Raw genomic sequence first — 57,671 nt, 5'->3', positions numbered from 1 at the left:
GGCCTGATTGGGAGGTCTATGCAGCCGATATTTCAAATGAAGCTTTGGATTTAGCTCGTGAAAATGCAGAGCTAAATCAACTAGAGATTACCTTTATGCAGTCTGATGTTTATAGTTGTATCGTGACATCCGATTTTGACATTATTGTGTCAAATCCACCCTATATATCCTATGAAGATAAGGAAGAAGTTGATCTCAATGTCCTAAGGTCTGAACCCCATCTTGCCTTATTTGCAGAGGAAAATGGTTTAGCAATATACCGTCGGATTATTTCAGGGGCTTCAGAGTTTTTGAAAGATGAAGGAAAACTTTATTTTGAGATTGGTTACCAGCAAGGAGACGATCTTACCTTTCTTGTAAGAAACTATCTGGGTTCAAAGCGTGTACGTGTTCTAAAGGATATGTTTGATCAAAATAGAATGGTTGTGGTCGATAATGGATGATTTAAAAAGAATATTAGATTCTGGAGGAGCCGTTATACTGCCAACAGAAACAGTTTATGGCATCTTTGCTAAAGCCTTGGATGAAGAAGCGGTTAACAGGGTTTACACCTTAAAGAAAAGACCGAGAGAAAAAGCATTGAATTTAAATGTTGGAAATTTTGAGAATATTTTAAAATTTTCTAAAAATCAGCCAAAATATCTTGAAAAAGTGTATAATAGGTTTATGCCAGGTCCATTGACCATTATTCTAGAAGCAAATGACAATGTTCCTTATTGGATTAATTCGGGTCTAAAAACCGTTGGTTTTCGTGTCCCAAATCATCCAGTTACCCTAGAGTTGATTAAGCAATGTGGTCCTTTGATTGGGCCATCAGCTAATATTTCAGGTCAAGTCAGTGGAAGAAACTATTTGGCTATACTAGAGGCATTCGATCAGAAAGTAACGGGTTTTTCAGATGATGTTGCCCTAACTGGTCGGGATTCAACAATACTTGATTTAACAGGTCACAAGGCTAAAATTCTTCGTCAAGGGACGATTACTAGAGAAGAGATTAGTCTTGCTGTTCCAGAAATTGTATTTTAAGGAGAGAGATGATGATTTTTGATAAAGATGATTACCAAGCATTTGATACTGCTCTTTGGGAAGCCATTCATGCAGAGGAAAACCGTCAACAAAATAATATTGAGTTGATTGCGTCTGAAAACGTTGTTTCAAAAGCTGTGATGGCAGCCCAAGGAACTTTACTCACCAACAAGTATGCTGAAGGTTACCCTGGTAAGCGTTATTACGGTGGTACGGATTGTGTCGATGTTGTGGAGACCTTAGCAATTGAGCGCGCTAAGGAAATTTTTGGTGCAAAATTCGCCAATGTTCAAGCGCATTCAGGAAGTCAAGCCAATGCAGCTGCTTACATGGCTTTGATTAAGCCAGGAGACACTGTAATGGGAATGGACTTGTCAGCGGGTGGACACTTGACACACGGTGCAGCTGTGAGTTTTTCTGGACAGACTTATCATTTTGTATCATACTCTGTTGATCCAGATACGCATTATTTGGATTATGATGCCATCTTGGAACAAGCCAAGGAAGTACAACCTAAATTGATTGTTGCAGGAGCGTCTGCTTATTCACGTACTATTGATTTTGCTAAATTCCGTGAGATTGCTGATAGCGTAGGTGCTTATTTAATGGTAGATATGGCCCACATTGCTGGGTTAGTAGCATCTGGTCATCATCCAAGTCCTGTTCCATATGCACATATCACCACGACAACGACTCATAAAACGCTTCGTGGACCGCGTGGTGGCCTTGTTTTAACAAATGATGAAGATTTGGCAAAAAAAATTAACTCAGCTATTTTCCCTGGTTTACAAGGTGGTCCTTTGATGCATGTGATTGCAGCTAAAGCAGTGGCTTTCAAAGAAGCTCTCGACCCAGAATTTAAAGTGTACGGAGAGAATGTGATTAAGAATGCTCAAGCTATGGCCGATGTTTTCCTAAAACATGATAAATTCCGTGTCATTTCTGGTGGTACGGATAACCACCTCTTCTTAGTCGATGTGACAGGAGTAGTTGAAAATGGTAAAGTAGCTCAAAATATTTTAGACGAGGTTAATATTACCTTGAATAAAAATTCTATTCCATTTGAAACGTTATCACCATTTAAAACATCAGGAATCCGTGTAGGTTCTCCAGCTATTACTAGTCGTGGTTTAGGGGTTGAAGAGTCTAGAAAAATTGCGGAATTGATGGTGAAAGCTTTGGAGAATGCAGATGATGCAGCTGTTTTAGCAGAAGTTAAAACTGAAGTTAAGGCCATTACAGATGCTTTCCCCCTTTATGAGAATTTAAACTAATGGATTTTTACATAAAAAAAATCATCATTCACCAGTTTAGCCCATCTGACACAGAATTATTTTTATCTAATCAAGAATTGGTTTTAACGCCTAAAATAGATGAATACTTTCGCAAGAAATTGTCGAAAGTATTTTCTGATGAAGCTAAACGTGGAGTGTTTGATGTAGAGAATGTTTTTTTAGAACAACTAACAGACGATTTTATCTCCTCTTCGGTGGCAGTGGCGAAACTTTGGAAAGAGGAGTTTGTCATTTCGGAAGATCAAAAAACAAATGATCTTGTTTTTATTCAATTTGATAAAGAAGGACAGGAATACTTTGCTTTTCTACGTATTGCTTTACGTGAAAATTTTGTGCATCTGAGTGATAGTGTAGATCCTATCAAAATGACACAAAATAATCTTCCTTCTGCAGCCCAAACGCCTGATGAGGCTCTGGTTGTTAATCGTTTAAGTAGGCAATATTATTTGATTGAAAAACGGATTAAGCATAATGGATCTTTTGCAAATTATTTTTCAGAAAATCTTTTGCAAGTTCAACCAGAACAGTCTGTTAAAAAATCGATTAAATTAATGGAGCAAACTGCTAAAAAAATTGCAGATAATTTTAATCAAGATGATTTTGGTTTTCAATCAAAACTTAAATCAGCCATCCATAAAAACCTAGAAGAAGAGCAGGTACTATCTCCTGAAAAATTAGCTGATCAGTTGTTTGATAATAATTTGACGGCACGTTTAACTTTTGTAGATCAGTTAAAAGAAAGTATTCCAGAACCAGTTGAAATTTCTGATATTGATCATTCTCGTCAGCTTAAGAAATTTGAGAATCAAAAGTTGTCTCTATCTAATGGTATCGAATTGATTGTACCTAATGCTGTTTATGAAGATGCAGAATCTGTTGAGTTTATTCAAAATGATGATGGAACGTATTCTATTTTGATTAAAAATATACAAGACATACAGAGTAAATAATATGATTAAACGAATCGGACAATTTATCGCTTTAATTTTTACGCTATTTACTGTTTTTTATCTTTATCAAACCTATCGTAATGTTCAAAATGTTCTTTCCTATCGTTCTCTGGTACAAGAGGTTTTGGCAGAAAATGATACAGTAGCTAATGAGGAATTGGTCTTGGCAATGATTTACACCGAGACCAAAGGGAATGCTGCTGATTTGATGCAATCGAGTGAAAGTTCTACAGGTGTTGCCAACAGTATTACAGATAATAAAGAAAGTGTCCGTCAAGGCGTCAGTGTATTGTCTGAGAATTTAACTGAGGCTGGACAACAAGGTGTAGATGTTTGGACAGCAGTTCAAGCCTATAATTTTGGAAAAAACTATATTGCATATGTTGCCAAAAATGGGAAGGCAAATACAATTGCTGTTGCTAAAAAATATTCTAAGACGGTTGTTGCACCTAGTTTAGGAAATACTGAAGGACTTACTTATCGTTATTATAATCCTATTGCGCTTTATTATGGAGGTGGGGAGTTGTATCAAAATGGAGGGAATATTTACTATTCGAGACAAGTTCAGTTTAACCTTGTCCTTATTAAAATGTTGAGTGATTTATAGATGAAGCAGTTATTTAAATACTTTAGGGGGTATATCAAGGAGTCCATCCTTGCTCCCCTTTTTAAATTGTTAGAAGCATCTTTTGAATTAATGGTGCCAATGATTGTGGCAACGATTATCGACAAGGCGATTCCAGCTAAAGATAATGGATTATTATTTAAAGATTTAATCTTTTTATTTGTTTTTGCGGTTCTAGGGATTATTGTTGCCATCACAGCCCAATACTATTCTGCTAAAGCAGCGGTTGGTTATACTGAAAAGTTAACATTAGCTTTGTATGATAAGGTGATGCGTTTACCACGTTCATCGAGAGATCATATCGGTACTGCTAGTTTAGTGGCTCGATTAACTGGAGATACCTATCAAATTCAAACGGGAATTAATCAATTTTTACGCCTCTTTCTAAGAGCACCTATTATTGTATTAGGGGCAATCGTTATGGCGTTTACCATCAATGCTACACTAGCAATTTGGTTTGTCGGCATGGTGGTGGCTTTATTTATACTGGTTTATATGATTTCAAAAGTGGTAACACCTTTATATCATAAGATTCGCCAAAAAAACGATCAACTCATTTCCTTGACAAGAGAGCAGATAGAGGGCATGAGGCTGATCCGAGTTTTTAATGCTAGATCATTTGAGTTATCAGAGTTTGCAACTGTTAATCAAAAATATACTCAGGCACAGCTGAAATTAGGAAACTTATCAAATTTATTAACTCCTCTTAGTTATCTGATTGTAAATGGCACTTTATTACTACTTTTGTGGCATGGCCACTTATTAATCTTAGATGGTCATATTAGCCAAGGAAAGATAGTGGCTCTAATGAACTATCTTCTTCAAATTTTAGTAGAATTACTGAAATTAACGATGTTATTGACCTCTCTAAACCAGAGCTATATAGCAGCTAAACGTGTTCAAGCAATTTTTGATGAAAAAGAAGAAGATCTATATGATTCTTTACCAATCAAATATGATAAAGAGTTAATCTTGAAAATTGTTGATCTGTCATTTACTTATCCAACAGCAAGGCAATCGTCTTTAAAAAATATTTCTGTTTCCGTAAAAAAAGAAGAGATGTTAGGGATTATCGGTGGGACAGGTTCTGGAAAATCAACCTTGATAACCTTGATTGCGGGGTTATATCAGCCTACAAGTGGTGAATTAGATCTTTTTTATGAAGGGAAAAGCCCTAAGAATCTGTTTATTTGGAGGGAAGGGATTGCGATTGTTCCACAAAAGGCAGAATTATTCAAAGGAACAATTAGAGAAAATCTGACACTTGGTTTAACCAGAAAGTGTTCTGATAGTGAGTTGTTTGAGGCATTGAAAAAGGCAGAGGCTGATGAATTTATTAAAGAAAAAGGTGGTTTAGATAGTATAGTAGAAACCTTTGGTAGAAATTTTTCAGGAGGTCAACGTCAACGCTTAACTATTGCGAGAGCACTTTTGAGAAAATCCAAGTTATTGATCTTAGATGATGCTACATCAGCACTAGATTATCAAACAGAGAGTCGTCTCTTATCGAATTTAAAGCAATTAGCTGATACCAATCTGATCGTCATTTCGCAAAGAACAAGAAGTCTAGAGACAGCTCAGCAAATACTGGTCTTAGATAAAGGTCAACAGGTTGCTTTGGGAAACCATCAAAAACTTTTGGAAAGTTGCTCTATTTATCAAGAAATCTATCATTCACAAGAGAAAAGGAGTTCATGATGAGAGCAAAACAACCTAGAACAATTTTTTATCGGTTACAGCAAGATTTTCTAGAAAAGAAAACTTTGTTTTTTCTAGCTAGTTTATTAACCTTAATTCAGGTTATTTTGACGCTTTATCTGCCCATATTGATTGGTCAATCAATTGATCACTTAGTGGACAAAGGGGAGGTTCATCGATTAATTTTACTCATTGGTCAGATGTTTGGTGTTATTCTGCTTAATGTGATCATTCAATGGGTGAATCCAATACTATATACACGCTTGGTTTATGAATATATTTTTCGCTTAAGAGAGAAAGTTATGAAAAAAATTCATGAACTCCCGTTATCCCAACTTGATCAACACAGTATCGGAGATATGGTCAGTAGGGTAACAACTGATATTGAGCAATTAGCTAATGGCTTGTTAATGATATTTAATCAGTTTTTAGTTGGTTTTTTGACCATCATCATGACGATGATCATGATGGCAAACATTGACTTTTTAATGATGGGGATGACGATTGTTTTAACTCCTTTGTCTTTATATTTAGCACGTTTTATTGCGAATCGAAGTTATGTTTTTTTTGGTCAACAAACTCAAAAAAGAGGCCAACAAACGCAATTGATTGATGAAAGTATTTCTCAGGAAGATTTGATTCATAGTTTGGGTGCTCAGGAAGATTTTATTAGACGCTTTAAAAAGACTAATGAACAATATGCTCAGGCATCAAAACAAGCTATTTTTTATTCTTCAACAGTCAATCCTTCTACTCGATTTATCAACGCTTTGATTTATCTGCTGTTAACAGGTGTTGGTGCCTTACGTATTATGTCTGGAGACTTATCGGTAGGACAATTAACAACATTTTTAAATTATGTTAACCAATATACCAAACCATTTAATGATATTTCATCAGTGCTATCAGAGATGCAAAGTGCCTTAGCTTGTGCAGATCGCCTTTACAGTATTTTAGATTTACCAAGTATGGTAGAGAGCGTTGAACACTCAACGTTTAGGATACAATTAGGTCAGGTTAGTTTTGATAGAGTTACCTTTGGTTACTACAAGGAAAAACCATTAATCAAGAACCTATCTTTAGATATTCCTGCAGGTGCCAAAGTAGCTATTGTAGGTCCGACTGGTGCGGGGAAGTCAACTTTAATCAATCTTTTGATGCGTTTTTACGATGTTGACAATGGTCAGATTCTAATTGATAATGTTCCCTTAGAAGAGATTCATCGTGAGATTCTTTATCAAGATATGGGGATGGTTCTCCAAGAAACATGGCTGAAAACGGCAACTATTCATGATAATATTGCTTATGGTATCAAAAATGCTAGCCGCTCCGATGTCATAAAGGCAGCAAAAGCAGCAAATGCTGATTTTTTTATTCAACAGTTACCAGATGGCTATGATACCTTTTTAGAGGATGGCGGGCAGTCGTTATCACAGGGGCAACGGCAATTGATCAATATTGCACGTGTATTTTTGAAATCTCCCAAATTTCTTATTTTAGACGAGGCAACATCATCCATTGATACACGCACAGAGCTTTTAGTACAGTCTGCTTTCGAGCGTTTAATGGACGGAAAAACCAGTTTCATTATTGCTCACCGTTTATCGACTATTGAACATGCAGACCTCATTTTAGTGATGGTGGATGGAGATATAGTAGAGCATGGTAGTCATTCAGAGTTAATGGATAGAAAAGGCGTTTATTACGGTTTACAAACTGCAAATATAAAAAATTGAGGTTAGGATATTTCCTAACCTCAATTTTTATATTATTTAGTGAAGTTATTAATTTCTTGTTCAATATTGGCAATTTTTTCTTCAGCTTCTGCTAAAGTCTCACCAACTGTTGCGATGTAAAACTTGATTTTTGGCTCAGTTCCTGAAGGACGAACGGCAAACCAAGAGTCATCTTCGAGGGTATATTTGAGAACATCTGATGGAGGAGTAGTAAGTTTAGTGACATTTCCAGCCTTATCCGTTTTCGTTTGAAGAGCGAAATCTTCAAATACCACAACGTCTGTTCCGTTAAATTGTTCTGGAGAATCATCACGGAATTTAGTCATGATTGCCTTAATTTGCTCAGCCCCATCTTTACCTGAGAGAGTAAGCGAGATAGTTTTTTCAGCGAAATAGCCATATTCTTGGAAGATTTCATCAATACCATCAGCTAAGGTCATACCACGTGAGCGGTAGTAGGCGGCGATTTCAGCTACCATAAGAACGGCTTGGATGGCATCTTTATCACGTACAAATGGTTTAATCAAGTAACCAAAACTTTCTTCAAAACCAAACATGTAAGTGTGGTTGTGTTTTTCTTCAAATTCTTGAATCTTCTCTGCAATGAACTTGAACCCAGTCAAGACATTAAACATGGTTGCGCCATAGCTTTCAGCAATCTTGGTCACCAATTCAGTTGATACAATTGATTTGGCAAGTGCTGCATTTTCTGGAAGAGTACCAGCTTGTTTATGAGCTTCAAGAATATACTTGGCAATAATAGCTCCAATTTGGTTACCAGATAGGTTCCAGTAAGAACCATCGGCTTGGCGAACTTCAACACCAACACGGTCAGCATCAGGGTCAGTTGCAAGGAGAACATCTGCACCAACTTCACGACCTAATTCTTCTGCTAGTGCAAAAGCCGCTTGGCTTTCAGGGTTTGGTGATGCAACTGTAGAAAAGTCTGGATCAGCAGTTGCTTGTGCTTCAACAACTTGAACAGATTCAAAGCCGGCTTGAGCAAGGGCGCGCCGTGCTAACATTTCACCTGTACCATGTAGAGGAGTATAGACAATTTTCATATCTTTTCCATACTCTTCAATCAATTTAGGATTAATGCTGAGATCTTTTAATTCTTCAAGGTATTTAACATCTGTTTCCTCACCTAAAACAGTGATCAAGCCATTTGATTTGCTATCTTCTAAGTCAGCTAACTCTACTGTAAAAGGATCTTGGATAGAGCGGATATATTCCGTTAATGCACTAGCATCCGCAGGAGGCATCTGTCCACCATCTTCACCGTAAACTTTATAGCCGTTAAATTCTTTAGGGTTATGACTGGCTGTTACCATGATACCAGCAATGGTATTGTAGTGACGTACAGCGAAGGAAAGTTCAGGGGTTGGACGAAGACTTTCAAAGACATAGGATTTGATACCATGTGCCGCTAAAACTTGAGCTGACTCAAAGGCAAACTCTGGAGAAAAGTGACGAGAGTCATACGCGATAGCTACACCGCGTTTTTTGGCTTCCTCACCTTTTGATTCCACTAATTTTGCCAAACCTTCAGTAGCCTGACGAACCACATAAATGTTGATGCGGTTAGTACCAGCTCCAATATAGCCACGCATACCAGCTGTACCAAATTCAAGATTGGTGTAAAAAGCATCTTCTTTTGTTTTTTCATCCATCTCTACTAATTCTGTTCGGAGATAGTCAGGTAATCCTGTAAAGTCAAGCCATTTTTGGTAGTTTTCCGTATAAGTCATAGTATTCTCCTTTAGGTTTTTGTTTTATAACCGCTTTCATTATACCATTTTCAATAAGAAAATGGAATACTAATTTTTTAAGTTTATCCTTATTTTTAGTTTGATAAAAACCATCTGTATCGATCTTGTAAGTTGATACAGATGGTTTTGTCATTTTTTCAAAGATTCTATGCGTGGAATGATAGTAAAAGTTAGCAGGCTTGCGATAAGCATTTCTGCTATTGAGTTAACAGATACGATTCCAGCTAACAGCAATTCAATGTTTCCTTGATAAACATTGGAGAAAAAGATAAAAATGCCCAATAAAACAAAGATGGTATTTGTTAAAGTCCCTGTTAATCCAGACAAAATTAATCCGATTTGATTCGGAAGCAATTTATAGACAAAGTAGGGAGTGATTCCGATTAGGACACGTGGCAGGATAGCAATGATCAGAGAATAGAAATTACCATGTGGTACAAAGGGGCTAAAGACATAAGAGAGTGGCGAGATGATGATGGTATTTCGGATAACGCTCATAATTCCCATAAACAAACCAAGTTTCGCTCCTACTTTAGGTCCATATAAAACGGAGGCAATGATGATGGGAATATGTGTGATAGTGGGTTTGATCGGCAAAGCCAAAAAACTAAATACAAGCTGACTGAGGACCTCAATAATGAGCATGGTGGCAATAAAGATTGCTAGGGTTGCGACATTGGAGGCTGATTTTCTATTCACTTAAAGTTTCCTCGATTCTTTCAATAATAGTGGTTAGATCCGCCAAAGCTCCGCGACCAATATCACCGCAGGCTAGTAAGCTTGATCTTGGTTCGATAATAGAGTAGCCTAACTCGGATAAAAGAGAAAGGTTGTTTTGTGTGATAGGATTATCAAACATCTTTGTGTTCATAGCGGGTGCGATAAGCTTAGGTGTTTTTAATGGCAGTGCAAGTGCAGTAGCTGTGACCATATTATCTGCAAAACCATGTGCTAGATGAGCAATGGTATTAGCAGAAGCAGGTGCGACCAAAAATAAGTCTGCTTGTTTTGCGAGTTCGATATGGTTGACTATCTTAGGGTCGGGTTCAGACATGACATCTAAGTGGACAGGATTTTTAGAAAGGACTTGTAAGGTTAAAGGTGTGATAAAATGTGTTGCCGCCTCAGTCATCATAATGTGAAGAGAGTAACCTAATTTGCTTAGTTGACTGGTTAGATCAGCTGCTTTATAAGCAGAGATGCTGCCAGATACGGCGAGTAAGATAGTCTTAGGCATGTTGTGTTATCCTTTCGTAAAGCTTTTGCGCAATAGCTTTTTTTGAATTAACCTTTTCTTGTCCATCAGCATCTACAATATAAGCATGATGTTGATTATCTTTTATTTGACTTAAATCGTTGGCAACAATAATATCAGCTTTATTTTGTCTCAAGCTAGATTTAGCAACATCTAGTAGTTCTTGCTCTGAGACTTCTACTAGTAGTTTAAAGCCGATTAGGAAAATGCTAGGATTCCATTTTTTTATCAGACTGATAATTTTAGGTGTCTTTTTTAAAAATAACACTTGGTAGTCACTAGAAGAAGAGATTTTATTTTCAGAATTTGTTTTAGATATTAGCTGCTCTGGGGAGTGTTTTTCAAGCTCAGAAATGTCTGTCATATAAACAGGAGTATAATCAGACACAGCCATACTATGAATGATAGCATCGTGTTTAGGAATTTCTTCTTTCATGACTTTGAGTAAGTCTGATACGGTTTCAATAATAATAAGGGTTAAATGGTGGTGGGGATTGGGTTTTAGGGCTGTTTTAGTAGTAATTAAAGTAACATGATGATGATTTTCTAAAAATGTTTCAGCTACGGTTTTACCCAGTTGACCTGTTGAGTGATTGGTAATGCCACGCACGCGATCAATAGCCTCGGTGGTTCCACCTGATGTAATCAAAATTTTCATAGACATATTTTACAAAAAAAAAACGTTTTCGTAAACGATTAGCTATGATAGTCTTAAAATTTTCTTAATAAAATATCGAGCTATGGGGAATTTAAGATTTCTTTTAAGGTTTTTCATTATCATAGTCTCATCAACAACAAAGCGAGGTCAATATGAAATTTGTAAAAAAGCATGCCTATGCTATATTATTCAGTACCGCTCTTTTAGGAGCGAATACTTATTCTCTTCTTAAAACTTTTGTTATCCCGTCAGCTGTAACTGCAGTGGCAGAGACAGCTACCTCAACCTCCAGTAGTACAGCATCTACTGGAACAGGTGAGGTGACACAAACAGATACGAGCTATAAGGATGACAATATTAGTGTTAACATTGAGACGTTAAGAAAGAGCGACACAACTGTGTATGTCGCAGATATTCAAGTTTCAAGCTCGGAATACTTAAAAACAGCCCTAGCGCAGAATACTTACGGTACTAATATTACAGATACCACATCAAGTATCGCCTCTACAAATAATGCCATCTTTGCGATCAACGGGGATTATTATGGAGCTAATGAGACAGGTTATGTCATTAAAAATGGCGTACTTTATCGTGATACAACAAGAAGCTCAGACTATGAAGATTTGGTTCAGTATAGTGATGGCACATTTGGTGTTATTTCTGAAGAAGAACAAACAGCTCAAGAGTTATTAGATAGTGGAGTTATCAATACCTTTACGTTTGGTCCAACTTTAGTTAAAGATGGAGAGATTGCTGTTTCAACATCAGATGAGGTGGGACGTGCCATGTCAGACAATCCACGTACAGCTATCGGTATTATTGATGAAAATCACTATATTATTATCGTTTCAGATGGTCGCACAGATGAAAGTTCTGGATTGACATTATATGAGATGGCAGAATTGATGCAATCATATGGTGTTAAATTAGCTTATAACCTCGATGGTGGTGGATCTTCAACAATGTACTTTAATGGAAAATTTGTCAATAACCCAACAACAAACGGAAATACAATTCAAGAAAGAGCGGTGAGTGATATTGTTTACATTGGTTACTAATAAAAGCAAACAAAAAGCAGTATGGATCTATTTAGGACTAACAATTTTCAGTTTAGTGTTTACATGGGTCTATGAACAGTTTTCTTACGGAGAATCATCCATTTATATGCGTTTGATATTTTTATCTCCCTTGGTCGGCACTGTATCCTATATTTTAGCTCAAACAAAAATAACGTGGTTGCGAACAAGATTATCAATGCTATTTTGGAATTCCAGTTTAGCTATCGTTGCAAGTGCCTGTTTGGTCCGTGGAATTATTGAGGTTTCAGGACGTAGCACAACTATTGATCAACCGTATTGGTGGGTAGCAGCATTTTTTGCGGCCTTAAGTTTAGGAGTGTCTGTCTTTTCTCTTCCTAAAAAAACACAAGCTACTTCTCAATAGTAGGGAATAGTCTAAAATTGATAATAAAAAAGGCTGGGTAAAAAGCCCAAAGCCTATTCTCAGAGTTCACCTTATTTCCAACCTTAAACTGTTTCTTAGATAGTTTGAGGTGTGTGGAGGTGGACTTTTTTATTTGTTAAATTATTTCCTGCTTCCTTTATAGATTAAGTCTATTTTTGAGATTTAAAACGGTAAAGAACACAACATGCTATCCCTAAAATAGCGACTCCCAATGTAGTTAGAAATGAGATATTTTCTCCAGTTAGTGGTAAGGTTTTTCTTGGTTTTGTCTGAGTAGTGGAAGAAGTTGTTTGACTGTTACTTTCTTGACTACCTTGATTATTGTTAGATTTTTCTGAAGAATTATCTGTGCCTACTGCAGTGGATGTTTCTTGTTTCTCATCTGAACTTGGAGTTTGGGATCTAACAAAAGTGGTGAAAACTGAGTAAATTGGTTGGCTATAGTCTATTTGATGAGTAGGACCGTACCAATTAGCATAGATGAGTTGTGTCCCATCATAAATAAATCCTTCCTCGATGGTATTGCCTTCTGGAATCCAGCCGCCACGTCCGCTGACTAAACCAGTTCCATCCCCTTCTGCAATGATATAAGTACTGGTATCAATCTGTCTTAAACTAGAGATAGATTTGCTGACCAGCTGACCATTTGGGTAATAGGCGGTATATGTCCCAGAATTTGAAAAAGTTACATAAGTAGGAACATTTTCATGTACTTGCCCATCGCTAACAGGTACCCAAGTTCCAACGAAGTCGGCTGGGAAAGCAATCAGATGATCATTTGTTTCTGTCTGAGTGGCATTAGTAAAAGAAGATGGAGTTGAGCTATCTACCGTATCAGTAACCATGCTAGAACTAACACTTTGGCTACTACCTGCCTCCTCTGCAAAAACAGGAGGATTTCCGTAAAAATTGTTAGATAAGGTGGCTAAACTAAGAACGGTAACAGTTGCTAACATCATTTTTTTGGCTTTCATCATAACATCTCCTTTGTTTTTCTAAAGTGATTATATCACTTCTGTAACAAAACTGCAACATTTTGTAAAATAAAAAACATAATTCTGATTTTTTATTTGAAGAAACGATGTTTAAGTTTCATTTAAGTGCGGGTTTAGAAAGCTTTTAGGAATCTGATATAAGATATAATCAAGAAAATTTGATAGAAAATAGTTACTCAGAAAGTGAGTCAACACAATGGATATTTTTACAGTCAATAGGAATTGAGGGATGTCGATGAGAGAAATTTGGTTAACTTTGTTAAAAGAAGTGATTATGATGATGCAATAATAAATTACTAGCAAGAATGAGAGACAGAGAGGAAAAATAGATGTATATTATTATCCCAGCTTATGAACCTGATGAAAGATTGGTAGCAGTTGTAAGAGATGTTAAGCAGGAACTTAATGCTGAAGTTATAGTAGTGAATGATGGAAGTGGAAAAGAGTACCATTCCTATTATCATATGTCTGAAAAGTTAGGTGCTGTTGTACTTGAACATGACGTGAACAAAGGAAAGGGAGCGGCACTTAAAACTGCTTTTGATTATATCTTAGACCATTCCGAAGAAAGAGAATGTGAAACCGTTGTAACAGTTGATAGTGATGGACAACATTTGATTAAAGATATTATCAAAGTAGCACATCAAGTTCAAAATTACCCCAACAGTATTGTACTAGGGGCACGCGCATTTGTCGGAAAAGTACCATTTAGAAGCCGTTTCGGTAACAAGGTGACCGCATTATTATTTAAGTTAGTGACAGGAGAGCCAGTAACGGATACTCAAACAGGCCTTCGAGGGATGACAACAGATCTTCTTCCTTGGTTATTAACCTTAGAAGGTGAACGATTTGAATATGAATTTAATATGCTACTGGAAGCTAGCAAAGCAGGGTATCATTTAGTTGAAGAACCTATTGAAACAGTTTATTTAGAAGAAAATAAAAGTTCACATTTTAGACCGATTCAAGATTCAGTGAGGATTTATGCACCGTTTTTAAAGTTTATAGCAAGCGCTAGTGCAGCGGCTCTACTAGACGCGGCTATGTTCTTTATTTTGATGAGCCTGACCAATCATTTGCTTCTTTCAGTTATAATTGCGCGTATTATTAGCGCTTCTCTCCAATGTTTTTTAAATGCAACAGTAGTTTTCAAAAGTCGAAAAAATCCAATCCAAGGCATTGTTAGATATGGTGTGCTGGTTTGTGTGATTTTGATGTTTAACTATTTGTTGATAACAGGTTTGGTGAGTTTGGGAATTGCGATAACAATCGCTAAACTTCTGACAGAGCTTATTTTATTTCTCTTTAGTTATCGCGTTCAAAAAACAATTGTTTTTGCGTAAAATAGATGAAGCATCGGATTCGGTTCTTTTCTAAAACACGAACGAATTTATAAAATAGTAAAATAACGTGCGTTTTATTTAGGGTCATGTTATAATAGAGATAACAAAAAAGGAATTTAGGAGTTTCGCCATGAAATCTGATATTGAAATTGCTCAAAGTGTTGTGTTAAAGCCGATTGCAGAAGTTGTTGAAAAAGTTGGTATTACTTTCGATGACCTTGAACTTTATGGTAAATATAAAGCCAAGTTATCCTTTGATAAAATCAATGCCATTAAGGATCAAAAGCCAGGTAAGTTGATACTTGTTACGGCAATCAACCCAACTCCTGCTGGTGAGGGGAAATCAACAGTAACCATTGGATTAGCAGATGCTCTTACAAAAATTGGTAAAAAAACCATGATTGCACTTCGTGAGCCGTCACTTGGTCCTGTTATGGGAATTAAAGGTGGAGCAGCTGGTGGAGGCTTTGCGCAGGTTCTTCCCATGGAGGATATCAATCTTCACTTTACAGGAGATATGCACGCGATTACGACTGCTAATAATGCACTTTCTGCTTTGATTGACAACCATATTCACCAAGGTAATAGTATTGGAATTGATCAACGTCGCATTATTTGGAAACGTGTTGTGGACCTTAATGATCGAGCTTTACGTAAAGTAACAGTTGGTCTTGGTGGTCCCTTAAACGGTGTTCCGCGTGAAGATGGTTTTGACATCACGGTGGCTTCTGAAATTATGGCTATTTTGTGCCTAGCGACAGATATAAATGATTTGAAAGAACGTTTAGCGAACATTGTCATTGGTTATCGTTTTGATAGAAGTCCGGTTTATGTTCGTGATTTAGCAGTAGAGGGTGCTTTGACACTTATTCTAAAAGATGCAATTAAACCAAATTTGGTTCAAACTATCTATGGCACACCAGCATTTGTACATGGCGGTCCTTTTGCTAATATCGCACATGGTTGTAACTCAGTTCTTGCCACATCAACAGCGCTTCGTTTGGCAGATTATACTGTGACAGAAGCTGGATTTGGTGCAGACTTAGGTGCAGAAAAATTCTTGGATATCAAGGTACCAAATCTTCCGACAACACCAGATGCTGTTGTCATTGTAGCAACACTTCGTGCCCTTAAAATGCATGGTGGCGTGACAAAAACAGAATTATCTGAGGAAAATGTAGCGGCAGTTAAAGCTGGGTTTGCCAATTTGAAACGTCACGTAGAAAATATCAGAAAGTACGGTATTCCAGTAGTTGTTGCGATCAATGAGTTTGTTTCAGATACGGAAGAAGAAATCGAAGTCTTAAAAGAGCTTTGTGCGGAGATTGAAGTTCCAGTTGAATTAGCAAGTGTATGGGCAGATGGAGCAGATGGAGGTGTTGATCTAGCAAATGCTTTAGTGAATACTATTGAAACACAACCATCACATTACACGCGTCTTTATCAGTCTGATGATGGTTTAGAAGAAAAGGTAACAAAAATCGTCACTGAAATTTACGGTGGTCGAGGTGTTGTTTTTGAAAAGAAAGCGCGTAACCAATTGGTTGAGTTTGCTAAACATGGCTGGGATAAACTTCCTGTTTGTATGGCTAAGACGCAATACAGTTTCTCTGATGATCAATTTGCCTTAGGAGCTCCAAAAGACTTTGAGATTACGGTTCGTGAATTTGTTCCTAAGCTTGGAGCTGGCTTTATCGTAGCTCTTACAGGTGATGTAATGACGATGCCAGGTTTACCTAAAGCACCGGCAGCTCTTAATATGGATGTCGCAGAAGATGGATCAGCATTAGGGTTGTTCTAATAGGATTAATGATTGATACTCTGATGTTATACTAAAAACTCATATTCTATCACAGAGATTAGGTTAGTGATAGAATATGAGTTTTTTTGTTTTGTCTTAGTAAGAGAAAACATGTTAAAATGTAATAAAAAAGGAGGGGGTTATATGAAAAAGAAACTATTACAAACGATAGTATTATTGTCGGCGATTTTATCTCTGACAGCTTGTCAATCCATAGAAAATTGGTGGAAAAATACCAAGGAAGAATGGGTTGGCTTGCAGATGACCGTTCGGACATATGATGAAAACTCTCAGCTGATTGATCAGATGACAGGGAAATCTTTGTCGATTTCTAGAAATGAAGAATTCGATTCGGTAGATAGCGAAGGGAATTCTAAAGCGGACTCATCGGTATTAAAGGTGACATTAGGAGAATATGAAATAGATCATGTTGGATCATCCTTGATTGCTTCAGAGGAAGGTTTGGAAGACTTGTTTACAAAATATCAAAAATCGGTGGATGTTAGCAATTATAACCATTCTATGCCGATAATTAATCAAATGGTTTCACAATTAAAAAATGATATGACAGGAAAAAAGAAGGTTATTCTTATTCGATCACAAAATGGAACTCCTCTTGCAACCTATGCTGGAAATAAAGTTTCCCTCTATGCTTCAGATGCCCCAAAAACGTCAGAATTATTAATTGATGGGAAACGTTTAATTATTTATCGTTGTGATTATACAATTTATGATAAGGCTCTATTGGAGGAATAATGGTGAAAATTCGTCAAGCTAAGACATCAGATGCTGCTGCTCTTGTTGCAATTTACGCTCCCTATGTCGAGGAGACCGCTATTACTTTTGAATATTTTGTTCCTAGTGTTAAAGAGTTTGAAACTAGGGTATTAAAGACTCTTGAAAAATTTCCTTACCTTGTAGCAGAGGAAAATGGTGAGGTACTAGGGTATGCTTATGCTTCAACTTACTATGGGCGAGCAGCCTATGATTGGACGGTAGAGTTATCGGTTTATGTCTCTAAGGCATCAAGAGGGAAAAAAGTTGGAAGCCATTTGTACGACGCTTTAGAGAGCGCTCTTAATCAAATGGGAATGGTTAATTTATTAGCTTGTATTGCCTTGCCTAATGATCCTAGCATCCAGTTTCATAGGCAACGTGGCTTTAAAGAAGTTGCACACTTTGAAAAAGTTGGCTATAAGTTTGGACAGTGGCATGATATTGTTTGGTTACAAAAGTGCCTTCGAGATAGTAATGATATGTGATATAATAGAAAAAAGCTTAGGAGGAGAAAATTATTAGTAAATCAAATAAAGTCAAACATCTTTTGACAAGAGGAAGGCGCAGTTTATTACGTGGTATTTTTAGTCGAGGAACAGTAGTCATAGTATTATTAATTGTTCAGTTAGTCTTTTTGATTTCTTCATTTATGTGGCTAGAACAATACCGTATTCAGTTGAGTATTTTATCTGTTATTTTGGCTTTTGGTTCAGTTCTTTATCTGATCAATAGTCAGATGGATACCTTATCTATCATTACTTGGCTATTGTTTATTCTCCCATTCCCATTATTTGGACCATTATTTTTGTTATATACCAAAAAAGATTGGGGTTACAGAGGACTTAGAGCTTTAGTGAAGAGATCTATTGATGAGAGTCAACCCTATTATACCTTGGATCATACTGTTTTAGAAGAGCTAAAGGAACGTCACTCCACAACCTATAATTTAGCTAAATATCTTCATCGAAGTGGCGGTTTTCCAACTTATCGGGATACAAATGTAACCTATTTCCCATCAGGAGAAGCGAAATTTGAAGAGATGAAGCGTCAACTAAAAAAAGCTAAAAAATTTATCTTTTTAGAATACTTTATTATTGATGAAGGCTTAATGTGGGGTGAAATATTAGCTATTTTAGAGAAAAAGGTCAAAGAAGGAGTAGAGGTACGAGTCATGTATGATGGCATGATTGAGTTCTCAACGCTCTCTTTCGATTATACAGAGCGTTTGCAAAAGTTAGGGATTCAAGCTAAAGCTTTTGCTCCTATTCGCCCTTTTGTATCAACTTATTATAACTATCGAGACCATAGGAAAATTTTAGTCATTGATGGAAAAGTTGCTTTTAATGGTGGTGTCAATTTAGCAGATGAGTATATCAATCATATTGAAAGATTTGGTCATTGGAAGGATACGGCTATTATGTTGGAGGGGCGAGCTGTTGAGTCTTTTACACTGATGTTTTTACAAATGTGGTCAACGAGTTCTAGAGATTATAATTACCAGAATTATCTGATTGATTATCCTAAAAGACCCGAAGTTAATGGTTTTGTCATTCCTTATGGTGATTCACCATTAGATCATGACAAAGTGGGAGAAAATGTTTATATCGATATTTTAAACCATGCACGAGACTATGTCTATATTATGACTCCTTATCTGATTTTAGATAGTGAAATGGAGCATGCCCTTAAATTTGCGGCAGAACGTGGAGTAGATGTTCGATTAATTATGCCAGGTATTCCAGATAAGCCAGTGCCTTATGCTTTAGCAAAACGATACTATCCTGCTCTACTTGAATCAGGAGTGAAGATTTATGAATATACGCCAGGTTTTGTTCATGCTAAGGTTTTTCTTGCAGATGATATTAAGGCAGTTGTCGGGACAATTAATCTTGATTATCGCAGTTTATACCATCACTTTGAATGCGCGACCTATATGTATCGTGTAGATGCCCTTAAGGATATTAAAGCAGATTTTAAAGCTACTTTAAAACAGTCTGACCTGGTAACAATGGACAACTTGAAAAATCTTCCCTTAAAGACAAAGATAATAGGGGTTGTTGTGAAATTAATTGCTCCATTATTATAGGTTAGACTTGCAAATCCTTAGAAATTATGACATAATAAAGACATGCGATGAGTCGATTGTGGCTATGCCACTTTTGCGCTAGGGAGGTCAATAACGCAGGAGCGGACTTTGTCAGATTGTGTGAACCGATTTGGCACATTAGATAATCTAATGCCCTTGAAGCTAGGATATTTATCCTAGCTTTTTTTGATTCTTTAATTTACAAGCTCTTCTATTTTTTGTGGAGAATAGCTTTTCAAGTCATAAAAAAAATAGTATAATATGCCAATAGTATAAATTTTTAGAAAATTGTGAAGAAATCGCAATTTAATTTAGTGATTAGAGGTGTAAGAACATGGGATATACAGTAGCTGTAGTCGGTGCAACAGGTGCCGTTGGGACACAAATGATCAAAATGTTAGAGGAGTCAACTCTTCCAATTGATAAGGTTAGACTTTTATCATCTAGCCGTTCTGCAGGAAAGGTCTTGCAATATAAAGGACAAGATGTCACTGTTGAAGAAACAACAGAGGATTCATTTGCAGGTATTGATATCGCCTTATTCTCAGCAGGTGGAGGAACATCAGCAAAATTCGCTCCGTATGCCGTTAAAGCAGGTGCTGTAGTGGTCGATAATACATCTTATTTCCGTCAAAATCCTGACGTTCCTTTGGTAGTGCCGGAGGTTAATGCGCATGCTATGGATCATCACAATGGTATCATTGCCTGCCCTAACTGCTCAACCATCCAGATGATGGTAGCGCTTGAGCCTGTACGTCAAAAGTGGGGACTTGACCGTATTATTGTTTCTACTTATCAAGCTGTTTCTGGTGCTGGAGCAACAGCTATCCAAGAAACTCTTGGTCAATTGCATGAGGCTGTTGTTGATGGTGTCGATCCAAAACATTTAACAGCTAAGATTTTACCATCAGGTGGTGATAAAAAACACTATCCAATCGCATTTAATGCCCTTCCGCAAATTGATCTCTTCACAGATAATGATTACACTTATGAAGAGATGAAGATGACTAAGGAAACAAAGAAAATTATGGAAGATGACAGCATCAAAGTGTCAGCAACTTGTGTCCGTGTTCCTGTTTTATCTGGTCATTCAGAGTCTGTTTATATTGAGACAAAAGATCTTGCGCCAATTTCTGAAGTGAAGGCAGCTATTGCAAACTTCCCTGGAGCAGTACTTGAAGATGATGTCGCTAATCAAGTTTATCCGCAGGCAGTAAATGCGGTTGGTCGTCGTGAGACGTTTGTTGGTCGTATCCGTAAAGATTTAGATGCAGAAAAAGGAATTCATATGTGGGTTGTTTCTGACAATTTACTTAAAGGAGCGGCTTGGAATTCCGTCCAAATTGCCGAAGCATTGCACGAGCGTGGATTAGTACGTCCAACCACTGAATTAAAATTTGAATTGAAATAAGATATATCCTAAGTGGAAATAAGGATATTTCTAACTCTTGGTCATATTGTGTTAGAAAGGAAGCACTATGTCTATTGAACAATTAAGAAATGTAAAGATTATTACAGCTCTTATCACGCCGTTTCATCCAGATGGTTCAATTAATTTTGAGGCTTTGCCAAAGTTAATTGAGCATCTTTTAGCTCATCATACAGAAGGGTTACTCCTAGCTGGAACAACAGCCGAGAGTCCAACTTTGACTCATGATGAAGAATTGGAGCTTTTTAAGGCCGTTCAAAAAATTGTTGATGGTCGTGTTCCTTTGATTGCTGGTGTCGGAACTAATGATACTCGTGACTCTGTCGATTTTGCTAAGGAAGTAGCGGAGTTTGGAGGATTTGCTGCTGGTCTAGCCATTGCACCTTATTACAACAAACCAACTCAAGAGGGACTCTATCAACATTTTAAGGCGATTGCTGATGCGAGCGACCTCCCTATTATTATCTATAATATTCCTGGTCGTGTTGTAGTGGAAGTAGCTCCCGAAACCATGTTACGTTTAGCTCAACACCCTAATATTATTGGTGTTAAGGAATGTACTAATCTTGATAATATGGCTTATCTTATCGAGAACAAACCAGATGATTTCTTGATTTTTACAGGTGAAGATGGAGAAGCTTTCCATGCTATGAATTTAGGAGCAGATGGTGTTATTAGCGTTGCATCTCATACAAATGGAGATGAAATTTTTGAAATGTTTGAAGCTATCCAGGCTAACGATATTAAAAAGGCTGCCCAAATTCAGCGTCGCTTCCTTCCTAAAGTTAATGCTTTGTTTTCTGTTGCTAGCCCAGCACCTGTTAAAGCCGTCCTTAATCATCAAGGATTTAATGTTGGTCCCTTGCGTTTACCCTTGGTATCTTGCACTTATGAAGAAGCAGACCGTATTATCAATGTTGTGTTGGATCGTGCTCCTAAGCACTATGTCACAGGTGTCTTAAGGCCTGATTACTAAAAATAATGGAGAAATGTTGTATTCAAACTTAGACTCAACTCAAAGGTTTATTGGTTTTAATAACTATTGTGGCCTAAGGTGAAGGATACGATAACTAGGATGAGTCCCCTTTATTTCCGAGTTAGCATAAAGCTATACTTTTGGAAATGAGGGGACTTTTTCTTCTTATTTTTTGTGTTATTGACTAGAAAGATAATAAAAATGTTACATAAATTTGTTACTGTCATTATAGATTGACCAATCGGAAGCCGTTATCCTCAATTTAAAGATATGATCCATCCTATTCACTACGGTTATATTAATGGGATCATAGGAGATGATAATCAAGAGCAAGACGCTTATCTTATGAGTGTTAGAGTACCTGTTTCTCAATACCCAGGTCAGGTAATTGCCATTATCCATTGCATAGAGGATGTAGAAATGAAGTGGGTGGTAGCCCTGAGAGATGCCATTTTTCTAAAGAGGAGATAGAAGAAGCAGTTGCTTTTCAGGAAAAATACGTTGACAGTTAGATTGAGTTAAGGGGAGAGAGATTACTTGTTGATAAGGAGTGATATCAACACTTTGGGCGATGAAAATAGTGCCTCATTTACAAGAAATTTGCAAAAAAGATAAGAAAACTTGAGATTATAGGCTTTTCAACTTGACAAAACCGCTTACAATATATGATAATAGAGGTAGGAAAGCTAGAAAAATCACAAAGGAGGTTTCTATGCAAATTATCAAACGTGATGGACAGGTGACAAATTTTGACCCAGATAAAATCTATCAAGCGATTTTAAAAGCAGCGCAGACAGTTTATGTATTAGATGATAAGTTGCGTCAAGATTTGGCTCAAGTGACCAAAAAAGTTGTGATTGATTTAGAAGAAGCAAAAGTAGAACGTCCTACCATCAGCATGATTCAATCAATGGTCGAGTATCGTTTGTTAGATGCTGGATTTATCAATATTGCAGAACATTATATTTCATATCGTTTACAGCGCGACTTAGAACGTAATGGCTATGGGGACCATATTGCAGTTCACTTACATTTTGAACAGTTAAAATAAACAAAGAAGCTGAGGGAACTGAACTCAGCTTCTTTGTTTATTTTAGCTCATCTAGACAGCGCTCTAGTTTAGAATCTATGGGAATTTGCAAATAGTGATGATCGGTTGGAATTAGATAGGACTTGGTTAAAGACTGAAAAGCAGCGTTTGTCTTTAGGTCCCAATTTTTTTCTTTACTCACTTCTATAGCCATAGTTTTTATAGAAAGATGGTAAGGAAATGGAATTTGAATCTTATCTAATAAAGTTTCAGCTTTTCTTTTTTCATTTTGAAAATACTGGCGTAGGCGTTTAAGATTTTGATCAAACATACCATTATCCAAGTAAAGTGATAGAGCTTTTTGCATGATCAGATTAGTGTCGTAATCAATCAAACTTTTATAATCTAAAAACGATTTCAAAATTATCTTAGGTAAGACAACAGCCCCTAATCGTAAAGCTGGAAATACAGACATAGAGAAGGATTTAAGGTAGATGACACGATCCCTTGTATCATAGTAATGCAGAGGAAGATCGTTTGTCCTTGCGAAATCTCCCATATAATCGTCTTCTACTATATAGACGTCATATCGATAAGCTAAGTCTAGTATAGCTTGTTTTTCTTCTAATGAGTAAGAAAGGCCAAGTGGATTTGAAAAGCGTGAGATGGTATAAAAAAATTTAATATCATCATTTTTAAAGATCGTTTCAAGCTCTTTAAGATTCAATCCCCCAAATCCGCGAGAAATTGTTGTGAAAGGAAGCTTTTGTGCTTTCACCATATCATTCATTCGGTAATATGTCGGTTGCTCTAACAAAATATTTTTTTTCTGGTTAGGAAAATCGAGCTGTGTCAAAATATAAAGAGCTTGTTGGCTACCAGCCGTAATCACAATTTGATCCTTTTTAGTATAGATAGTCTGATTACTAAAATAGTTTTCCAAGGATATGAGTAAATCCTCGAGTCCAGCTTGACTATGGTAATAGTTAAAGAGGTAATTTTTTCTCCCTTTTAACGTTTCTTCGAGGCATAGTCTAAAATCATCATAAGTTTTGTTGTTATAATCTTGGAGCTTAAGTGAAACGTCTGGTGCTGGTTCGTTATCTTCAAGGACGTAATAGCCGCTTTTTTTGACAGGGTAGATGAGATTTTGGTATTTTAACTCCAATAGTGCACGCTGGACAGTATCTTTACTGCAGTGATAATCTTTACTGAGTTGGCGAATAGAGGGCAGTTTATCCCCTTTTTTGAATTGACCTGATAAGATAGCGTGTGAGAGTTGGTTAACAATGTTTTGATAGATACTTGTCATATTTTGTCCCCGTACAGATGATGTTTTAGTCTATTGTACAATAGACTGAATTTTCTTACAATAGTTACCAACTTGAATTCAAGAATTTTATTTAAGGGGGACAAATCATGTCAACAAAACAGCTTAGTATTTCATCTCTTTTTATGGCTCTCGTTATTATTCTTAGTGCGAGTATTTTCTCAATTCCAGTTCCTGGGGGGCATTTTTATTTTAATGGAATTGTTATATTTTTAGTAGGGCTCATTTTTCCACCCGTTCAAGCGGTTATTATAGCGGGAATCGGTTCTTTTTTAGGAGATTTCTTTTTTTATCCTGCTCCTATGTTTGTGACACTTGTCACTCACAGTTTACAAGTTCTTGTTATTTCGCTTATCATTAGTCAAAAAACAAAACCGATTAATCCGATAAGGACTATTATAGCGCTTTTTATAGGATCTATTATTGATTTAGTAGGTTATGGTATTGGACGTGCCTTTATCTATGCTAGTCCAGAATATGCTTTGTTAAAACTTCCTTTTGATATTTTAGCAATTGTTTTAGGAGCTGGCGTAGCTTATTTTATTTATTACCACACTGGATTTGTTAGACAATTCCAAAGAGCTTGGAAAAGGTAATCCTTTCCTATACAGCGTCAAATGAGCGTGATATAATAGTTTACAAGTGAAAGGAGATCTGATGCAACAAGGTAATAATGGAAGTAGTGATAAGTGGGTTTTATGGTCCACAGTCTTTTTTCTTTTTTTATACGGAATAGGTGTGATAAAGAATTTATATTCGGGGAATTTTTTATTTGCTGCCTTTTTTGGACTGATTTTTTTGAACAACCTTATCTTTATTGGCAAGCGATGGCGTAAAAAATAATAATGGTGCTGGCGTGAGCCTAGCACCATTATTATTTGGAAGTGATGGTTGTTAATAAGTTGTCTGCGGTAGTAGAAGGTAAGATTCTGATGCGATCAAGGCTAAGTAAACCATCTTCAATACTGGCCAAACCTTCATTTGTCGTGGTGGCTAATTGATAATAATTTTGACTTAGTTGAAGTGTTTCTTGGTTATATCGTCCAGCAGGATAAGCAATAGCAATAGTATCTTGGTTCAACGCTTGATCTAAGAATGTTTTAGAATCTTGAAGTTCAGTATTTTGAGTCTGATGATCACTAGTAGATAAATCAGGGTGGTTAACAGTATGGCTTTGGAAACTAATACCGTTTTCTTTCATTTCTTTCATTTGTTCGATGGTAAGGTTACTGGTACGTCCTTCTTGAATAAAACCTGTAATGATATGATTAGTGGCCTTTACACCGTATTTTTTTAAAATGGGATAGGCTTGTGTGTAAAAATCAGCATTGCCATCATCAAAGGTAATCCAAACAACTTTTTGACTAGGTAAGCTATTTTCGGTGAGTGCTTTGTAAGCTTCCTCTGGCGTTAAAAAGTAGTAGCCTTGATCCACCAAAGCTTTGATATGACTTTCAAACACATCTGGTGCAACAATGAGGTTAGCAGAAGCTGTCTCAGAAGGATCCATGACATGGATGGCGTGATACATTAAAATCGGAATTTGAACAACTTGTTCTTGTTTTTCCCATGTCAGACTTGATGCAGTTGTAGAAGTTTGGGGCACTTTTGAAGACAAAGAAGTTGCGGCTTGACTAGTAGAGGTTGGTTTATACTGATTTAAGTAAGTCGTTAGTGTCAGTGCGATAACAATAATACTTGCGATTAACAGTAGGGTATTTATCCAGAAAAATTTAGATTTTAGCATATTCTCTCTCTTTATTAATCTCTTTATTTTATTTTAGCATATTTTAATATGATAAACGAATGTTATTTTTAGAATTTTTTGAAAAATCTAGTGAAAATCAACTCGATCTGGGTTTTAGATATAGCAAAGTAGAGTAATTTTTGATAAAATAGAAAAAATGTTATTTCACAAGGAGTATAAATATGGCTATTAAGATCGGTTTGCTGGGCTTTGGAACAGTTGCAAGTGGAATTCCATTCTTGTTGGAAGAAAACAAAGATAAGATTGTTGCAGCTTCTAAAGAAACACTAGAGATCGCTAAGGTGTTGGTAAAGGATGAAGCGGAAAAAGATCGTCTGTTGTCAGCAGGTAATCACTATAACTTTGTCACAAATGTCGATGAGATTTTATCTGATCCAGAAATTACCATTGTTGTGGAATTGATGGGACGTATTGAGCCTGCTAAGACCTTTATCACCAAAGCATTAGAAGCTAAAAAACATGTTGTTTCAGCAAATAAAGATTTGATTGCGGTACACGGATCGGAATTAATCGCTCTTGCTCAGAAACAAGGTGTCGCATTTTACTATGAGGCAGCTGTAGCTGGGGGGATCCCAATTCTTCGCACATTAGCTAATTCTTTGACATCAGATAAAGTGACACGTATTTTAGGCGTCCTTAATGGTACTTCAAACTTCATGATGACTAAAATGGTAGATGAGGGCTGGACTTATGAGGATGCTTTAAAAACAGCACAAGAGTTAGGATATGCAGAAAGTGATCCGACAAATGATGTCGAAGGTATTGATGCAGCCTACAAAGCAGTTATTCTTAGCCAATTTGGGTTTGGAATGGCTATTGATTTTGATGCTGTTAGCCACAAAGGAATTTCAACTATTACACCAGATGATGTGGCAGTAGCTCAACAATTAGGTTATGTGATTAAATTGGTAGGCGATATTCAAGAAACCGAATCAGGAATTTCAGCTGAGGTATCTCCAACTTTCTTACCTAAAGACCATCCTTTAGCAAGTGTCAATGGTGTTATGAATGCTGTCTTCGTAGAATCTATCGGTATTGGTGAGTCAATGTATTATGGTCCAGGAGCAGGACAAAAACCAACGGCAACATCTGTTGTAGCTGATATTGTGCGTATTGCACGCCGTTTAAGTGATGGCAATATTGGTAAATCTTTCAATGAATATTCTCGCCCAGCTGTTCTTGCTAATCCAGAAGATGTTAAGAGCGACTATTATTTCTCTATTATTACACCAGATCAACAAGGTCAAATTTTACGTTTAGCAGAAATTTTTAACCAAGAGAATGCGTCATTTAAGCAGATTTTACAACAAAAATCAAATGGTAAAGAAGCACAAGTTGTCATTGTCACGCATCGCTTAAGCAAGACACAATTAGCTGCTATTACAGAAAAATTAGAGTCTGATACAGACTTTAAGCTTTTAAATTCATTTAAAGTTTTGGGGAAGTAAAATGAAAATTACAGTACCAGCAACGAGTGCTAATATAGGACCGGGCTTTGATTCAGTTGGCTTAGCCGTTTCCAAATATTTATCGATTACTTTACTTGAACCTGCCTTGGAATGGGAAATCCAACATGATTTAGGTGATATTCCATCTGATAAGCGTAATTTGTTGATCCAAACGGCACTTCGTGTTCAAAATGACTTACCACCTTATCGTATTCAGATGGAAAGTGATATCCCTCTAGCGCGTGGCTTAGGCTCATCAAGTTCGGTTATCGTAGCAGGAATCGAGTTAGCGAATCAGTTAGGTAATCTTCACCTAACAGATCAAGAGAAATTGCTTTTGGCTACAGAGATTGAGGGCCATCCAGATAATGTTGCTCCCGCTATTTTTGGTAATTTAGTGATTTCAACTTATGTTGATGATAAAGTAGATGCCGTAGTAGCGGATTTTCCAGAAAGCAGTTTGATTGCTTTTATTCCAGCATATGAGTTAAAAACTAGTGATAGCCGCGGTGTCTTACCAAGTTCCTTAAGTTATAAAGAGGCTGTGGCAGCTTCCTCTATTGCCAATGTTGCTATTGCTGGATTGCTATCAGGAAATTTAAGTTTAGCAGGTCGTGCGATTGAGGGTGACCATTTCCATGAACCTTATCGCCAATCATTAGTGAAAGAGTTTAAAGCCATTAAACAACTCGGTCATGAGAATGGAGCTTATGCAACTTATCTTTCTGGTGCAGGACCAACTATTATGGTCTTAGCCCCTCAAGATAAAGAGAAGCAGATTTATCAAGCTATAAAAGCACTTGAACTAGACGGTGAAACAGTTATCTTGCAAGTAGATAAACAGGGAGTTCGCCTTGAAAAAAACTAATATAGGCATACTTTTGGGATTGGGAACCTATGTGTTATGGGGATTTCTATCCCTTTTTTGGAAATTATTGTCAGATGTACCTGCCTACAGTATTTTTTCTTATCGTATTGTCTTTACAGTTTTAACCATAAGTATTTATATGGTCTTGTCAAGGCGAACGCGATATTATAAGCATGAGCTTACTCAATTATTTTCACATAAAAAAGAATTTTTCTTAATGGCCCTTGCAGCCTTGTTGATTGCAACAAATTGGCTGGTCTATATTTATGCGATTGGATCTGGGCAAGCAACAGCAGCTAGCTTAGGGTATTATGTTAATCCTTTGATTTCTATTTTGTTGGCTTACCTTGTCTTAAGAGAATCTTTATCTAGAGTGACTATTCTTGCGATTCTTGTCGCTATGCTAGGTGTTATTGTTTTGATGGTTAATACTGGCAGCATCCCTATGGTGACTCTTGTTTTAGCACTAACTTTTGCCTTTTATGGCTTGATAAAAAAGCAAGTTGCTCTCCCTAGTGATATTGGTATGCTGATAGAAGCTGGTTTGATTTGCCCTGCAGCACTTACTTATCTAATATTTTTTGCTCCAAATAGTTTTTGGTCCTTTAGCCTTAAACAACAAGTTCTTTTAGCTTTGTCAGGTCTTGTCACAGCAATTCCCTTACTTTTGTTTGCTGAGGCGGTAAAGCGTGCCCCATTAAATATTATTGGTTTTATTCAATATATCAATCCCACTCTGCAATTGATGATTGCGGTCTTTATTTTTCATGAAAAAGTATCCCTTGGAGAATGGATTGGTTTTATTTTTATTTGGCTTGCTATTGCTATTTTTGTATTAGGGCAGCGTTTTTCTGCCACACTTGGGTAAATTATTGAATTATGCATAAAAAAACAGTTATTGATTTTAAAGAGTTAAAAAAACGTTATTCTTTTAGAAATCCTATTTGTGAGTTGATTGCAAAAGACATTCAACAAGTTGGTAGCGTCTTAGAGAAAGTGGAAGAGTATCAGGAAAAGGGGCTATATGTCGTTGGCTACCTTTCTTATGAGGCGGCAGCTTTTTTTGATAAACATCTTAAAACCCATCCCACTAATCTAGCAGGAGAATACTATGCTTATTTCACGGTACATGATCATGTAGAGATGTCGGAGATTCCTATTTCTTATTCCCCTGTCGCTATGCCAAATAGTTGGAGGGAGCTCACAGATTCTGTTAGCTATCATCAAGCCATTGATCGAATCCATCATCATATTCGACAAGGTGACACCTATCAAGTTAACTATACTATCCAGTTAAAGCAAGAATTACTTGAAGATAGTTTTGATATCTATAATCGTATGGTCGTGGAGCAGGAGGCAGGCTTTAACGCTTATGTTTTACATGATGAAACAGCTATTATCTCAATGAGTCCTGAACTCTTTTTCAAAAAATCTGGTCACAATCTGGTCACTCGTCCTATGAAGGGAACATTAAAGCGAGGGAAAAACTTGAAAGAAGATCAGGCGAATTGTGATTGGTTAGCTGCAGATCCCAAAAATCGAGCGGAAAATATGATGATTGTTGATTTGCTTCGCAATGATATGGGGAAAATTTGTCAAACAGGATCTGTCCAAGTGACAAAACTCTGTCAAATCGAACAGTACTCTACTGTCTGGCAGATGACCTCAACTATTGAGGGGGAATTAAAAAAAGATAGTCATTTATATGAGTTATTTCAGTCACTTTATCCCTGTGGATCGATTACTGGTGCTCCAAAAATTTCAACCATGTCCATTATCAACCAATTAGAGCCAAATCCAAGAGGTGTTTATTGTGGGACAATGGGGATCGCTCTTCCTAACGGTGATAGTATTTGGAATGTTGCTATTCGAACTATTCAATTAACAAGGCAGGAAGCGTATTACGGTGTTGGGGGAGGTATTACATGGGATAGTAATTGGAAAAGCGAGTATGAAGAAACGAAGCAAAAAAGCTCAGTTCTTTATCGTCAGCAACCACGATTTAACCTCCTGACCACTGGAAAAATCAAGCAGGGACAGCTTCTTTTTGAACAGGAACATTTTAATAGACTGGAAGCATCAGCACGTTATTTTGCTTATCCTTTTCAAAAAGAAATTTTAAAAGAGAAGTTACAACAAACTTTAGCCCCTTTAGAGCATTCAAAAGAGTATCGTCTGCGCATCCAGTTAAATAAAAAAGGTGATTTTACTTTAGAAGTAGAGGTTCTCACTCCTTTATCCAAAGATTATCTAAGAGCAAACCTTGTGGTGCGGGATAAAAAAGCTGCTGACTCAGCCTTTACACATTTTAAAACGACTTACCGACCACATATTCCTACTTCTTTGTGTGAACAGATATTTATCACTGAAGATGGTGTTTTACTTGAAGCTTCCATTGGTAATCTCGTCTTAGAATTAGAAGAAAACTTGTACACCCCTAGTCTAGAGTTTGGTATTTTAGATGGGATCTATCGACAGATGCTAGTAGCAGAAGGAAGGGTCAAAGAAAAAATCCTTACTCTTGATGATTTGGCAAAAGCAGAGCGGATTTATCTTTGTAATGCTGTTAGGGGACTTTATGAGATACAGATCGCATGATGCATAATTAAAATTATGTAAAAAACGCTATTGAATTTCACTCTCGTTCATTCTTTATGCTATAATAAAAAATCATAATCCTGGAGGTGATATCATGACTTACGAAGAGGCTTTGGCCTGGGTTCAAGGAAAGCTAAAATTTGGCATCAAACCAGGTTTAGAGCGGATGCAATGGTTATTAAGTGAATTAGGAAACCCACAAGAGAAAATAAAAGCAGTGCATATCGTTGGGACAAATGGAAAAGGGTCAACGGTGAGTTATCTGCAGCATATTTTTTCTGAGGCAGGTTACGAAGTTGGGACCTTTACTTCGCCTTATCTGATTGATTTTAGAGAGCGGATTTCGTTGAATGGGCACATGATTTCTAAGCGGGATTTTTGTACTCTGGTGAAGATGGTTATGCCTGTCGTAGAACGCTTGCCACTTGAAACGGAGCTAGAAGCAGCTACTGAGTTTGAAGTGATTACCCTATTAATGTTAACCTATTTTGGACTTTTGCTTCCTGTTGATATTGCTTTTATAGAGGCTGGCTTAGGTGGACTGCATGATTCAACTAATGTTTTGACTCCTTTAGCTGTTGTTTGTCCCTCTATTGGATTGGATCATCAAAATATTTTAGGAGATAGCTATGAAGCCATTGCAAAAGAAAAAGTCGGTGTCTTAAAATCAGGTGTCCCTTTGATTTTTTCTAGCAAACGACCTGATGTTACTTCCGTTTTTCGAGAAAAAGCTGCGCAAACAGGAAGTACCCTCTATCAACTTGGAGAGGCTTTTCAAGTTTCCTTATCAGCAAACTCCTTTTCCTTTAACTATCAAACAGAACAATTTTCAAATATTGAACTCTCTATGATCGGCAAGCACCAAATGGAAAATGCTAGCCTTGCTTTAATGACGGCACTTCTTTTAAAGGAGGCTTACCCGAAGCTGAACAATCGACAAATTCAGACAGCCTTAGAGCACAGTGTTTGGGCTGGTCGTACAGAATTTATTACACCGAATTTAATGATTGACGGCGCCCATAATCGTGAGAGTGTTTCTGTTTTAGTGGATGTGCTAGAAAGGTATGCCAAAAATAAGGAAGTTCATATTTTGTTTGCGGCTATTGATACCAAGCCTGTCGAAGATATGCTTGAGCAATTAGCTACTTTTGACAGTCTAACTGTTACAACTTTCCCTTACCCCAATAGCCTTCCTCTAGAGTCCTACCCTAGTCAGTATCGGAAAATAGAAAGTCTTATGGCATGGTTAGATGAAATTGACCTCTCTTCAAAAGAAAAACTCTATGTGATCACAGGTTCCTTGTATTTTATCGCCCAAGTGAGAAAAACCTTTTTGAAAAGTCTTAAAAAATAAGATATAATGGAAGATATTAAAAGTTGAGGTGAGGATATGTCAAATCAAAAAAAGGTTGAAGAAGCTGTTTTTCAACTATTAGAAGCCTTGGGTGAAAACCCAAAACGTGAAGGTTTACTTGATACCCCAAAGCGTGTCGCTAAAATGTATCAAGAAATGTTTTCAGGTTTAAATGAAGATCCAAAAGATCAATTTACAGCTGTTTTTTCAGAAGCACATGATGAAGTAGTTTTGGTAAAAGATATTTCTTTTTATTCGATGTGTGAACACCATTTGGTCCCTTTTTATGGTAATGCCCATGTAGCCTATATCCCAAGTGGTGGTAAAGTAACGGGGCTTAGTAAATTAGCACGCGCAGTAGAGGTTGCAAGTAAGCGTCCACAGCTTCAAGAGCGTTTAACTGATCAAGTGGCTACTTCTTTAGAAAGTGCTTTGGCCCCTCATGGTGTTTTTGTGATGGTTGAAGCAGAGCATATGTGTATGACCATGCGAGGAATTAAGAAACCTGGTAGTAAAACGGTGACGACTGTTGCAAAAGGTGTTTTCAAAGAGGATGCTGTTTTACGTCGCGAAATTTTATCGATGATTCATCACTAGGAGTTTTCTATGCCAAACGATAAGTATGAGGTTCTTAACCAAGCAACGATTATGGGAATATTAAATGTTACACCAGATTCATTTTCTGATGGAGGTTGCTATAATCTGCTTGAGGATGCACTTGAACAAGTTAAAGTGATGCTTGAGAATGGTGCAACGGTGATTGATGTAGGAGGCGAATCTACTCGTCCAGGTGCAGAATTTGTTTCAGAAGAAGTAGAAATTAAGCGTGTTGTTCCTATTATCAAAGCAATTAAAGCTAATTTTGATTGCTTGATTAGTATAGACACTTATAAGACAGCAACGGCCAGAGCTGCTCTTGAAGCAGGTGCTGATATTATTAACGATGTTTGGGCGGGATTGTATGATGGTGAGATGTTATCTCTTGCAGCAGAATTTGATGTTCCTATTATATTGATGCATCATCAAAAAGAAGAGCGTTATGATAATGTTGTGAGTGATGTGGCATCTTTCTTGGAAAAAAGAGCAACAATCGCCTTAGAGACAGGAGTTAGAAAAGAGCATATTTGGATTGATCCAGGTTTTGGTTTGCCAAAAAATGCAGAGCAAAATATCCAGCTTCTAAAAGGTTTAGATAAAATTGTCGCACTAGGTTATCCTGTTTTATTTGGTATATCGAGAAAAAGTGTTGTGGACTTTTTACTTGGAGGTGGGACAAGGCCTTTGGAAAGAGATCAAGCCACAGCTGTTTTATCTGCTTATGCCATTAGTAAAGGTTGTCAAATGGTTCGAGTACATAATGTCGCTGAAAATAAAAATATTGTGTCTATTTTAGGACAATTGAGGTAAATAATGGATAAAATTAGATTGAAGGATTGCCGTTTTTATGGGTACCACGGTGCATTTTCTGAAGAACAAGTCTTAGGACAAATTTTTGTAGTGGACTGTACCTTGTCTGTTGATTTGACAGCGGCTTCTTTATCTGATCATTTAGAAGATACTGTTCATTATGGCATGGTTTTTGAGACCATAAAAAAACAGGTCGAAGAAGAGAAGTATCAATTGATTGAGCGCTTGGCAGGCGCTATCTGTCAAGATATATTCGATAGCTTTCCACCAGTAAAAAAAATTAAATTAGCTGTAAAAAAAGAAAACCCTCCTATTAATGGGCACTATAGCTCAGTTGGAGTAGAATTGGAGAGAAAACGACGTGACTAAAGTCTATCTCAGTCTAGGAAGTAATCTAGGGGCACGTATTAGTATTATATCTGAAACCTTAGAACGTCTTCTCTCACTCCCAGAGAGCAAGGTAATCGGTTTATCAGAGTTTTATGAAACACCAGCATGGGGAAAAGAAGATCAACCAGACTTTATCAACCTTTGCTGTGAGCTTGAGACGGCACTATCAGCTCAAGATTTATTAACCTATTGTCAACAGATTGAACAAGATTTGGGACGTGAACGAAAAGAGAAGTGGGGACCTAGAACAATTGATATTGACATCTTATTTTTTGGACAAGAGGTCATCAATGAAGAGAACTTAGTTATTCCTCACCCTTATATTCAAGAACGAGCTTTTGTTTTACAACCCTTATCTGATATTGCACCTGATTTTGTCCATCCTGTTTTAAATCAATCTATCAAAGACTTGCTAGCAAAGGTTGATATTTCAGATTTGGTACAGTTGGTGATTGAATAAATATTGTTGACGATTATCGTCAAATAGCTAAAAATTTGATATAATGCAAGAGTTGAGAAAAAGCTCAACTCTTTTATTGTGTCTTGAAATAATTTTTAAAGTATAGATAAGTATGTGTAAAGAAAGATCTGATATGTTAGAAAAAATGAATGTAGAATTGGTGGGCATTGATATTCGTGTCAATGAGCCTTTGAAAGATTATACCTACACACGAGTTGGTGGTCCAGCAGACTTTTTAGCCTTTCCTCAAAATGGTTATGAATTATCACGGATTGTTAAGTTTGCCAATCGTCATGGAATTCCCTGGATGGTTTTGGGAAATGCCAGCAATATTATTGTGAGAGATGGTGGTATTCGTGGTTTTGTTATTATGTTTGATAAATTAAACACAACAACTGTCAATGGTTATGTGATTGAAGCAGATGCAGGTGCTAATTTGATAGAAACCACACGAATTGCTAAATTCCATAGTTTAACAGGCTTTGAGTTTGCTTGCGGTATACCAGGTAGTGTTGGTGGTGCTGTTTTCATGAATGCCGGCGCTTATGGTGGTGAAATCGCACATATCCTCTTATCTGCTAAGGTATTAACTAAGGATGGAGAAATCAAAACAATCAGTAATCGTGAGATGCGTTTTGGTTATCGCCGTTCAGCTATACAGGATACAGGTGAAGTGGTGATTTCTGCAAAATTTGGTCTCAAACCAGGTCATTATCTTCCGATTTCACAAGAGATGACTCGTTTAAATCATTTGAGGGAGCTAAAACAACCGTTGGAGTATCCAAGTTGTGGTTCTGTCTTTAAGCGTCCGCCTGGCTACTTTGCTGGTCAGCTGATTATGGAAGCTGGCTTAAAAGGTTACCGTGTAGGTGGTGTAGAAGTGAGTACCAAACATGCTGGTTTTATGGTGAACGTTGACAATGGTTCTGCAACAGACTATGAAAATTTAATTGCAGATGTTATTAAAAAGGTCAAGGAGCATTCAGGTGTGACCTTAGAGCCAGAAGTTCGCATTATCGGTGAAAAATTAACATAATAGAAAAGTCATGGAGGTTTTATGAGAATTGACTAATCCAATCATTGCGTTTAAAAACGTATCAAAGGTATTTGAAGATAACGGTACAGTAGTCTTAAAAGACATCAATTTTGAGCTAGAAGAAGGGAAGTTTTATACCCTCCTTGGAGCATCGGGGTCAGGAAAATCAACTATCTTGAACATTATTGCGGGTTTATTAGATGCTAGTAGCGGGGATGTTTATCTAGATGGTAAGCGTATCAATGATATTCCTATCAATAAAAGAGATGTGCATACGGTTTTCCAAAGTTATGCACTTTTCCCTCATATGACGGTTTTTGAAAATGTAGCCTTTCCTTTAAAGTTAAAAAAGGTTGCCAAAAAAGAAATTGAAAATCGTGTTAAAGAAGCTCTAAAAATGGTTCGTCTAGATGGTTATGAAAAACGTGCCATTCAGAAATTATCTGGTGGTCAACGTCAACGTGTTGCCATTGCGCGAGCTATTATCAATCAACCACGTGTTGTTCTTTTAGACGAACCCTTATCTGCGCTTGATCTAAAGTTGCGCACCGATATGCAATACGAGTTGCGTGAGTTGCAACAACGCTTGGGGATCACCTTTGTCTTTGTTACCCACGATCAAGAGGAAGCTCTTGCAATGAGTGATTGGATTTTTGTAATGAATGAAGGGGAAATTGTTCAGTCAGGAACTCCAGTTGATATTTATGATGAGCCTATCAATCATTTTGTGGCTACCTTTATCGGTGAGTCAAATATCTTACCGGCAACAATGATAGAGGACTATCTGGTTGAGTTTAATGGTAAGCGGTTTGAAGCAGTCGATGGAGGGATGCGTCCGAATGAACCTGTTGAAGTTGTCATCCGCCCAGAAGATTTGCAAATTACCTTGCCAGAGGAAGGAAAACTCCAAGTTAAAGTGGATACCCAACTTTTCCGTGGCGTGCATTATGAAATTATTGCTTATGATGAGCTGGGAAATGAATGGATGATTCACTCTACACGTAAGGCGATCGAAGGTGAGGTCATTGGTCTTGATTTTACTCCAGAAGATATTCACATCATGCGTCTAAATGAGACAGAAGAAGAGTTTGATGCTCGAATCGAAGAGTATGTTGAAATGGAAGAGCATGAAGATGGCTTGATCAATGCCATTGAGGAGGAGAGAAATGAAGAAAACAGCTAACTTTTTTTCTCTTCCTTACTTTTTATGGGTTTTCCTTTTTGTCCTCTCTCCTGTATTAATGATTGTTTATAACTCATTTTTTGATATTGAAGGTCATTTTACTCTAGGGAACTACCAGACATTCTTTGCTAATGGAACCTATTTAAAAATGAGTTTTAACTCAATTTTATATGCAGGTATCATTACTCTGGTTACCTTATTAATTTCCTATCCTACAGCCTTGGTGTTGACGCGACTTAAGCACAAACAATTATGGCTAATGTTGGTTATTTTGCCAACGTGGGTCAATCTTTTGCTAAAAGCCTATGCTTTTATGGGGATTTTTGGTCAACATGGTGCGATTAACCATTTTTTAGGTTTTATGGGCTTAGGTCCTCAACAAATTTTATTCACAGATTTTTCTTTTATTTTTGTGGCCAGCTATATTGAAATACCATTTATGATTTTGCCGATTTTTAACGCACTGGATGATATTGACAAAAATGTTATTAATGCTAGTCGAGATTTAGGGGCAACAGAATGGCAAACGTTTTCTAAGGTTATTTTTCCTTTATCTTTGAATGGTGTTCGTTCGGGGGTGCAATCCGTTTTTATCCCAAGTCTTAGTCTATTTATGTTGACACGTTTGATTGGCGGTAACCGAGTCATTACGCTTGGAACGGCTATTGAGCAACACTTTTTGACTACGCAAAATTGGGGTATGGGATCAACCATCGGTGTTATTTTGATTCTAGCAATGCTGATGATTATGTGGGTAACAAAGGAGAGACGTCAATGAAGAAGTTTGAAAAAATTTATCTGGCATTGGTGTTTATCATATTGTACGCTCCTATTGCCTACCTTATCTTTTACTCCTTTAATGCTGGAGGAGATATGAATGGTTTCACCAAGCCGACTCTTGAGCATTATCAAACGATGTTTGGTGATAGTCGTTTGATGTTGATTTTAGTGGAAACCTTTCTATTAGCTTTTCTCAGCTCCTTGTTGGCGACGGTTATTGGAACTTTTGGGGCAATTTATCTGCATCAAACCAAGTTAAAAACACAGAATCGCTTGTTGTCACTTAACAATATTTTACTAGTTGCACCAGATGTTATGATTGGTGCGGCATTTCTGATTTTATTTACTCAAATTGGATTTAAACTTGGAATGACATCGGTCTTGTTCAGTCATATTGCCTTTTCGATTCCAATTGTTGTTTTGATGGTCTTGCCTCGTTTAAAAGAGATGAATCAAGATATGGTTCATGCTGCTTATGATCTTGGAGCAACTCCTTATCAGATGTTAAAAGAAGTGATGTTGCCTTACTTGACCCCAGGGATTATTGCAGGGTATTTTATGGCTTTTACTTATTCATTGGATGATTTTGCTGTCACCTTTTTTGTAACAGGAAATGGGTTTTCAACCTTATCGGTTGAAATTTACTCACGAGCTAGACAAGGTATCTCTTTAGAAATCAATGCTATCTCTACCTTAGTTTTCTTCTTTAGTATTTTGCTTGTGATTGGATACTATTTTATTTCAAGAGAAAAAGAGGAGAAGATAGATGCGTAGATTATATTCTTTTTTAGCAGGGATTGTTGCCATTATTGTTTTATTATCGCTCACTTCTTCCTATATGAACTTGAAATCAGGTAATCAGTCAGATAGTAATAAATTAGTGATTTATAACTGGGGAGATTATATCGATCCAGAACTTCTGACAAAATTTACTAAGGAAACAGGGATAAAGGTGGAGTATGAGACTTTTGATTCAAACGAAGCTATGTACACCAAAGTGAAGCAAGGTGGGACGACTTATGATATCGCTATCCCTAGTGATTATACTATTGATAAGATGATTAAGGAAAATCTCCTAGTTAAGCTTGATAAAGGTCAAATCAAGGGACTAGAGAATATTGATCCTTCTTTTTTAAATAAAAGTTTTGATCCGAATAACGACTACTCCATTCCTTACTTTTGGGGAACTGTTGGTATTGTTTATAATGATCAGATGGTTCAAACAGCGCCGAAACATTGGGAAGACCTTTGGCGCGAAGAGTATAGAGATAATATCATGCTAGTCGATGGTGCAAGGGAAGTTTTAGGATTTGGCGCCAATACCCTAGGTTATAGTTTAAACACTAAGAAAATGTCTGAACTAAAAGCTATTGAGCAAAAACTGAATAGCTTGACCCCTAATATCAAGGCAATCGTTGGTGATGAGATGAAGGGCTATCTCATCAATGAAGATGCCGCTATCGGAGTTACCTTCTCAGGCGAAGCCAGTGAGATGTTAGATGCCAATGAACACCTTCATTACGTCGTGCCAAGTGAAGGGTCTAACCTCTGGTTTGATAATATCGTGATTCCAAAAACAGTTAAGCATCAAAAAGAAGCTTATGCTTTCATAAACTTTATGCTAGAGCCAGAAAATGCGGCGCAAAATGCAGAATATATCGGCTATGCTACCCCTAATAAGCTAGCTAAAGATCTGTTGCCAAAAGAGGTAAAAGATGACCCAGCATTTTATCCTAGCCAAGATGTGATTGAACGTTTGGAAGTTTATGATAACTTAGGACAGAAATGGTTAGGCATTTATAACGATCTCTTTTTACAGTTTAAAATGTATAGAAAATAAATAAAAACCTCCTTGGGTGAATAATTATTCCAACAAGGAGGTTTTTAAAATCCCATATTTTCAGTTATTAAGAGCAGAAGCTTGAAAAAAATCAATAAAAATAGTATAATGATGTATATTTTATGCAAAAAGGAGCTTATGATGGGGTTAAAACCAAACCTAAAAAAAGTTAGTTTAGGACTATTGACAACTGTAACAGTTATGACCTTAGCGGCTTGTGGAAACAGTCAGACAAGTGATGATAAGGCGCTTAACGTTGCTCTAACATCTGAGGTCACTACTTTAGACATTTCAAAACAAACCGATACAATTGTTGGGACAATTTTGGGTAACACAGGTAGCAACTTGCTACGTGTTGACGATAAAGGTGAGCTCGTGCCTGACTTGGCAGAAAAACTAGATATTTCAGAAGATGGCCTAACTTATACTGCAACACTTCGTGATGGTTTAAAATGGTCTGACGGATCAGATCTCACAGCAGAAGACTTTGTTTATTCTTGGCAACGTATCTTAGATCCTAAAACAGCATCGCAATCTGCTTATCTAGCTGTGGAATCTAATATCAAAAACGCCAAGGAAATCAACGAAGGGACTATCACAGATTTGAGTCAACTTGGAGTTAAAGCTGAAGGCAATAAAGTTATTTTTACCTTAACTTCCCCAACGCCTCAAATGAAGTATTTCCTTGCCTTTTCAAGTTTCTTGCCACAGAAAAAGTCTTTTGTGGAAAAAGAAGGGGACAAATACGGGACAACTTCTGAGCACCAACTTTATTCAGGCCCGTATGTGTTTGAAGGGTGGAATGGTACCAATAACGAATTCAAGTTTGTCAAAAATAAAAACTATTGGAATGCTGATCAGGTGAAAACAGAAACCGTTAATTTGGAAGTGATTAAAAAACCTGAGACTGCTGTTCAAAAATATAAGCAAGGTCAGCTTGATTTTGCTAATATCTCTTCGACACCAAGTCTTTACAAAGCTAATGCCAAGGACGCTAACCTTGTTGATGTGCCAGAGGCAACATCAGCCTACCTTGAGTATAACCAAACAGGCACCAACAAGGCTTTGGCTAATAAAAAAATTCGACAAGCTTTGAACTTAGCGACTAATCGCGAAACTTTTGTAGAAACAGTTGTTCCAACTGGCTCTCGTCCAGCAACAGGTTTGGCACCTTATGGATTGGCAACTGTTGGTGGAAAAGATTTGTCAGAACTAGTTGCTCCAGGCTATACTTATGACTTAGCGGAAGCTAAAAAATTGTTTGAAGAAGGATTGAAAGAGATTGGTGAGTCAAAGGTTAGCTTGACCATTACAGCAGATTCAGATTCTGCTGTTGCAAAATCAGCTTTGACTTATCTACAAGGAGCATGGGAAAAAGCCTTTTCAGGCTTAACGATTGAAACAAAATTTGTCCCTCTCAAGCAACGTTTAGAAGATGCTAGCAAACAAAACTTTGATATTATCTTCTCTCTTTGGATGGGAGACTACCCTGAGGGGTCAACTTTCTATGGTATTTTTGCTAAAGGAGCTTACTACAATAGCGGTCAATTTGATAATGTCGCTTACAACCAAGCTTATCAGGAAGCCATTACGACAAATGCTTTAAATCCTGAAAAAGCCGTCGAAAACTATAAGGCAGCTGAAAAAGCCTTGATGGATGAAGCTAACTTTAATCCTCTGTTCTTCCGAGGATCAAAAGCCCTACAAAATCCTGACTTGACAGGCGTTGTCCGTCATACTACTGGTTTGCCTTTAGATTTAACCTATGCTTATAAAAAATAAATCTATCAATAAAAAGATGGCAATTTAAGCTTTTTAAATCATTCTAAGTTTAGAGACTGGATTTTTCCAGTCTTTTTAAGATGAAAGTGGTTATTTCCTATTTTTAGTCTATTATTTTTTCCAAAAAATTTTTATAATAGAAGTAAGAAAGGGTGGAAATAGGATGGAAATTCTTAAAGTTTATAACAATAACATTGTGCAAGTTAGTGATGAGACTGGAAAAGAGTTGATTGTCATGGGAAAAGGGCTAGGTTTTCAAAAGAAAGTAGGCCAAGAGATTGATCATGAACAGATTGAAAAGCGTTTTGTTCTAGAAAAAGATTCCTCACAGGGTCAGCTTGATTTAGCCAGTTTAGCGCTATCGGCAGATGAGATGGAATTGATTCAGGGCTTAATTACCCGTGCAGAAGAAGTACTAAATGAAAAATTTGATTTGTCTCTTTATATTGCTTTAGGTGATCACCTTCACTATGCTTTGGCGCGTCTGAAAGAAGGACTGGTGCTTCAAAATCCCTTGACTTGGGAAGTAAGAAAATTTTATCTGAAAGAATATCAATTGGGGCTTGAAGCTTTAGATTTAATAAAGGCCAAATTTCAACTGGATGTTCCTGAAGATGAGGCGGCTTCAATTGCTCTACATTTTGTGAATGCTCAAAAAAATGCAGATCAATTTTCTAGTCATAAAGGACTGACAAAATTAGTCCAACAATTATTGGATATTGTTCGCTTGTATTATGGACAAATCGCTGATGAAAACTCAGTGTCTTATCATCGTTTTGTGACCCATTTAAACTATTTTGCTCAAAGGGTTTTGTCCAACATGGAAGAAGGTCAAAATGATGAGTTTTTGTACGAACAGGTGCAACATAATTATCCAGAAGCATTTGCGTGTAGTCAGCGAATAAAGGTTTTTGTTGAGCAAGCTTATGATTTTAAGATGAGCAAAGATGAGCAGGTGTATCTGACCATTCATCTACAACGTTTAGAAAAAAAGTAAATTTTTGAAAAGAAAACGCTTGCAATTTCTCTGAATTATGTTATAATAAATAGCGTAGTAAAGGATTGTTACTGGTAGGCAGGCAAAACCTAAATATATACGAAACATTATCTCTTTTTGTCATGTGAAAGAGAGACGTTTGGTATATATTTAGGTTTTTCTGTTTTTCCAGAAAAGAAAGGAGCCAGATATGGCAAAGGATTATTCAGAACTTGCAAAAGATATTGTCGCTCACGTGGGTGGCAAAGAAAATGTTGTCGATTTACGGCATTGTGTGACACGCTTGCGTTTTCGTCTAAAAGATGAGGCGAAGGCAGACACAGACTATCTTAAACAAAGAGAAGGTGTGGTAACAGTTGTTAAGGCTGGTGGACAATACCAGGTGGTGATTGGTAACCACGTCCCAGATGTTTATGCAGCTGTCCTAGCGCAAGGTGTATCAGGAGTAGGTGAGGTTGATGCTGTTGATAATCAAGCAGAAAAAGGAAATCTTTTTGACCGCTTTGTTGACTTAGTCTCTGGTATCTTCCAACCCTTCTTAGGTCCTTTGGCTGCTGCTGGTATTATCAAGGGAATTGTTGCTATTATGGGGGCTCAAGGATTGAGTGCTGATAACAACGCGCTTTATGTGATTTTAAATGCAGCAGGAGATGGTTTTTTCCAATATCTACCTTTGATGATTTCGCTCACTGCGGCACGTAAATTCAAGCTCAATGAATTTACAGCCCTTGCCATTGGTGCAGCTTTAGTTTATCCAACCTTATCAAGTTCAGTTGATGTCTTGAGTAAAGCTAACCTCAATCATGTTTTTGGTATTCCATTTACGCTTCCGACAGGTGGCTATCTCTCTACTGTGATGCCCGCTATCTTGGCGATTTGGGTGGCTTCTCATATTGAAAAAGCGGTTCGTAAAGTAATACCAGATGTTGTTAAACTTTTTGTGGTTCCATTTGTAACCTTGTTGATTTCAGTTCCTTTAACCTTCTTGGTGGTTGGTCCAGTTGCTAACTTGGCCTCTGATGGTCTTAGTAGTTTCTTCCAAGCTATTATGAACTTTAGTCCGATTTTATATGGTTTAGTTCTAGGTGCTATGTGGCAAGTTATGGTTATGTTTGGTTTACACTGGGCTATTGTTCCGCTTGCTATCTTAGATACAGCAACTAAGGGACAATCTTCTATCTTAGTACCTGCACTTTTACCGAACTTTACGCAAACAGGAGTTCTTTTAGCTATTATGCTTAAGACAAGAGAACAAAAAGTAAAATCAGTTGCCATGCCTGCTTTTATCTCCTCTATTTTTGGGGTAACAGAGCCTGCAATTTATGGGGTAACTTTACCAATGCGCACACCATTTATTATTAGTTGTGCAGTCAGCGGGCTAATTGGGGCTTATATGATGTTTGCAAATGTTATTGGTTATTCTGTTGGAGCACTGGGAGTTTTCTTATATCCATCATTAGTTAACTCTAAAACAGGGGATATGTCTGGTATGTATGTCGCTATTATGGCTTCTATTGCTGCAGTTGTAATTGCTTTTCTGATTCAATACTTTGTTCCTGTTCCAACACTTTATGGAAATCCAGATACTAAAAAAGAAGAACCAGTTATTCCAAAAGCCAAAGAACTACAATCTAACATTTTAGCTAGTCCTATGATTGGTAAAGTGGTGAAACTTGCTGATGTGCCAGATGAAGTATTTGCTTCAGGTGCCATGGGAGCAGGTATTGCGATTGACCCAACAGATGGTATAGTAGTAGCACCAGCTAATGCAGAAGTTACTCTTCTTTTCCCAACCAAACATGCTATCGGTTTAAAAACAGAAGATGGTCTAGAATTGCTGATTCATGTCGGTATGGATACCGTCTCACTTGCAGGTAAAGGCTTCAAATCATTTGTTGAGGTAGGTAATACTGTTCAAGCAGGACAAAAACTTCTTGAATTTGATGTTAATACCATCAAAGAAGCAGGACTTCCTGTTATTGCACCGATTGTAATCACTAACTCAGCTGACTTTAAAGATATCTTGACTACCCAAGAAAGCCGTATTGATGTTGGAGATTATCTTTTGACGGTTGTAAAATAAATACAAATAAAAACCTACTGTATTTAGCTTTTAAAGCTAGTTTAGTAGGTTTTTTGTTTTTTAATTGTATAGAAAGTATACTTTTGATAGTAAGGTTTATGTTAATAGCTTACATCATATTCATTAACTAATAAAGCTGGGAGAGTTTTTGTTGCCCCAAAGACAGTTTCGTAACTAGTCAGTCCCATGTTAAATCCGTAGAGAGTGACTGTATCATCCTCAGCTATAACATCATTATAAGTTGAAGAGTAAATTTGGGCTAAAATAATTTGATCATAGTCTCCATTAATAGCTACTCGTAAAATATGGTCTCCGTCACTTTCAGTATTTTGAACAACGGTTCCTGTCAATTGTATTTTTTCAGAAATTTTTACATCGTCATGATTCCAAGTGTTAAAATCTACAGTTTGATAACTGTTTGGATCAAAAGGTTGAGAACTACTTGTTGATGTTGAAGGTGAGGAAGACGAACTAGAGCTACTTGAAGAATATGAACTGCTTGAAGAGCTACTTTCTTCGTATGTAGTGTCCTCATCAGAGTAATCTTTAGTTTCTTCGCTAGATAAATATGTTGTTTCGCTAGTGGTTTCTGTTTCAGTATCTGGATTTGTATCATTCAATCCAATGAGCATCACGAAAAGTAGAGTTATCATTGCACCAACACTAGACCATATTTTCTTTTTATTTCTAGGTTTTTGAACTAGAAAAACAATGAATAAAGTGGTTGCAACGATAACACCAATAAAACCTAATAAAAAAATATATTCCATACCAAATCTCCTAACATTATATACTTCAATCATTAATCTCTTATTTCAAGAAATCCATTATAACATTTTTATCCCCTCCTGAACTATTTACTTTTAATTATTTCTATCTATGAGCTTCGAACTACTTGTATTACAGTAAAAACTCTTACAGTAGGTTTTGGTTTGCTCAAATTTTATATTTGTAGTTTATGTTCAAGTGCTTGTGTCAAAACTTCTGAGTAGTTGATTTTTTCACGGTCTGCAAGACGGACGAGCCATTCTGGAACGGTAACATTTTTGCGGACAGTTTTGCTGTTTTTTAAAAAGGGAGTGGGGTCAACTTGGATAAGAGTAGCAAACCCATCAAGAACCTTTAACTTTTCTATATCGGTAGGATTTGGTAAGGGGATATCCTCGTCGATATAAGAAGCCAAAATCCCTTCTAACATTTCATGGGCGTTTTTCATAGCTTCTTCGAGTGTATCACCTTCAGTACCACCACCAAACTCTGGAAACTCAACCCAGTAACCATCAAGCTCTTTGTGAAAAATAGCGGGATATGATTTTAACATATGTACCTCCAAATAATAAAAAAGGAAAGATTTAGAACTAGCATAGCCCTAAATCCTTAAGGAGTTTCTTCTCTAGTCCATTTGCTAAATCCTTGTTTCCATGGATTGGAATAGTGACTATCTTAGAAATACCATCCTTTCTGAAATGGTGATGACTTCCTTTAACGCGGATTTCATACCATCCATTTTCCTTGGCAAGTTTTGCCAATTCTTTCCCTGTAAGTGGCATAGTATACCTAACCTCCTTACGATTTCTATTATACACATTATGCGTATTTATGTCAAAAAGAAGTTTATCGATGAAAAAAACTTATCAATATGTTTTCTACTTTTTTCATAAAATATATTGACAAGTGTAAAAAGTTATACTAAAATATTATTTGTTGTGATTGGGGTATAGCCAAGCGGTAAGGCAAGGGACTTTGACTCCCTCATGCGTTGGTTCGAATCCAGCTACCCCAGTAAGATAAAAAGACGTTAGGTGTTCCTAGCGTCTTTATTTTTTGTTTTTAAATTGTTTTCGATATTGGCTTGGTGTCAAGAAATAGTAGGCTTTAAATTGGCGATTAAAATTTGAAAGATTATTAAAGCCAACTTCAGTTGCAATTTCTAAAATGGGTTTGATAGAGTTGAGTAAAAGATCACTAGCTTCTTTTAAGCGAACTTGGATAATAAAATCTGTACAAGAGGTGCCAGTGTGTTGTTTAAAGACGGTCATAAAATGTGTCTTGCTATACCCCATATAATTGGCTAAAAAGTCAATGCTAAGATTCTCCCTATAATGATGGTGAATGTAGTCAATTAAATCACGGATTTTTTCATTTTTCCGATAGAGATCATCAGAAGTTTTTTTGACAATATAATGATGGCGATAAAGAAGGTATAGTAGTTCATTTAGCTTAGCTTTTAGTGGCAATTCAAAGTAAGGGGGTTCGGTTTTCACCAGTTCAAATATGTCAAATAGCACAGCTTTGATCTGATCGTATCCCTCTTGGTCTTTGGATAGACGTGGGACAAACTTAAAGGTGCTATTTTGAAGAGGTTGAAGGTAAAGTAAACTTGCCTTATCTAAAATGGAATACCCTATCATATCTAAGTGAAAAAGAAAAGAGTCTGTTTGGTGATGTTTATCCTCAATGGGATGAATGGAATGTGGAGCATTAGGTCTGATGAAAATGATATCCCCTTCCTGACTATCAAAATAATCATAGTCAATATGATACCTAGCACTACCTGTGTGAACATAATTGATTTCTAGCTCATTATGCCAATGAAATAGTACATCTGGTCGCCCATTTTCCACTTTTGTATGGTAAAAGGTATATGCTAATAGAGGATTAGGGTAGCTAATTTTATGTTGGAATTGCTCATCAGATAAAAAATCTTTCATAGAAACCTCGTCTATCATAGGATAGTATTATTATAACATAGAATTGATAGGGGGAATCTTTCTTTTCTTCTATGTCAAGAGAATGCAGGATTATTATTTAATTTGATGAATGATTATTAGCTTGCTTACACTTAGACAAATGGTCAGTATAATGCGCTTTGATATGCTCCTCGCCTAATATTTCAAATACCTGAATGGCTTGTTTCATTTTTTCGGTACCATTAGATGGATCTTTTTTGAACTCAAAATACCCCAACGCATATAAAAAGACAGTTTGTTCATAATAGTTTAGTTCATTATCTAGTAATTTTTTTATTTCTCTAATAAGAAAGGTACAATGATGAAACTCACCTTTATCAATACTGACAATTAAACAATTAATTGCCAATTGAGTGACAAGTTTTTTGTTTGTTTTATTTAATGATGAGTAGATATAATTTTTCAACATTTCTTTAGTGAGCAAAAAACAAGAAGTATATGGAATTGTTCTGATGCAATTGGCTAATAAAATGATTTCGTAATAGCCCCATTTTTCAACCTTAAAGAGGTAGTCCGTTAACTGAAGTATCTCTTCGTCTGATGGGGTGATATGGCAATCTAGAGTATGTAGGATGGACTTCACCATTGTTTTCTCATATTGATTTAAATCATAAGGAGAAGAGTCAGAAAGTACAGATATGATATTATTGATATTTTGCGACGAGTACTGTTTACGAATATATTGTACTAAACTAGCAAATGTTGTACTTTTGGTATGATCGTTGTTATATAAAGTAAGAAACTCCTCCAAAGTAATATGTAACTTATCTAAAATATTGATCAGTCGAATACAAGATATTTCTGATTCTCCACGTTCAAATCGAGAGATTTGTGATTTAGAGAGATTTTCATCCTCTAAAGAGGATAAGCTGACTCGCTTTCCTTGACGCACTTTTCTAAGCGTATTCCCAAGCTTTGATTTCATATTTTCCCACTTTCCCAACGAAATATAGCAGTATTTTTATTTATTATACAATAAATAAAAATAAAAGGAGCCATAATATGAAAAAATTATCAAAACTCATCCCAGTCATGTTGTTGATTATGGATATTATCATTATTTCTGGAGGATAATATAGTAAGCTAATCTTTGATTAGTCGATGATATAATAAGTACTTATACTTTGAGAGATAAATATTTTGTTGGAGGATTTAAAAATGTCAGTATTGAAAAAATTTAAAGAAAAATTACTAGAGTTTCCTGAAAAGGAAATAATAATAACAAAAAATTATAACTATTCATTTATGGATATTGAATGTATGTCAAATTTTTTTGCTAAAAAATTACTATCTTTTAGTCATGATGATATTGTTCCGTTCTACTTAGTGCATTCGGAATATGTTCTCCCTGTCATATTAGGAATTTTAAAGGCAGGCAAGATTCCTTTGCCGATAACTAATAGTTTATCGCTTGACAAGTCTATAGAGCGTATTAATGAAATTGAGTTTGATACTATTATTTGTGATAAGGTCTTTAATTTAAATTTATCTGTTAATATTATAAATGTCCCAGAATACAGTGAATATAGCAAATATACTAAGATTGAAAAAATAAGTGAGAATCCGATATCGTATATTATTTGTACATCCGGAACTACAGGTATCCCTAAAAAAGTATTTTTAACAGGAGAGAATATTTGCTGGTTATTGGAAGAGTTTTATAATATTGTCGATTTTAGAAAAGAATCTTATTTTTTATTTACTACACCCTACACTTTTGATGTGTCATTGACAGAGATATTTTGTCCGATTTTTACTGGTGGTACTTTAGTTTGTTATGAATCAGGAGTAGGTAGTATTCTTGGTATGGAAAAAATATTGAAAGAAAATAATATTTCACATTTATCCTTATCTCCATCTTTTGCAGAAACTATAGTTGATACTAATGGTGCTGATGTATTTGAAAGTTTACAAGTACTATGTCTAGCTGGGGAAATTTTTCCCAGCTCTTTAGCTAATAAGCTAGTTCCTATAATTAGCAATGGATGTAGAGTTTTTAATCTATATGGTCCATCAGAAACAACGATTTATGCTACTTATTATGAACTTAAAAATCAAGAGTATTCGGTGGTTCCTATTGGTAAACCGTTACCGGGGGTAGAGATAAAATTTCCATCATGTGAAAGAATTCGAGAGGGTGAGCAAGCAGAATTATTAATCGGTGGAAAAGGAGTTAGTGCAGGATACTTACTACAACCAAGTTTAGATTATGAAAAATTTTCAATAATTGATGGTGAAAGGTTTTATAGGACGGGGGATTATGTATATTTTAGAGGAGAAAATTTAGTTTTTAGTTCTAGAGCAGATAATCAAGTTCAAGTAAATGGTATTAGAGTTGAACTTGATGAGGTTAAATCTATTGTTGATCAATTGTACGGTATTAGTTCTTCGAAAGTGGTATTTAATAATAAAAAAATATATATTTTTTATATTTCTAAAATTACTGCTGATCAGGAAATATATAATAGTTTGCCAAAATATATTAGTCCTATTATTGTGAAAGTAGAGAGGTATTACTTTACTCAAAATCGAAAACTTGATGTAAATAAATTATTAAATGAATATTACTTTAAAGAAAACATTGTAGCTAAAGATAACATCGAACAGTCTGTATTGAATATCTTATCTCAATTTAAGGTTATAGATATTAACGACCTAGATTCATTAGATTTAGTTCGCTTTTTTTTGGAGATTGAAGAAGTATTTAATATAGAGATAGAAGAGACTAGCTTCTATGAGCTAAAGAATATTAATTCAATTTGTAATTATATAAAAAATAATAATATATCTAATGTCGGTTTAGAAAATATAGGGCTAGATGATGAAGAAAAATATAGACTGAAAGTTTATTTACAAATTCAACATACTACCGAAAGAGGATATAAGATATTACCTACGCCAACTCAAATAAGGTTGTATCAAAATAAGCAGTTTCGAATAACTTATTTTGATTTAAAATTAAAATCATTGGCAATTATAGAGATAGAAAAAATAGAACAGATAATTGAAGAGATTAGTAATAACATAGATATTTTTAGAATGGCGATGCAAAAAATGGATAATAGTTTAGAATTTAGAGTTTTTGAATGCTTATCAGAACCTAAAGTTATAAAACTAAAAAATCTACCATCTCAATCAGAGTTACAAAATATCTTAAATTCTTTAGATATCATAAGAATTCCCATTATTATTATCTCAACAAAATTTAAGGTTATAAGATTCTATTTTCCATATCATTCAATAGATGCATCTTCTATTAATAAACTGGAAAAATTGATTAATCAAAAATATAATAATAGAGATATTTATATAGAACAAAGCTCCCTAATAGAATACGAGGGATTTAAAGAAAGAATGTCTAAGAACGATTTATCACCAAGTGATCTAGATATTCTTCCATCAGAAAATAGTATTATTAATTTATCTAAGTTAAAAAGGGATATGAAAATTTTTAAAGGCTCAATTAAAAATTATTCTTCTAAAGAAGATATATACCTATATACAGTGTATTTGATATGTAAATGTTTGTTGTCAGATTACCATATAGATACTATTCATGGAGGTATGTCATATAATTTTAGAAATCTTGAAAACTTTGATTCTGAAAGTTTGATAGGGGACATTCATAAAAAGATTCCTTTTAAAGTAGGTCGATTCTATAGTTATCAGGATTTTAAGAATGATTTTGAGTGTATATTAGAAATGTATTCAAAAGGTATTGATTTTAATGAAATTGCATTTAGAAGGAATGATGATTTGGGAAAATTAATACGGAGACGACTAAACTATCTATCGATTTCTATAAATTACATTGGGGAAGTAATGAATATTAATAGTATTATAAGAGATATAATTGAAAATGAATTTGAAAAAAACTTTATTAATATTATTAGTCGTGGAGAAGAAACTTATTTTGTGGTCACCTCAGATTTATTTAAACATACAAAGTATGAAATTGATGATGAAAATGTATGTGTAGTAGAAAGTGAAAATGGTTTTGATATTATTAAATAAAGATAAGGAGTAGATGAGGTATGATTAATTATCAAGAGCTTATTGAAGGATATTTATTAAATCATCCAATTGAAGTGGATGACTTGGCACAGATTTTGAGTCAACTTAAAGTCGAAAGTAATGAAAAACTAATTGATAGGAGGAATTTTGTAGGGCATTTTACGGCATCAGCATTTGTTTTATCTAGGAAAAGTAAAAAAATTCTGATGTTGCATCATCGGATTCTTAGGAAATATTTACAACCTGGGGGTCATATTGAAAAGACTGATACTAGTCCGCTTCAAGCAGCGCAGAGAGAGTTACTGGAAGAAACAGGAATTGATTCAAACTATCTTTTTTATCAATGTGATGAGCCGCTAAATGAATTGATTCCTTTTAATATTTCTATCCATAAAATACCCGAAAATGTATCTAAGAATGAAAAAAGTCATTATCACTATGATTTGCAATATTTGTTTTTTTCAGAAGATGACATCCCAGTTACTTTAGATGAAGTTGAATCCAGTTCTTTTGAATGGGTTGAATGGGAGAGTTTTAAAGATATGCAGGGCTATAAAAACATCGCTAAAAAGATTGAGAACCTTCAGACGTTCAAACTCCATTCTCAGGAAACTTTTCTGGCTAATGTAGTGTCAAAATCTACATTTGAAGATTTATCTTGCGTTGCTGTACAACATATCATACCTAGTAGTATTCCTTTAATAAAAACACTGAGAAAGATATTTGGTGAGCGTTTAATAGTTTGTGCCAAACCAAATTCAATTAATTTAGATGTTTGGAGAGAGTTGGAGGGATTTGGTGTTAAACTAAAAGTAGCATCACGCGATGAGACATTTAATGAAATATTTTGTGAAATTTCCTATAATACAATTCTGATAGATATCGGAGGTTATTTTGTAAATATTTCACAAAAAAGTAATCTTCCAATTTTATGTATTGTAGAAGATACAGAAAATGGAATAAAAAAATATGAAGAAGTTTTAAATAATGTAAAGTATCCTATTTTTTCAGTTGCTAGAAATCCCCTAAAAAGAAATGAAGATTATCTTGTTGGAGCAGATATAGTATTTGGGGCAGATTATATTTTACATCAAAAAAATTTACTCATTCAATATATGAATGTGGCTTGTATAGGATATGGTAATATTGGGTCAGGCATTTGTTCAAGATTGAGGGAACTCGGAATTAAACCAAAGATAATTGAAAAGAATTATATAAAATCTATCACCGCTGTAAAAGATGGTTGTGAAATTTTAATTGATAAAAATTTGTCAAATATTGATATTGTGTTCTGTGCCACAGGTTCAAAATGCTTGGACATTCTAGATTTTAGATCCTTGAAGGACGGTTCTTTCGTTGTAACAGCTACTTCATCTGACGATGAATTCGATTTAAATTATATTAATGGGGAGTATGACATAAGCAATAAGGATAATTATTTTACTGAATATAGAAGTGAAGAAAACTATTTTTATGTTTTAAATCAAGGGATACCTACGAATTTTGCAGTGAATTCAGCACTAGGTAACTATATCTTATTAGTTCATGCTGCAATTTTGTTTATATTGCAGAAAGTTGCAAAGTCACCTAATAAGATTAGTAGTTCAAACTCTATCAATTCATTGTCGGAAATAGATAATCAAGAAATTGCTAAGCTTTGGTTGAAACATTTTAATTGATAAGTCAATGGAGAAGAAATTGAAAAAATTTGAAAAAAGAAATATAACTTTTTTAGTTAGTAGTAAAGGAATATCACTTATTGGAGATATCGTGTTTGATTTTGCTAATAATACCTTTCTTGCTGGTCTTAATCCAACATCTTTATCTATGGTCGCAATCTACCAATCATTAGAAAGTGTGATAGGTGTTCTATTTAATTTGTTTGGTGGGGTAATTGCAGATAGTTTTAGGCGGAAAAAAATTATCATTTCTTCAAATATTTTATGCGGAGTCGCTTGTATCGTTCTTTCGTTCATATCCCAAGAACGATGGCTGGTTTATGCGATTGTCATCACCAATGTTATTTTGGCTTTTATGAGTGCTTTTTCTGGTCCATCTTATAAAGCATTTACGAAAGAAATTGTAAAAAAGGATAGTATCTCCCAACTTAATTCAATGCTAGAAACAACGAGTACTGTAATCAAAGTAACCATTCCTATGGTGGCAATTTTCTTATATAAGCTACTTGGGATACATGGTGTGTTACTATTAGATGGATTTTCATTTCTAATTGCAGCATTATTGATTTTCTTTATTGTGCCTATTAATGAAGAAGTAGTCACAAAGGAGAAAATGACAATAAGTGGGGTCTTTGATGACTTAAAAATAGGATTCAAGTATGTTTATAGTCATAAGCCAATCTTTATTATTATTGTTCTTTCTGCACTTGTAAATTTTTTCCTAGCAGGCTATAATTTATTGTTACCCTATAGTAGTCAAATGTTTGGAGAAATTTCAGCTGGACTTTATGGAACATTTCTAACAGCAGAGGCGATTGGTGGATTTATCGGAGCAATGTTAAGTGGTATTGTCAATAAATCATTATCAAGTAAACGTTTAATAATCCTATTGGCATGTTCAGGTATGATGTTAATGCTATCTACTCCGCTCTATTCTATATTCCACAATGTTATCGCTCTAGCATTGTCCCCAGCACTGTTTAGCTTATTTCTATCTATTTTTAATATCCAATTTTTCTCTATTGTTCAAAGAGATGTAGATAATGAGTTTCTTGGTAGAGTCTTTGGAATTATCTTTACGGTAGCGATACTTTTTATGCCAATTGGGACTGGATTTTTCTCAGTTACTCTAGATCCAAACAATACCTTTAATCTTTTGATTATTGGAGTATCTATCACTTTGTTATCACTAATTTTTGGAACTCTATTTAAGAGATATCATATGAGTTGATAGTTTTTACAAAGTAATACTAAGTATATGGTCTCGAAAGAAATTAAAAGCGCTTCGTTAATAATCTGTCCTGTACAAATTATTGACGAAGTGCTTTTTGACGAAATTCTGAGAAATACCGTACCGTTGCTAGAAAGTCTTGATACAGTATTTTCTGACAGAATAAGATCTAGTTTTATTGAAGACTAAAAAGACTTGTTTGTATAATGACTTTGATTGGTCATATAACTTCCAAAGTACTTCAATTGGCTTGGTAGATAACATTGCTCAGGATTAATAGCTCGTGTACGAACACTGGCAGATTAGTGAGGTAGAGCATGGCTAAGTCGAATAAACTCATCCCTTTAAGCTTTGTTACTGTACATCATCAGCTGGTGTATAGCAGGAATAGCTGTTGAGATCTTCTAGGTTGATGTAAGGAATCTGAACACAGGATATTATTAAACCCTCTCATTTGACTATTGGTTTTTTCTTCTAAATTCAAAAGACTATCTTCCATACTTCGTCTCAAGTCAGAATCTGCTTCTGACCTTTCTTCTGATAAGGTGGACTCTTTTAAATAGGTTTCATAGGATAGTATTATTATAACATAGAATAAAGTAAGAAAGCGATTTAAAATCATTATATACTATAGTTATCAGTGGTGAGAGAGGAGGTCTTATGGAGATAAAAGTGATTGCGAGTGAAATCGGAATAAGGAAATTGATACAATAGAATACAAAGAAAGCCTTGGAATGAGCTGTTTCCAAGGCTTTTTTCTTGTCTAATAGTATAAGTGAATAGCTGTTAAAGTGATTGTTTTTTATTGAGACTCCCTTGATTGGTAAAACGTTAAAAGGTAAAGAATGATTTCACTTATTCTTTGTTGACTAGTTTATAGAAATGGTCAGTATAGTGTAATTTTAACTTGTCTTCTCCTAAAATATCAAGAACTTGTATGGCTTGTTTCATCTTTTCAATTCCAGTACCTGATTGTTGCTTAAATTCAAAGTAACCCGTGGCATAGAGGAAAACTGTCTGTTCATAAAAGTTTAATTCGTTATCTAGCAACTCCTTTATCTTATCAATTAAATAGGAGCAATTTGAATATTCTTCCTTATCGATACTAAGAATAAAACAATTGATAGCAAGCTGAGTGACAATACGCTTATTGGTTTTATTCAGAGATGAGTAAATGTAATTATTTAACATTTCTTTGGTTAATAAGAAGTAGGAGTTGTAGTTAATTGTGCGTACACAGTTACCTAATAAAATAATCTCATAGTAACCCCATTTTTCAACTTTGAAGAGATAGTCTGTCAGTTGAAGCAACTCTTCATCTGATGGAATAATACTTGAATCCATTGTGTGTAAAATGGACGTTACCATTGTTTTTTCAAAAGAATTTAAGGAGTAATTTGAGGAATCCGAAAGTAGAAATTGTATATTATTGATGTTTTGTGATGAATATTGTTTACGGATATACTGTACTAAGTTGGCAAAAGACTCAGTTTTGGTATAGTCTTCATCGTGTAAAATAAGGAACTCATCCAAAGTAACATGTAATTTGTCCAAAATATTGATGAGTCGAATACAAGATATCTCTGACTCTCCACGTTCAAAACGAGATATTTGTGATTTTGAATAGCTTTCAATATAAAAGTGAGAAAAAAACGTATCTATTTTGTGAATTTAAACATATTTATAATAATCATGAAAGAGAGATTTCGGACACTCCTTTAGTGTTTTTTTCATCAGGTACAACAGGAGTGCCTAAGCCGGTAATGATTAATAAATTAGCTTTTACAGAATTAATTAACCTGATGATAGCACAGTTAGAAATATCTAGTGATGATGTGTTGTATCTCCCCTCCCACATTGCTTTCATTCAATCTCTCTGGGCTGCGATGATAGTAATTTTTTCAGGGGGAAGAGTAATTTTTAAAGATAGGATTACATATAAAACATTTTTTAAGGAACTTCAACTAAACGATGCAACAATAACGGTTATGGTACCTACTACGATGAATAAACTTGTTAATTTATATACAAATACTCTCCAAGAGTGTAAAAAATTAAGATGTATTATTGTAGGTGGAGAGATTATAAATAAGGATAGTGCAAACCTTTTATTAAATAAATTGAAAAACGCAAACATAGCAAATGCGTATGGTATGGTAGAGACAACCGCAGTTTGTTGTCTACATTATGGACGTGATTTAAAAAATATTAACTCTGTTGGTACAACTTTACCGGGGGTTGAAGTTGAAGTAAAAAATATAGATGATGATGGTAATGGCGATATCTGGATAAAGACAAATCGCTTTATGAGCGGATATTACCCGAGTAAATACACTGGTGAATGGTTATATACAGGAGATAGAGGATATAAAAATGAGGAAGGACTTTTATTTGTAACAGGCCGTGAAAGTTTGTCAATTAATAAGGGAGGTATAAAAATTAATCCTATTGAAATTGAACAGATTATTCTTCAATTGCCAGATATTCAACTTTGTAAAGTTGAAAAAATTAGTGATAATATTTACGGAGAAAATTATATATTAGAAGTTATTTCTGAAATTAAAGATAAAAATAGAATAATAGGACAGATATTAAAAAGCTTAGGTAAATATTATTTACCTGATTCAATAAAATTTGTTGAGTCTATCGAAACAACTTCTAGTGGAAAATTGAAGAGAAATTAGTATGGTTAGAAATGGAAATATTAAGTTAGATTATCCGAAATTGTTGCAGAACTTCTCAAAAAGGCAAATACAATTATTGTTGCAACAGATAGCGACAGAGAAGGTGAAAATATCGCCTGGTCGATTATCCATAAAGCAAATGCCTTTTCAAAAGATAAAACATTTAAAAGACTATGGATCAATAGCTTAGAAAAAGATGTAATCCGAAGCGGTTTTCAAAATTTGCAACCAGGAATGAATTACTATCCCTTTTATCAAGAAGCGCAAACACGCCAAATTGCCGATTGGTTGATCGGCATGAACGCAAGCCCTTTGTATACGTTAAATCTACAACAGAAGGGCGTACAAGGTACATTTTCACTAGGACGTGTTCAAACGCCCACCTTATACCTTATTTTTCAGCGCCAGGAAGCCATAGAGAATTTTAAAAAAGAACCTTTTTTCGAGGTGGAAGCTAGTATAAAAGTAAACCAAGGGTCATTTAAGGGCGTTCTAAGCCCCACACAGCGTTTTAAAACCCAAGAGGAGCTTTTAGCTTTTGTTTCTTCTAAACAAGCTAAAATAGGCAATCAAGAGGGGATAATTGCTGATGTTCAAACCAAAGAGAAGAAAACGAATAGTCCGAGTTTGTTTTCTTTAAGTAGTTTGCAATCAAAAGTCAATCAGCTTTATAAAGCGACAGCGAGCCAAACTTTAAAAGCTATGCAAGGACTGTATGAAGCAAAATTATTGAGTTATCCAAGAACAGATACACCATTTATTACAGAGAACGAATTTGCTTATTTAAAAGCGAATTTTGGCAAATATAAGACTTAGAAGCAAACTTAAGAGTGTGTTGATAGTGCATTATCTTAAAATTTTGTATAATAGGAATTGAAGTTAAATTAGATGCTAAAAATTTGTAATTAAGAAGGAGGGATTCGTCATGTTGGTATTCAAAATGCGTTAATGTAGATAAAACATCTACTGTTTTGAAACAGACTAAAAACAGTGATTACGCAGATAAATAAATACGTTAGATTAATTCCTACCAGTGACTAATCTTATGACTTTTTAAACAGATAACTAAAATT

52 protein-coding genes, 1 tRNA gene and 4 pseudogenes (1 of these 57 running past the window's edge) are annotated in these 57,671 nt (G+C 35.6%); 44 read left to right on the top strand and 13 right to left on the bottom strand.

Annotated features, from left to right (window positions below):
- The 7 genes in view from prmC to ACVRWY_RS02300 are tightly spaced (at most 11 nt apart) and all read left to right on the top strand, a layout consistent with a single transcriptional unit that may run on beyond the window.
- Positions 1-443, top strand: the 3' portion of a protein-coding gene (prmC, locus tag ACVRWY_RS02330; protein WP_354367904.1) for a peptide chain release factor N(5)-glutamine methyltransferase. Its footprint begins 394 nt before the window's first position; 443 of the gene's 837 nt are visible here — the last part of the coding sequence; its start codon lies beyond the left edge, outside the window; its stop codon occupies positions 441-443.
- The gene (locus tag ACVRWY_RS02325; protein WP_435533031.1) at positions 436-1,026 is read left to right on the top strand and encodes an L-threonylcarbamoyladenylate synthase; all 591 of its coding nucleotides are present in this window, start codon (positions 436-438) and stop codon (positions 1,024-1,026) included. Before prmC ends, ACVRWY_RS02325 begins: the two co-directional genes overlap by 8 nt.
- A gap of 11 nt (positions 1,027-1,037) precedes the next feature.
- Positions 1,038-2,300: a serine hydroxymethyltransferase gene (glyA, locus tag ACVRWY_RS02320; RefSeq protein ID WP_354367902.1), complete on the top strand. Its 1,263-nt coding sequence runs from the start codon at positions 1,038-1,040 to the stop codon at positions 2,298-2,300.
- Positions 2,300-3,271 carry a nucleoid-associated protein gene (locus ACVRWY_RS02315; RefSeq protein ID WP_354367900.1) on the top strand — a complete coding sequence of 324 codons (972 nt, stop codon included), beginning with the start codon at positions 2,300-2,302 and terminating at the stop codon, positions 3,269-3,271. The genes glyA and ACVRWY_RS02315 overlap by 1 nt, the downstream gene beginning before the upstream one ends.
- 1 nt (position 3,272) lies before the next feature.
- Positions 3,273-3,878, top strand: a complete 606-nt coding sequence (locus ACVRWY_RS02310) for a lysozyme family protein (RefSeq protein ID WP_354367898.1) — start codon at positions 3,273-3,275, stop codon at positions 3,876-3,878.
- Entirely contained in the window at positions 3,879-5,594 is a 1,716-nt protein-coding gene (locus tag ACVRWY_RS02305) for an ABC transporter ATP-binding protein (RefSeq protein ID WP_354367896.1), read from the top strand.
- On the top strand, positions 5,594-7,330 hold the full coding sequence (locus tag ACVRWY_RS02300) for an ABC transporter ATP-binding protein (protein WP_354367894.1): 1,737 nt from the start codon (positions 5,594-5,596) through the stop codon (positions 7,328-7,330). Before ACVRWY_RS02305 ends, ACVRWY_RS02300 begins: the two co-directional genes overlap by 1 nt.
- 32 nt (positions 7,331-7,362) lie before the next feature.
- On the opposite strand, the gene ACVRWY_RS02295 is transcribed toward ACVRWY_RS02300, so the two are convergent.
- The 4 genes from ACVRWY_RS02295 to ACVRWY_RS02280 all read right to left on the bottom strand — a co-directional run bounded on the left by ACVRWY_RS02295 (position 7,363) and on the right by ACVRWY_RS02280 (position 11,015).
- Positions 7,363-9,081, bottom strand: coding sequence for a phospho-sugar mutase (locus ACVRWY_RS02295; RefSeq protein WP_354367892.1), 1,719 nt, complete (start codon positions 9,079-9,081; stop codon positions 7,363-7,365).
- Between the two features lie 150 nt (positions 9,082-9,231).
- Positions 9,232-9,801, bottom strand: coding sequence for an ECF transporter S component (locus ACVRWY_RS02290; RefSeq protein WP_354367890.1), 570 nt, complete (start codon positions 9,799-9,801; stop codon positions 9,232-9,234).
- Entirely contained in the window at positions 9,794-10,339 is a 546-nt protein-coding gene (gene coaC / locus ACVRWY_RS02285; RefSeq protein WP_354367888.1) for a phosphopantothenoylcysteine decarboxylase, read from the bottom strand. The genes ACVRWY_RS02290 and coaC overlap by 8 nt, the downstream gene beginning before the upstream one ends.
- Entirely contained in the window at positions 10,332-11,015 is a 684-nt protein-coding gene (locus ACVRWY_RS02280) for a phosphopantothenate--cysteine ligase (RefSeq protein ID WP_354367886.1), read from the bottom strand. Before ACVRWY_RS02280 ends, coaC begins: the two co-directional genes overlap by 8 nt.
- A 152-nt stretch (positions 11,016-11,167) precedes the next feature.
- Here ACVRWY_RS02280 and ACVRWY_RS02275 point away from each other — a divergent pair, with 152 nt between their 5' ends.
- Positions 11,168-12,073 carry a phosphodiester glycosidase family protein gene (locus ACVRWY_RS02275; RefSeq protein ID WP_354367884.1) on the top strand — a complete coding sequence of 302 codons (906 nt, stop codon included), beginning with the start codon at positions 11,168-11,170 and terminating at the stop codon, positions 12,071-12,073.
- Between the two features lie 106 nt (positions 12,074-12,179).
- Positions 12,180-12,458 carry a CrcB family protein gene (locus tag ACVRWY_RS02270; RefSeq protein ID WP_354367882.1) on the top strand — a complete coding sequence of 93 codons (279 nt, stop codon included), beginning with the start codon at positions 12,180-12,182 and terminating at the stop codon, positions 12,456-12,458.
- Between the two features lie 170 nt (positions 12,459-12,628).
- Here the strand turns inward: ACVRWY_RS02270 and ACVRWY_RS02265 are convergent, their stop codons facing one another.
- Positions 12,629-13,456 carry an LPXTG cell wall anchor domain-containing protein gene (locus ACVRWY_RS02265; protein WP_354367880.1) on the bottom strand — a complete coding sequence of 276 codons (828 nt, stop codon included), beginning with the start codon at positions 13,454-13,456 and terminating at the stop codon, positions 12,629-12,631.
- Between the two features lie 347 nt (positions 13,457-13,803).
- On the opposite strand from ACVRWY_RS02265, the gene ACVRWY_RS02260 reads away from it, so the two are divergent.
- From ACVRWY_RS02260 to ACVRWY_RS02225, 8 genes are all read left to right on the top strand, one after another.
- Positions 13,804-14,817 carry a bifunctional glycosyltransferase family 2/GtrA family protein gene (locus ACVRWY_RS02260; protein ID WP_354367878.1) on the top strand — a complete coding sequence of 338 codons (1,014 nt, stop codon included), beginning with the start codon at positions 13,804-13,806 and terminating at the stop codon, positions 14,815-14,817.
- Between the two features lie 130 nt (positions 14,818-14,947).
- A complete protein-coding gene (locus ACVRWY_RS02255) occupies positions 14,948-16,618 on the top strand; it encodes a formate--tetrahydrofolate ligase (protein WP_354367876.1) in 1,671 nt (556 codons plus the stop codon).
- A 144-nt stretch (positions 16,619-16,762) separates the two neighbouring features.
- Positions 16,763-17,374, top strand: a complete 612-nt coding sequence (locus ACVRWY_RS02250; protein WP_354367874.1) for a DUF5052 family protein — start codon at positions 16,763-16,765, stop codon at positions 17,372-17,374.
- Complete coding sequence (locus ACVRWY_RS02245) at positions 17,374-17,880, top strand: GNAT family N-acetyltransferase (protein ID WP_354367873.1); 507 nt, start codon at positions 17,374-17,376, stop codon at positions 17,878-17,880. The genes ACVRWY_RS02250 and ACVRWY_RS02245 overlap by 1 nt, the downstream gene beginning before the upstream one ends.
- 62 nt (positions 17,881-17,942) lie before the next feature.
- Positions 17,943-19,481, top strand: a complete 1,539-nt coding sequence (cls, locus tag ACVRWY_RS02240; RefSeq protein WP_354367872.1) for a cardiolipin synthase — start codon at positions 17,943-17,945, stop codon at positions 19,479-19,481.
- Positions 19,482-19,815: 334 nt separating this feature from the next.
- Positions 19,816-20,892: an aspartate-semialdehyde dehydrogenase gene (locus tag ACVRWY_RS02235; protein ID WP_354367871.1), complete on the top strand. Its 1,077-nt coding sequence runs from the start codon at positions 19,816-19,818 to the stop codon at positions 20,890-20,892.
- 67 nt (positions 20,893-20,959) lie between these two features.
- Positions 20,960-21,886 (top strand): 4-hydroxy-tetrahydrodipicolinate synthase, encoded by a 927-nt coding sequence (gene dapA, locus ACVRWY_RS02230; protein WP_354367869.1) that lies wholly within the window; start codon positions 20,960-20,962, stop codon positions 21,884-21,886.
- Positions 21,887-22,598: 712 nt separating this feature from the next.
- Entirely contained in the window at positions 22,599-22,937 is a 339-nt protein-coding gene (locus ACVRWY_RS02225) for an ATP cone domain-containing protein (RefSeq protein ID WP_354367867.1), read from the top strand.
- A 37-nt stretch (positions 22,938-22,974) separates the two neighbouring features.
- Here ACVRWY_RS02225 and ACVRWY_RS02220 read toward each other — a convergent pair whose 3' ends face one another.
- On the bottom strand, positions 22,975-24,228 hold the full coding sequence (locus tag ACVRWY_RS02220) for an aminotransferase-like domain-containing protein (protein ID WP_354367865.1): 1,254 nt from the start codon (positions 24,226-24,228) through the stop codon (positions 22,975-22,977).
- 107 nt (positions 24,229-24,335) lie between these two features.
- Here ACVRWY_RS02220 and ACVRWY_RS02215 point away from each other — a divergent pair, with 107 nt between their 5' ends.
- Together ACVRWY_RS02215 and ACVRWY_RS02210 are read left to right on the top strand one after the other, a co-directional pair.
- Positions 24,336-24,842: an ECF transporter S component gene (locus tag ACVRWY_RS02215; RefSeq protein WP_354367863.1), complete on the top strand. Its 507-nt coding sequence runs from the start codon at positions 24,336-24,338 to the stop codon at positions 24,840-24,842.
- Between the two features lie 61 nt (positions 24,843-24,903).
- Complete coding sequence (locus ACVRWY_RS02210; RefSeq protein WP_354367861.1) at positions 24,904-25,089, top strand: hypothetical protein; 186 nt, start codon at positions 24,904-24,906, stop codon at positions 25,087-25,089.
- Positions 25,090-25,120: 31 nt separating this feature from the next.
- Here ACVRWY_RS02210 and ACVRWY_RS02205 read toward each other — a convergent pair whose 3' ends face one another.
- Positions 25,121-25,993: a polysaccharide deacetylase family protein gene (locus tag ACVRWY_RS02205; protein ID WP_354367859.1), complete on the bottom strand. Its 873-nt coding sequence runs from the start codon at positions 25,991-25,993 to the stop codon at positions 25,121-25,123.
- 182 nt (positions 25,994-26,175) lie between these two features.
- Here ACVRWY_RS02205 and ACVRWY_RS02200 point away from each other — a divergent pair, with 182 nt between their 5' ends.
- The 17 genes from ACVRWY_RS02200 to ACVRWY_RS02120 all read left to right on the top strand — a co-directional run bounded on the left by ACVRWY_RS02200 (position 26,176) and on the right by ACVRWY_RS02120 (position 44,240).
- Positions 26,176-27,462, top strand: a complete 1,287-nt coding sequence (locus tag ACVRWY_RS02200; protein WP_354367857.1) for a homoserine dehydrogenase — start codon at positions 26,176-26,178, stop codon at positions 27,460-27,462.
- 1 nt (position 27,463) lies between these two features.
- Positions 27,464-28,330: a homoserine kinase gene (gene thrB, locus ACVRWY_RS02195; RefSeq protein ID WP_354367855.1), complete on the top strand. Its 867-nt coding sequence runs from the start codon at positions 27,464-27,466 to the stop codon at positions 28,328-28,330.
- Complete coding sequence (gene rarD / locus ACVRWY_RS02190; protein ID WP_354367853.1) at positions 28,317-29,198, top strand: EamA family transporter RarD; 882 nt, start codon at positions 28,317-28,319, stop codon at positions 29,196-29,198. Before thrB ends, rarD begins: the two co-directional genes overlap by 14 nt.
- Positions 29,199-29,209: 11 nt before the next feature.
- The gene (pabB, locus tag ACVRWY_RS02185; RefSeq protein WP_354367851.1) at positions 29,210-30,928 is read left to right on the top strand and encodes an aminodeoxychorismate synthase component I; all 1,719 of its coding nucleotides are present in this window, start codon (positions 29,210-29,212) and stop codon (positions 30,926-30,928) included.
- 94 nt (positions 30,929-31,022) lie between these two features.
- Entirely contained in the window at positions 31,023-32,282 is a 1,260-nt protein-coding gene (locus ACVRWY_RS02180; RefSeq protein ID WP_354367849.1) for a bifunctional folylpolyglutamate synthase/dihydrofolate synthase, read from the top strand.
- A 36-nt stretch (positions 32,283-32,318) separates the two neighbouring features.
- Entirely contained in the window at positions 32,319-32,879 is a 561-nt protein-coding gene (gene folE / locus ACVRWY_RS02175; protein WP_354367847.1) for a GTP cyclohydrolase I FolE, read from the top strand.
- 9 nt (positions 32,880-32,888) lie between these two features.
- A complete protein-coding gene (folP, locus tag ACVRWY_RS02170; RefSeq protein ID WP_354367845.1) occupies positions 32,889-33,689 on the top strand; it encodes a dihydropteroate synthase in 801 nt (266 codons plus the stop codon).
- A gap of 3 nt (positions 33,690-33,692) precedes the next feature.
- Positions 33,693-34,058, top strand: a complete 366-nt coding sequence (gene folB, locus ACVRWY_RS02165; protein WP_354367843.1) for a dihydroneopterin aldolase — start codon at positions 33,693-33,695, stop codon at positions 34,056-34,058.
- Complete coding sequence (gene folK, locus ACVRWY_RS02160) at positions 34,051-34,539, top strand: 2-amino-4-hydroxy-6-hydroxymethyldihydropteridine diphosphokinase (RefSeq protein WP_354367841.1); 489 nt, start codon at positions 34,051-34,053, stop codon at positions 34,537-34,539. Before folB ends, folK begins: the two co-directional genes overlap by 8 nt.
- 133 nt (positions 34,540-34,672) lie before the next feature.
- Positions 34,673-35,575, top strand: a complete 903-nt coding sequence (murB, locus tag ACVRWY_RS02155) for a UDP-N-acetylmuramate dehydrogenase (protein WP_354367839.1) — start codon at positions 34,673-34,675, stop codon at positions 35,573-35,575.
- 28 nt (positions 35,576-35,603) lie between these two features.
- Positions 35,604-36,758, top strand: a complete 1,155-nt coding sequence (locus ACVRWY_RS02150) for an ABC transporter ATP-binding protein (RefSeq protein WP_354367837.1) — start codon at positions 35,604-35,606, stop codon at positions 36,756-36,758.
- Positions 36,742-37,536: an ABC transporter permease gene (locus ACVRWY_RS02145; RefSeq protein ID WP_354367835.1), complete on the top strand. Its 795-nt coding sequence runs from the start codon at positions 36,742-36,744 to the stop codon at positions 37,534-37,536. The genes ACVRWY_RS02150 and ACVRWY_RS02145 overlap by 17 nt, the downstream gene beginning before the upstream one ends.
- A complete protein-coding gene (locus tag ACVRWY_RS02140) occupies positions 37,533-38,312 on the top strand; it encodes an ABC transporter permease (RefSeq protein WP_354367833.1) in 780 nt (259 codons plus the stop codon). The genes ACVRWY_RS02145 and ACVRWY_RS02140 overlap by 4 nt, the downstream gene beginning before the upstream one ends.
- Positions 38,305-39,378 (top strand): ABC transporter substrate-binding protein, encoded by a 1,074-nt coding sequence (locus ACVRWY_RS02135; protein ID WP_354367831.1) that lies wholly within the window; start codon positions 38,305-38,307, stop codon positions 39,376-39,378. Before ACVRWY_RS02140 ends, ACVRWY_RS02135 begins: the two co-directional genes overlap by 8 nt.
- A gap of 138 nt (positions 39,379-39,516) precedes the next feature.
- Entirely contained in the window at positions 39,517-41,160 is a 1,644-nt protein-coding gene (locus ACVRWY_RS02130) for a peptide ABC transporter substrate-binding protein (protein WP_354367829.1), read from the top strand.
- Between the two features lie 163 nt (positions 41,161-41,323).
- On the top strand, positions 41,324-42,157 hold the full coding sequence (licT, locus tag ACVRWY_RS02125) for a BglG family transcription antiterminator LicT (RefSeq protein WP_354367827.1): 834 nt from the start codon (positions 41,324-41,326) through the stop codon (positions 42,155-42,157).
- A gap of 190 nt (positions 42,158-42,347) precedes the next feature.
- Complete coding sequence (locus ACVRWY_RS02120) at positions 42,348-44,240, top strand: beta-glucoside-specific PTS transporter subunit IIABC (protein WP_354367825.1); 1,893 nt, start codon at positions 42,348-42,350, stop codon at positions 44,238-44,240.
- Between the two features lie 101 nt (positions 44,241-44,341).
- Here ACVRWY_RS02120 and ACVRWY_RS02115 read toward each other — a convergent pair whose 3' ends face one another.
- The 3 genes from ACVRWY_RS02115 to ACVRWY_RS02105 form a co-directional block, all read right to left on the bottom strand.
- The gene (locus tag ACVRWY_RS02115; protein ID WP_354367823.1) at positions 44,342-45,010 is read right to left on the bottom strand and encodes a tripartite tricarboxylate transporter TctB family protein; all 669 of its coding nucleotides are present in this window, start codon (positions 45,008-45,010) and stop codon (positions 44,342-44,344) included.
- 173 nt (positions 45,011-45,183) lie between these two features.
- Positions 45,184-45,561, bottom strand: a complete 378-nt coding sequence (locus ACVRWY_RS02110) for a type II toxin-antitoxin system HicB family antitoxin (protein ID WP_354367821.1) — start codon at positions 45,559-45,561, stop codon at positions 45,184-45,186.
- Positions 45,562-45,598: 37 nt separating this feature from the next.
- Positions 45,599-45,790: a type II toxin-antitoxin system HicA family toxin gene (locus ACVRWY_RS02105; RefSeq protein WP_354367819.1), complete on the bottom strand. Its 192-nt coding sequence runs from the start codon at positions 45,788-45,790 to the stop codon at positions 45,599-45,601.
- Between the two features lie 161 nt (positions 45,791-45,951).
- Between ACVRWY_RS02105 and ACVRWY_RS02100 the strand changes: the two genes are divergently transcribed.
- A tRNA-Gln gene (locus ACVRWY_RS02100) sits at positions 45,952-46,023 on the top strand.
- Positions 46,024-46,057: 34 nt separating this feature from the next.
- Here ACVRWY_RS02100 and ACVRWY_RS02095 read toward each other — a convergent pair.
- Both ACVRWY_RS02095 and ACVRWY_RS02090 read right to left on the bottom strand, forming a co-directional pair.
- Positions 46,058-46,951: an AraC family transcriptional regulator gene (locus ACVRWY_RS02095; protein WP_354367817.1), complete on the bottom strand. Its 894-nt coding sequence runs from the start codon at positions 46,949-46,951 to the stop codon at positions 46,058-46,060.
- A 97-nt stretch (positions 46,952-47,048) separates the two neighbouring features.
- Positions 47,049-47,915: a helix-turn-helix domain-containing protein gene (locus tag ACVRWY_RS02090; RefSeq protein WP_354367815.1), complete on the bottom strand. Its 867-nt coding sequence runs from the start codon at positions 47,913-47,915 to the stop codon at positions 47,049-47,051.
- A gap of 233 nt (positions 47,916-48,148) precedes the next feature.
- Here ACVRWY_RS02090 and ACVRWY_RS02085 point away from each other — a divergent pair, with 233 nt between their 5' ends.
- The 3 genes from ACVRWY_RS02085 to ACVRWY_RS02075 are packed head-to-tail and all read left to right on the top strand — an operon-like array spanning position 48,149 to position 53,914.
- Positions 48,149-51,004, top strand: coding sequence for a non-ribosomal peptide synthetase (locus tag ACVRWY_RS02085; protein ID WP_354367813.1), 2,856 nt, complete (start codon positions 48,149-48,151; stop codon positions 51,002-51,004).
- A gap of 20 nt (positions 51,005-51,024) precedes the next feature.
- Positions 51,025-52,683: an NUDIX domain-containing protein gene (locus tag ACVRWY_RS02080; RefSeq protein ID WP_354367811.1), complete on the top strand. Its 1,659-nt coding sequence runs from the start codon at positions 51,025-51,027 to the stop codon at positions 52,681-52,683.
- A gap of 7 nt (positions 52,684-52,690) precedes the next feature.
- Positions 52,691-53,914 (top strand): MFS transporter, encoded by a 1,224-nt coding sequence (locus ACVRWY_RS02075; RefSeq protein WP_435533030.1) that lies wholly within the window; start codon positions 52,691-52,693, stop codon positions 53,912-53,914.
- 855 nt (positions 53,915-54,769) lie between these two features.
- On the opposite strand, the pseudogene ACVRWY_RS02070 reads toward ACVRWY_RS02075, so the two are convergent.
- Positions 54,770-55,546, bottom strand: a pseudogene (locus tag ACVRWY_RS02070) (helix-turn-helix domain-containing protein); the annotation flags it as partial.
- Between ACVRWY_RS02070 and ACVRWY_RS02065 the strand changes: the two are divergent.
- From ACVRWY_RS02065 to ACVRWY_RS02050, 4 genes and pseudogenes are all read left to right on the top strand, one after another.
- A complete protein-coding gene (locus ACVRWY_RS02065; RefSeq protein WP_354367807.1) occupies positions 55,528-56,598 on the top strand; it encodes an AMP-binding protein in 1,071 nt (356 codons plus the stop codon). The pseudogene ACVRWY_RS02070 and the gene ACVRWY_RS02065 overlap by 19 nt on opposite strands.
- A 36-nt stretch (positions 56,599-56,634) precedes the next feature.
- Positions 56,635-57,405: pseudogene (locus tag ACVRWY_RS02060) on the top strand (DNA topoisomerase); the annotation flags it as partial.
- A pseudogene (locus ACVRWY_RS02055) lies at positions 57,404-57,475 on the top strand (MLS leader peptide); the annotation flags it as partial. The pseudogenes ACVRWY_RS02060 and ACVRWY_RS02055, both read left to right, overlap by 2 nt.
- A gap of 48 nt (positions 57,476-57,523) precedes the next feature.
- Positions 57,524-57,608 (top strand): annotated as a pseudogene (locus tag ACVRWY_RS02050) (23S rRNA methyltransferase attenuation leader peptide).
- Positions 57,609-57,671: the final 63 nt, after the last annotated feature.

Source organism: Streptococcus porcorum (assembly GCF_053203725.1).
This window is presented reverse-complemented; position numbering and strand designations above follow the sequence as displayed.

What these genes read in the sequence shown, in the direction of transcription:
- ACVRWY_RS02325 (WP_435533031.1), top strand. Translation starts at nt 436, where the DNA reads ATGGATGATTTAAAAAGAATATTAGATTCTGGAGGAGCCGTTATACTG.
- glyA (WP_354367902.1), top strand. Translation starts at nt 1,038, where the DNA reads ATGATTTTTGATAAAGATGATTACCAAGCATTTGATACTGCTCTTTGG.
- ACVRWY_RS02315 (WP_354367900.1), top strand. Translation starts at nt 2,300, where the DNA reads ATGGATTTTTACATAAAAAAAATCATCATTCACCAGTTTAGCCCATCT.
- ACVRWY_RS02310 (WP_354367898.1), top strand. Translation starts at nt 3,273, where the DNA reads ATGATTAAACGAATCGGACAATTTATCGCTTTAATTTTTACGCTATTT.
- ACVRWY_RS02305 (WP_354367896.1), top strand. Translation starts at nt 3,879, where the DNA reads ATGAAGCAGTTATTTAAATACTTTAGGGGGTATATCAAGGAGTCCATC.
- ACVRWY_RS02300 (WP_354367894.1), top strand. Translation starts at nt 5,594, where the DNA reads ATGAGAGCAAAACAACCTAGAACAATTTTTTATCGGTTACAGCAAGAT.
- ACVRWY_RS02295 (WP_354367892.1), bottom strand. Translation starts at nt 9,081, where the DNA reads ATGACTTATACGGAAAACTACCAAAAATGGCTTGACTTTACAGGATTA.
- coaC (WP_354367888.1), bottom strand. Translation starts at nt 10,339, where the DNA reads ATGCCTAAGACTATCTTACTCGCCGTATCTGGCAGCATCTCTGCTTAT.
- ACVRWY_RS02280 (WP_354367886.1), bottom strand. Translation starts at nt 11,015, where the DNA reads ATGAAAATTTTGATTACATCAGGTGGAACCACCGAGGCTATTGATCGC.
- ACVRWY_RS02275 (WP_354367884.1), top strand. Translation starts at nt 11,168, where the DNA reads ATGAAATTTGTAAAAAAGCATGCCTATGCTATATTATTCAGTACCGCT.
- ACVRWY_RS02270 (WP_354367882.1), top strand. Translation starts at nt 12,180, where the DNA reads ATGCGTTTGATATTTTTATCTCCCTTGGTCGGCACTGTATCCTATATT.
- ACVRWY_RS02265 (WP_354367880.1), bottom strand. Translation starts at nt 13,456, where the DNA reads ATGATGAAAGCCAAAAAAATGATGTTAGCAACTGTTACCGTTCTTAGT.
- ACVRWY_RS02260 (WP_354367878.1), top strand. Translation starts at nt 13,804, where the DNA reads ATGTATATTATTATCCCAGCTTATGAACCTGATGAAAGATTGGTAGCA.
- ACVRWY_RS02255 (WP_354367876.1), top strand. Translation starts at nt 14,948, where the DNA reads ATGAAATCTGATATTGAAATTGCTCAAAGTGTTGTGTTAAAGCCGATT.
- ACVRWY_RS02250 (WP_354367874.1), top strand. Translation starts at nt 16,763, where the DNA reads ATGAAAAAGAAACTATTACAAACGATAGTATTATTGTCGGCGATTTTA.
- ACVRWY_RS02245 (WP_354367873.1), top strand. Translation starts at nt 17,374, where the DNA reads ATGGTGAAAATTCGTCAAGCTAAGACATCAGATGCTGCTGCTCTTGTT.
- ACVRWY_RS02235 (WP_354367871.1), top strand. Translation starts at nt 19,816, where the DNA reads ATGGGATATACAGTAGCTGTAGTCGGTGCAACAGGTGCCGTTGGGACA.
- dapA (WP_354367869.1), top strand. Translation starts at nt 20,960, where the DNA reads ATGTCTATTGAACAATTAAGAAATGTAAAGATTATTACAGCTCTTATC.
- ACVRWY_RS02225 (WP_354367867.1), top strand. Translation starts at nt 22,599, where the DNA reads ATGCAAATTATCAAACGTGATGGACAGGTGACAAATTTTGACCCAGAT.
- ACVRWY_RS02220 (WP_354367865.1), bottom strand. Translation starts at nt 24,228, where the DNA reads ATGACAAGTATCTATCAAAACATTGTTAACCAACTCTCACACGCTATC.
- ACVRWY_RS02215 (WP_354367863.1), top strand. Translation starts at nt 24,336, where the DNA reads ATGTCAACAAAACAGCTTAGTATTTCATCTCTTTTTATGGCTCTCGTT.
- ACVRWY_RS02210 (WP_354367861.1), top strand. Translation starts at nt 24,904, where the DNA reads ATGCAACAAGGTAATAATGGAAGTAGTGATAAGTGGGTTTTATGGTCC.
- ACVRWY_RS02205 (WP_354367859.1), bottom strand. Translation starts at nt 25,993, where the DNA reads ATGCTAAAATCTAAATTTTTCTGGATAAATACCCTACTGTTAATCGCA.
- ACVRWY_RS02200 (WP_354367857.1), top strand. Translation starts at nt 26,176, where the DNA reads ATGGCTATTAAGATCGGTTTGCTGGGCTTTGGAACAGTTGCAAGTGGA.
- thrB (WP_354367855.1), top strand. Translation starts at nt 27,464, where the DNA reads ATGAAAATTACAGTACCAGCAACGAGTGCTAATATAGGACCGGGCTTT.
- pabB (WP_354367851.1), top strand. Translation starts at nt 29,210, where the DNA reads ATGCATAAAAAAACAGTTATTGATTTTAAAGAGTTAAAAAAACGTTAT.
- ACVRWY_RS02180 (WP_354367849.1), top strand. Translation starts at nt 31,023, where the DNA reads ATGACTTACGAAGAGGCTTTGGCCTGGGTTCAAGGAAAGCTAAAATTT.
- folE (WP_354367847.1), top strand. Translation starts at nt 32,319, where the DNA reads ATGTCAAATCAAAAAAAGGTTGAAGAAGCTGTTTTTCAACTATTAGAA.
- folP (WP_354367845.1), top strand. Translation starts at nt 32,889, where the DNA reads ATGCCAAACGATAAGTATGAGGTTCTTAACCAAGCAACGATTATGGGA.
- folB (WP_354367843.1), top strand. Translation starts at nt 33,693, where the DNA reads ATGGATAAAATTAGATTGAAGGATTGCCGTTTTTATGGGTACCACGGT.
- murB (WP_354367839.1), top strand. Translation starts at nt 34,673, where the DNA reads ATGTTAGAAAAAATGAATGTAGAATTGGTGGGCATTGATATTCGTGTC.
- ACVRWY_RS02145 (WP_354367835.1), top strand. Translation starts at nt 36,742, where the DNA reads ATGAAGAAAACAGCTAACTTTTTTTCTCTTCCTTACTTTTTATGGGTT.
- ACVRWY_RS02140 (WP_354367833.1), top strand. Translation starts at nt 37,533, where the DNA reads ATGAAGAAGTTTGAAAAAATTTATCTGGCATTGGTGTTTATCATATTG.
- ACVRWY_RS02135 (WP_354367831.1), top strand. Translation starts at nt 38,305, where the DNA reads ATGCGTAGATTATATTCTTTTTTAGCAGGGATTGTTGCCATTATTGTT.
- ACVRWY_RS02130 (WP_354367829.1), top strand. Translation starts at nt 39,517, where the DNA reads ATGATGGGGTTAAAACCAAACCTAAAAAAAGTTAGTTTAGGACTATTG.
- licT (WP_354367827.1), top strand. Translation starts at nt 41,324, where the DNA reads ATGGAAATTCTTAAAGTTTATAACAATAACATTGTGCAAGTTAGTGAT.
- ACVRWY_RS02120 (WP_354367825.1), top strand. Translation starts at nt 42,348, where the DNA reads ATGGCAAAGGATTATTCAGAACTTGCAAAAGATATTGTCGCTCACGTG.
- ACVRWY_RS02115 (WP_354367823.1), bottom strand. Translation starts at nt 45,010, where the DNA reads ATGGAATATATTTTTTTATTAGGTTTTATTGGTGTTATCGTTGCAACC.
- ACVRWY_RS02110 (WP_354367821.1), bottom strand. Translation starts at nt 45,561, where the DNA reads ATGTTAAAATCATATCCCGCTATTTTTCACAAAGAGCTTGATGGTTAC.
- ACVRWY_RS02105 (WP_354367819.1), bottom strand. Translation starts at nt 45,790, where the DNA reads ATGCCACTTACAGGGAAAGAATTGGCAAAACTTGCCAAGGAAAATGGA.
- ACVRWY_RS02095 (WP_354367817.1), bottom strand. Translation starts at nt 46,951, where the DNA reads ATGAAAGATTTTTTATCTGATGAGCAATTCCAACATAAAATTAGCTAC.
- ACVRWY_RS02090 (WP_354367815.1), bottom strand. Translation starts at nt 47,915, where the DNA reads ATGAAATCAAAGCTTGGGAATACGCTTAGAAAAGTGCGTCAAGGAAAG.
- ACVRWY_RS02085 (WP_354367813.1), top strand. Translation starts at nt 48,149, where the DNA reads ATGTCAGTATTGAAAAAATTTAAAGAAAAATTACTAGAGTTTCCTGAA.
- ACVRWY_RS02080 (WP_354367811.1), top strand. Translation starts at nt 51,025, where the DNA reads ATGATTAATTATCAAGAGCTTATTGAAGGATATTTATTAAATCATCCA.
- ACVRWY_RS02075 (WP_435533030.1), top strand. Translation starts at nt 52,691, where the DNA reads ATGGAGAAGAAATTGAAAAAATTTGAAAAAAGAAATATAACTTTTTTA.